Genomic DNA, 57,671 nt, shown 5'->3' with positions numbered 1-57,671 from the left:
ACAAATTCTTCTTCTCCTTTGATCTTGCCGGAAGGGGCTTTTGCGCCGACGGCGATCAACACACTTTTGGCGCGAATAACCCCTTCCGGAATGTGGACTTTCTTCTCATTCGGATTGGAAAAATCCACTGACAAAACCTGGGTGCGCACAAAGGTGGCCCCGAAGTCTTTGGCCTGAAGTTGCATCTCCGCAAGCAGTTCCCAACCGGTCATCGTTTTGCGGACCCCGGGATAGTTGGCAATCTTGTGAGTCAAAGCCAGGGTGCCGGACGCGGGAGCTTTGTCGATGACCAGGGTTTTCAACCGGCCTCTGGCCGCATACACCGCGGCCGAACTGCCGGCCGGGCCGCCGCCGATGGAGACGAAATCATACACTTCGTTCAATATCTCCAAAGTGACGGGCTGAAAAATATCCTCCGGCGGCACCGATTTCTCCGGTCCGGCTCCTACCTGATTCTCCGTTTTTTCCTCATGTTGCCCGGCGTCCGCCACCGCCTGTTGCTCCAACCCCAAAGCTTTGCGCATTTTTTCCGGTTGAAACCCGAGAATGAGTTTGCCGTTGATCAGGGTGGCGGGGGTACCGAAAATCTTTTTGGCTCTCAATTCATCAAAATATTCCTTGACTTTGGAGACATTCCTCTCTTCAAAGGGAATGTCCCATTCTGAGAGCTGCTCCTTGACCCTGTGGCAGTAGGGGCACCCCGTGCTCGTGTATACGATAACCTCCGTGGACATCCGTGTTCTCCCTCCCAATTACAGCAACGGGTCTCCCGGATTCCAATTGGCCGCGCACAATCCCCCGGATTGCAGCGCCTGCAACACCCGAAGAGTTTCTTCCACGCTGCGCCCCACATTGTTGTGGTGAACCACCTGGTATTTCACGATTCCTTCCGGATCGATGATGAACAGCCCGCGCAAGGCCACCCCTTCTTCTTCTATGAGAACACCGTAATTGCGGCTCACCTGTTTGGTGATGTCAGAGGCGAGAGGAAAGTGCAGGGGCCCGAGCCCGCCGTGCTCCCGAGGGGTGTTGATCCACGCCGCATGGGAATATTTACTGTCGATGCTGGCCCCCAACACTTGCGTGTCCAATGCCGCGAATTGTTCGTGGGCATCATTCAGCGCAGTGATCTCCGTGGGACAAACAAAGGTAAAATCAAGGGGATAGAAGAAAAATACCAACCATCTTCCCCTGTAATCGGACAGGGCCACTTTCCCGAAGTCCCTCCCGTTTCCGAGGGCCGTTTCCATGTTGAAATCCGGTGCGGGCTTTTCTATCAACGACATTGTCAACTCCATCTCCTCCTTAAAAAATGTTGGGATCATGATGGACTTAGATTAACAGATTATCTTATACAAGTCAATCTTAAATTATAATCAGTATAAATTTATCCCTGCCCCGGCCCAACTTCTCACCCGACACCGCTGCCAAACTCCTTTCTCAGCAGCGGAATCTCAACGATTTCTCCAAACCTTCTCCACCGTGCCATCAAAGTATGGCGCTAGAATGAAACCGCAATGTCCGGCTCACAGAGTGCCCCGATAGGGCCGTGAAATACCCTTGCCGTGGAGAAAGGAGTTGGAGTCTTTGAAGCGGGTTCGCAGAATTCATTTGTGGATCGGGCTTATCTCTTCGCTGTTCATATTCCTGGAGGCGCTGACAGGGCTTCTCTTGATGGAACCCCGATTAATCGGTGGGAATCCCCCTATCGAACAACGATTCGGTGACAGCGGAGGTTCGGCCGTGAATACCCAAAACATAGAAAGAGCCGTACAAGGGAACGGGGTTATTCCTCCCCGAGAAAGCGGGACGTTCCAGCGAGACCGAGAGAACTTTGGAATCATGGGGATTATTCGCGGCCTGCACGTGGGCCGCATCGGCAATGTCAACGTTTCATGGCTGACCGACCTCGTGGCCGTGGCGATGATATTGTTGTCCGGAACCGGCATTTATCTCTCGCTGAAGATTCTCAGGGCGGAAAGAAGGAGAAAGTTCACCCCGCAAAGCGAAGAAAACGGGGTTTGAACGGGCGAACCTCTTCCCGAGCGACACAGAAGCGAAGGCCCCGTAGGGAAACCGGCGGGGCAAATTCCCTTCGTGAGGGGCCTGCGTGAAATCGTGAACTCGGCCTGGAAATGGCAGCGCGCAGCAGGTGAAAAGTGAAGGAAAAGTCGCACGGACCAACAGCCGGTACAGTGGACGGGAGGAACTCGTGTGAAACGCTTTAAATGGAAAGGACATCACACCGTCCTTTTGGGAATATTGGCCTTATCGGCCATCCTGAACATCTATGGACTGAACCGCCAGGGCTACGGAAACGAATACTACGCCGCGGCGGTCAAAAGCATGCTTCTGAACTGGCACAACTTCTTTTTCAATTCCTTTGATCCGGGCGGATTTATCACCATTGACAAGCCCCCGGTAGGTTTCTGGATCCAGGTCCTGTTTGCATGGGTGTTCGGCTTTCACGGATGGGCCCTGATGCTTCCCCAGGCCCTGGCGGGCGTCGGTTCAGTGGCAATCCTGTATGCGCTGGTCCGGAGATATTTCGGAATTGCTGCGGGGCTCATCGCCGCCGCCGTGATGGCGCTCACCCCGATCGCCGTCGCCGTGGAACGGACAAACCAAGTGGACGGTACTCTCGTCTTTGTGATGTTGCTGGCGACCTGGTGCCTGTTCAGGGCTCTGGAAACGAAAAAATGGCGCTGGTTGTTGGGGGTCGCCCTGGCGGAGGGCATTGGTTTCAATGTGAAAATGCTGGAGGCTTATCTCATTCTTCCCGCCATCTATTTCGTGTACGCCGTGGCCGCAAAGATGGATTGGAAGAAGAAGCTTGTCCATCTCGCGGGAATGACGGCGGTTCTGCTCGCCGTTTCGTTTTCCTGGGCGGTGGTGGTGGATTTGACCCCCGCGGACCAGCGGCCCTATGTGGGGAGTTCCCAGACCAACAGCGTGATGGAGCTCATTTTCGGGTACAACGGCATCCAGCGATTGACCGGCGGCCCCAGGGGGGGCATGCATCCGGGGGGAGCAGCGCCTTGGAATCAATCGAGCGGGGATCAATTTGCGCAACGTCAACGCAACCCGGGCGCCGTTGGTCAGGATGGGCGCAACTGGGCCCAGGGCCCGTTCATGGGGGCAAATGGGTTTGCCGGCCCGGGCGGGAGAATGGCCCCGGGTGGACCGCCGTCTTCCGGGTTTGGGGATCCCCGGACGGGCTTCGTGCCGCAGGGCGGCGGCCTCGGTGGCAATCCGCCCGGCGGAGGAATGTTCGGGACTGGAACACCGGGACTGTTTCGTCTGTTTGAGCCATCGCTCAGCGGCCAAATCGCTTGGCTTTTGCCCATCGCGCTTCTGTCGGCCATCCGGTTGCTCCGGGGCGTTCGCTGGCGCCGGCCGCTCCGTCGCCGGGAGACAGCGGCCCTGTATTGGACGGCATGGTTATTGCCGATGATCGCGTTTTTCAGTGCCGCAACGTTTTTCCATCCGTATTACTTGATCACCTTGGCACCCGGTATCGCCGCCCTGACGGGTGCCGGATTAACCACCCTGTGGCGCGACTTCCGGGCGGGCGGACGGCGTCGCTGGTATTTGCCGGCGGTCATTCTCGTTGACTTGGCATTGCAATATAGAATCGTTTGGGATTATCCGGCGCTTCGCGGCGCACTAATCTTCGGGTCGGCCGCCGCCGTGCTCCTTTCCGCTGCAATCTTGTGGCGGGGCTCCAGATTCAGAGGGTGGAAGATCGCGGGAGCAGCCCTCGGCATCGCCTCGCTGCTCCTCGCGCCGGGATACTGGTCCCTGACCCCCGCCCTGTACGGGGTCAACGCCACAATGCCGCAGGCAGGCCCTCCTCGAAACGGGGCTTTCGGCGAAGGATCTTTTCCGAACAGATTCGGTTCCGGGATGTACCGAGGGTTTAGTGGCAGAACGCTTCCGAGCGGCTTCCCGCCGGGGGCCGACGGCGGCTTCAGCGGCGGGGGTCTGCCGAGCGGTTTCCCTCCGGGAGGCGCCAATGGGTTTGGCGGCGGAACTCCTCCAGACGGCTTCGGCCGCGGGATGTTGGGCGACAACCCCGCTCTGGTGGCCTACTTGGTCAAACACTATCAGGCATCGCCGGGTTCCTTCTTGGTCGCCACGCAGAATGCCAATACGGCAGCCCCTCTCATCCTTGAAACCGGACTGCCGGTCATGGCGATGGGCGGGTTTCTCGGCTCCGATCCGGCGATCACCGTGGACAAACTGCAACAGTTGACCAGCAGCGGGAAGCTCCGCTACTTCCTTTTGGACGGAAGAGGGTTTGGAGGGGGGCGGCAGTACGCCGTCACAGAGTGGATCACGACCCATTGCAAATTGGTCCCGGGCAGCGAATGGGGGGCTTCCACATCGTCACCCGCCTCGGCCGGGACGAACATGAGGCCGGGAGGTGTCGAGCTCTATGAATACGTCGGGCCATGAGGACAGGGTTGTCGAGCAGGCGGCTCGGCTGAACGAAGCCGGACGAACCGACGACGAGGAACGCCCGGTCTATTCGGTCGTCATACCCGTGTACAATGAACAGGATGTGATTTCCACAACGTGTCAAAGACTGAAGTCCGTCATGGACGAGCTTCAGACCCCGTATGAGCTCATTTTTGTAAACGACGGGAGCACCGACCATTCCCGATCCATTCTGGAGACTTTGAGCGTCGAAGACCCGACGGTCAAGATCGTGAACTTCTCGCGAAATTTCGGCCATCAGGCGGCGGTGCAGGCCGGCATGGACTATGCGTCCGGGAAGGCGGTCATCGTGATCGACGCCGACCTGCAGGATCCGCCGGAGCTCATTCCCCGCATGGTGGAGAAGTGGAAGCAAGGGTACGACGTGGTGTACGGGAAGCGGGTGGCCCGGCGGGGGGAAACCCGGTTCAAGCGCTGGACGGCCGCCGCTTTTTACAGGATGCTCAGGCGGTTGACCGACATTGAGATCCCGGTGGATACGGGAGATTTTCGCCTCATCGACCGAAAGGTGTGCGACGTGGTCACCCGAATGCCGGAGAAAGCCCGGTTCATGCGAGGGCTGGTGGCTTGGGCGGGATTTCGCCAGGCGGCTTTGGAATACGTAAGGGAACCGCGGCTGGCGGGAGAAACGAAGTATCCGCTGCGCCGAATGGTCCGGCTGTCCATGGATGCCGTAACCTCCTTCTCCGACAAGCCTTTGAAATGGCCCCTGTATGTCGGCGGAGCGCTGGCGTCCTCCGGCGTGGCCGTCCTCCTCGTCGCTGCGGGCCGCTACCTGGCCGGAGGCCGGTCGGATGTGCTGTGGCTCTGTGCGGTCATTCTGATCGGCAACGGTCTGGTGTTGACCGGTATCGGCATGATGGGGCAGTATGTATCGAGAATTTACGACGAGGTCCGTCAACGCCCCCTCTACATTGTGGAGAGCGCCAGACGGTTGAAAAGGACGTCATCCCATGAATGAGGCGGCCAAAATATGGCGGAACCGGGCCGGCCAATGGATGCGTTTCGGAATGGTCGGGATGCTGAACACCGTGGTGGACTTCCTCGTGTTTTTTGTCTTGGTCCGGGGGGCGCACTGGGGAGCCGCCCCCGCCCAGGCCGTGTCATACACTTGCGGAGTGTGCAACAGCTACCTGTGGAATCGTTCGTTCACCTTTCGGAGTCGGGTTCGGCCCGGTGCCGCGGAGTTCGCCAAATTCCTGCTGGTAAACGGGGTGTCCTGCGGGATTTCCTCCCTCGCCCTTTTGATACTGGAGAAAAGATCCTGGTCCCTCCCCCTTGCCAAAGCCGTGGTTACACTCCTGGCCATGGGCATCAATTTCGCGGGAAGCAAGCGGTGGGTATTTCGTTCGGATAAAGGAGGAGTCCGGCGGTGAAAAGTGGTCGCGCATGGAATTGGGCGGGGTTCTGGGCTCTGTGGAGCCTGTCGATTGCGCTTCAGGTTGTTTTGGCCGGACGTTTCCGGGGGTTTGTCGGCGATCAAATGATTTTTGACTCCTGGATGCGCCGGCTGCAGCAGGTCGGATTGGCGGGGATTTACGAAAGTCCGAGAGTCGATTATCCTCCGGGTTATTTGATGATCCTGGACCTGTACGGCAGGATCGCGAACTTCTTCCATATCCGCGTCGTTCCTGGAGGATTGTGGATCAAACTCCCGGGTATCGCGATCCACGCCGTCGCCATGATCGCATTTTTCCTCCTGGCCAAAGATACACCGGGTAAATGGAGATGGTTCGTGGTTGCCCTGTTTTGCCTGAACCCGGGCCTCCTTTTCGATACGGCCGTGTGGGGTCAAGTGGACATTCTCCCCGGCATCCTGGCGCTGTCGGCGGTCATGGCCTTGCGAAAGAGGGCGGGGATCGCCGGGGCTCTCTTTTCCTCCGCGCTCCTGAGCAAGTTTCAATCCATCGTCGTGTTCCCCGTTCTCGCCGTCGGCGAGGTCCGAGAAGCAGTGACGGCCGGGCACTTTCGGCGTCTCGGGCGATTCCTCGCGGGAGTCGCGGTTCCTTTAGCCGCGGTCGCCCTGTTCTTTGCCATGCACGGCAGCTTGTCCAATATGGTGGAAATGGCCTACATGCGCCCGACGGCGGAATACCCGTTCCTCAGCATGAACGCCTTGAACATCTGGTTTTATTTGTTCGGAACGCCACCCCGCCTTCCGGACAGTACCGTCCTCTTTGCCGGCGTGACCTATAAAATGCTGGGGATGTTCCTGCTTTTTCTCGCAACTGTACACGTGGCCCTCTATCTGTGGCGTCGAAGGGAGATCACGGTGGAAGCCCTGCTCAAGGCATCGACCGTCCTGAGCTTCTCCTTTTACATGTTGCCGACTGAAATCCATGAACGGTACATCCTCATGGCCTTGATCTTTACCATCGCCGTCTCATTGTGGGACAAAAGATGGGCGCTCCTTGCCGCCGGTTTAACCATCACCTCGTTTTACAACCTTTACGCGGTTTGCTACCGCGCCCTTGATCCGTCCCTCGGTTTGTGGATGGTGTATATAAACGGCGGCATCTTTGTGGCAATGCTGATCATGACCAAGAAAGAGATGGTCCTTCCCCACCCGCGGTAAGGTAATGTCCCGTCAAGTGGTGTAAAACACCGCTTGTATCGAAAGGGTGACGGGATGGCCTTTGTACCCAACCCGCATTCACTCCGCTTCCAGGATCTCCATGGCCTTCGCCACAGCGGAGGATGTACCCGGTGTACAGATTCCGCATCGGCCTGTCATGCTACTGCGTCGGCGGCCCGACCGCCACCCGTTTCCCCTCTTTCAGGCCCTCCAGTTGGGGATTCTTGATCACCAGATCCCCGGCATTCAACCCCTGCGCGATGACCACCAGTTGGTCGGTCTCCATGCCCTTCCTCACTTTCTGTATCCGGGCTCGGCCGTCCCGCACCACCCAAAGGGCGTCGCCGTCCCCGAAAGAGAACAGGCAGGTTTTGGGTACCGCCAGCTTGTTCGCCTGCTCCAACACGCGAAACTCAACGTCAACGGCGTAGCCCGGCCTCAGATCTGGGGCATTCTCGCCGGGCTGGACAGTCACCTTCACCCTGTGTTCGGTCAGCCCCAAGGTGGACACCTTTTCCACGGCCGAGGGAGCGACGGCCGTCACCGTGCCGGAAAAGCGGTAATCCCCGTCCTTGCGCTTTTGGATGAGGGTCACCTTCATCCCCGGCTTGACATACAGCACGTCTTCGGTAAGAACGTAAACGCCGACCCGGTATCCACCCGTTCCCGTCAAGTTCATGAGCAAGCTCTGAGGGTCGACCGCCATCCCTGGCTTCACGTTCAGTTCCCGCACCACCCCGTCCACGGGCGCGGTAATCCGGCTGTCAGCAATCCGGCTCTCGACCTGCCGAATCTGCGCGTCCACCTCCTCGATCATACCCTGAAAATATGCCTCCGTAGCCGTCGTCGCCGTTGCGGCGGTTCCAGTGCCGCCCGGCGCACCCCTTGGCGTAACGCCGCTCGCCTGGGCCTGCAAGAGTTGCAGCTTGGACTCCTGCTGGGACTGTTCGTTTTCCAACTGCTTAACTTTGCCCTCCGCCGCGTCCAAATCCGTTTTGGGAGCCGCCCCCGCCTCGTACAGACCTTTCGTGCGCTGGTAATCCTGCCGGCTCTGCTCCAACTGCCGCCGGACTTCCTCCAGCACCAACTGCTGCTGCTGGACTTGCTGGCCCAACTCCTGGAACGACTTGTCCTTCTGCCCTTCCAGACTCGTGCGCTGAGCCTTCAACCGGGCCAGTTGGTATTCCAGATCTTTCGTATCGATTCGGGCCAGAAGGGTACCCTTCGCCACCCGCTGTCCTTCCTCCACGGGCAGTTCCGCAATTGTTCCACCGAGCGGGCTGTAGACGGGCCGATCCACCGCCGCCTCCACAATCCCTTCTTCCGTAAAATCCAGCGACACCGTTTGCGGTTTCACCGCGATCAGTTCCGCTGCAAGCGGCCGCTGGGTGTTCCAGACGACATAAGCCGCAGCGGCAACCGCCCCGATCAGGACAAGCGCCCATTTCACCCACCGTTTCATCCTCGGTCCCTTCCTCGCCCGTTACTCCCGTTCTTTCAAAACCCCGACTATATCTAACTTCGCCACCTTCCGGGCCACCCAACGCTGCGCCAGCCACACGGCCAGCACCGTGCCTGCCAAAGCCAAAAACAGTGCCGACAGCGGCGTCAACGCAGGTATCGAATACAAGTCGCTGCTCAAACTGCGGGAGATGGCCCAGTTGACCCCGTAAGTCAGCGGGACGCCGCCTGCAATCCCCGCGACGGCGAGCAACCACTGCTCCACCGAGATGACCTCCGTCACTTCCCGGGACCGCAAGCCCAGCACTCGAAGAGAAGCCAATTCCCGTTTTCGTTCCGCCAGGGAGATGACGCTGGAATTGTACACCACGGCAAAGCCTGTGACGACCGCCATCAGGTCCATCACCCAAATCATATACGAATACGAGGCCATCAGTTGTTGATATTTCTCGATCATTTGGCGCTTGTCTTCAATGGTGCTCACCCAGCGGGCCTCGGCAAAGGCGTCCTTGAGGCCCGCGACAGAGCCGGGATCGACCGCCGCCAGCACGGAGGTGGCGGCCTCCTGCTGCCCCAATAGCCGGAACATCGCCTCCCGATTCATATAGACGTTGGAGCCCAGATACTGAGGAACGACCTCCGCCACCCGGACAAAGACCGGCAACTCCTTGGCCCAGGGACTCTCGACCCGGATCACGTCCCCGACCCCCGCCCCGAGGCTGTCGGCAATCTGTGCGGACAAGACCATGCCATCCGGAGGAATCCGCACCGGGTTCCCAGCTTTGTCCAGGGGCGTGAAAAGTTGCGAGTCCGGCTCCAAAGCCAGAGCCACCACGTCCTTTTTGCGATACTCATACTCAAGGCTCACCGGAACCTCCGCCAAGGGTTCCGCCCGTTTGACCCCCCCGGCCCGCTGCAGCTCTCGTGCGGCTGGGTCCGCCGGCAACGGCTTGCTGAAGGCGATTTTGACATCGTATTTCTGCACCTTGGTGAACTGCTCCATGACCATGAAGTCTTCGGCGGAAGTCAGAGACCACAAGACGGCCATGATGGTGAAGGTGAAGACGGTCCCGATCCATGTAAAAAAGCTGCGCCCCTTGTTTCTCGCGATGTTGCGCACGGCCATCCGACCCTGGACCGTGAAGGCCGTCCAGAATCCAGGAATCTTTTCCATCCAAAATCTCCGGTTGAAGACGGGAACCGGCGGGCGCATCGCCTCGACGGGCTGCAATTTCAGAACACCCTTCGCCCCCTGAAATGCGGCGAACAAGCTGAACCCCACCGCCGCCAGGACACCGCTTAACACATATTCCCAGGAAAAACGACCCATCAACCCGGGCAGACTGAAATATTCCCGATAGATCGCGGTCATGGACGCCGACAGGGCCGCACCGAGCAACCCTCCCAGAATTCCTCCGGCAACCCCCACGATCAGACCGTAGGAAAGGTAGTGCCGCAAGACTTCCTCATTGCGGTAACCGAACGCTTTCATGATGCCGATTAGACCCCGCTGGGAATCCACCAGCCGCTTGAGCATGATGTAAAGAATGATAGACGAAATCGTCAGAAACAACAGCGGCACGCTCCGCGACACCTTATTCAACTGCTCCAATTCCTGGCTCAACATCGCGTTGCTGGGCTGGTCCTTTCGGGGGTAAAGGGCTTCCAGACCGTACCGTTCCAGTTCTGTCCGGACGTAAGGGCTGACGTCGTCGAAGGCGTATCCCTGCTTTAACGTAAACGCGACATCGTTGATCAGCCCTTTTTGGCCAAACAGGCTCTCCATCACCGGATAAGGCACATATGCCACTTCGAAGGTCCGGGGGTCGGGAAAAATGTTCTGGGCATCTTTCATGGCGTAAATGTACTCCGGACTCTGGCCGGCCCCGGCGATTTTGAGCTCCACCTTCTTTCCTTCGATGATGACGGTCAAGGAATCCCCCGGAGAGAGCCCGTTGGCCGCGAGAAACTTATAGGCGACAACCATCGCCTCATCCCGCTCTCCGGGAAACGAGCCCTGGAACAGCTTCACCGCATTCAGGCTGTGGGGGTTTTGCGTGTCGTAGGAAATCAGCCTCAGGTACACGTTGTCCGCCGGGTTCGCCGTCCACACCCGGACATCCTCAACCAGCCGCCCTTGGACCTCCCCGATGCCCGGGATCTCCCGCAGGCGGTCCACCTGGGACAAAGGCATGGCCCTCACCCGGGCAAAACCGTCTGCAAAACGGTATTCCCGATAAAAGCTTTCTCTGGCCGCCAACAGATTGTCCCGGGCCATGAGCATCGAGGTGTAGGTCGCAAGCCCGATGACGATCACGGCGATACAGGCCAGATAAGCCATTTTGTTCTCCCAAACATCCCTCCACATCTTTTTGCCGAGAATCACCACGAAACCTCCTCGGGCGGCACGGGGTCCGGCACGGCCTCGATGCGGTCCAACCTCCCGTCTTTCAAATAGAAAACCCGGTCCGCCATCCGTGCAATTCCCGCGTTGTGGGTGATGATGATGACCGTTTTGCCGTATCTCAGATGAAAATCCCTAAGCACTTTCAACACCTGGATCCCCGTGGCCGAATCCAGCGCCCCGGTGGGCTCGTCGCAAAGGAGAATCTCCGGGTTTTTGGCAACAGCCCGGGCGATGGCCACCCGCTGCTGCTCACCCCCGGACAGTTGGGCGGGAAAATGATCAGCCCGATCGCCCAGTCCCACCTGGGCCAACACCTCGTCCGCCTTCAGGGGATGTTTGGCGATTTCCACCGAGAGCATGACGTTTTCGTAGGAGGTCAGGTTCGGCATGAGATTGTAGAATTGAAAAACAAACCCCACCGCGTCCCGCCGGTATTCGGTCAGTACCCTTTCGGACGCGCCGTGAAGGGGTTTGTTTTTGTAATAGATCTCTCCCGCCGTGGCCGTGTCCATGCCGCCGATGAGGTTAAGCATGGTGCTTTTGCCCGATCCGCTGGGGCCAAGGACCACCACGAACTCTCCGGCGTAAATGTCGAAGGTGACCCCTTTGAGGGCGTCCACACGGACCTCGCCCATCTGGTACGATTTGGTCAAATTGCGCGCCTTGAGCACGATCTCCATGAGTTTCCCCCCGGCTCGGCAGTACGCCACAGACAGCATACCGCGGCACGAAGCCGTAGCATCCCGTGAGGCAAGAGCTCCGCGGCACCGGCGGTCACGCTAAGTCCGCGGCTTGTGCGGCGATATCGGTCCGGTGATGCATTCCTTGAAACCGAATGTGTCCTACCGTGGCATAGGCAGCCCTTCGGGCATCGGCAAGACTGTTGCCAAGCCCCGTCACACCGAGCACCCGTCCCCCGGCCGTCACCAGGCTGCCGTCGTCCGCCCGGGCGGTTCCGGCGTGGAAGATCAGCGCCTCGTTTTGGTCGCCTCGTTGCAAGGAGCCGTCCTCATCCAGTCCGGTGATCGAGTCCCCTTTGCGATACGACCCCGGATACCCTGCCGCTGTCAAGATCACACAAACCGCCGCCTGGGGGGACCATCTCACCTCAATGCGGTCCAGGGTTCCGTCCAACACCGCCTCGAGCACATCCAACAAGTCGGTCTCCAGGCGGGGCAGCACCACCTGGGCTTCCGGGTCCCCGAAACGGGCATTGAACTCGATCACCTTCGGACCTTCGGCGGTGAGCATGAGCCCGGCATAAAGTACCCCGTAAAAGGGCCGCCCGTCCTCAACCAAAGCCCGGGCCACCGGCCTTAGGATCTTGCTCTCCACCCGGGTCATGGTGTCCTCATCTATCCACGGCACCGGTGAATAGGTCCCCATCCCCCCGGTATTGGGCCCGCGATTGCCGTCAAACACCGGCTTGTGATCCTGGGCCGGGACCATGGGCACCACCGTCTCCCCACTGACAAAAGCCATCACCGTGGCCTCCCGGCCCTCCAACATCTCTTCCAAGACCACCCGCCGGCCGCTCTCGCCAAACACGCCATCCACCATCATCGACCGGAGCGCCGCCTCGGCTTCCTCCACCGTCCGGGCCACCACCACGCCTTTGCCCGCCGCCAGGCCGTCTGCTTTCACCACCACCGGAGCCCCGTGGCTCCGAAGATACCTCAGCGCCTCCTCGTAGGAATCAAACGCCGCGTACCGGGCTGTGGGAATCCCCACCCGGGTCATCAGCGCCTTCGCATAACCCTTTGATCCTTCGATCTCCGCCGCCGCCCGGCTCGGTCCAAAGATGCGCAGCCCCGCCTCGCGAAACCGATCGGCAAGCCCGGCCAGGAGCGGAGCCTCGGGACCGACCACCGTCAGATCGACCCTCTCCCGCTCCGCCAAAGCCAACAACCCCTCCACATCCTCCGCCCCCACCGGCACATTCCGGCCCCATTCGGCAGTGCCGGGATTCCCCGGGGCACACAAAATCTCCGGCCTCCGGGGACTCTGGGCGAGCTTCCACACCAGGGCGTGCTCCCGCCCACCTCCGCCTACCACGAGGATTTTCATCCCGATCCCTCCCGTCCCGCCTTCATCCGTGGCGAAAATGCCGCATCCCCGTGAACACCATGGCGATGCCCGCTTCGTCCGCCGCCCGGATTGACTCCTCATCCCGGATGCTGCCCCCGGGTTGCACAATGGCCGTCACCCCGGCCTTGGCCGCCTCCTCCACCGTATCGGACATCGGGAAGAAGGCGTCCGACGCCATCACCGACCCTCTGGCCAACTCCCCGGCTTGCGCAATGGCGATCCGGGCCGAACCCACCCGGTTCATTTGGCCAGCCCCGACCCCCACCGTCCGCCGACCGTGCACCAGCACGATAGCGTTCGATTTTACATGCTTCACCACTCGCCAGGCCAGAGCCATCTGCTCCAGTTCCGCTCCAGACGGGATACGTTTTGTCACCGGCCGCCAACTGTCCGGCACCACCGGCGCCACATCCGTCCCCTGGACCAAAAGCCCCCCGGAAACCGTTCGGGCCGATACCCCCTCCCGCACTGGCTCGAGAAGCCCCGGGATTTCCAACAAGCGCAGATTTTTCTTCGTCGTCAAAATCTCCAATGCCTCGGGGGTAAACTCCGGAGCGATCACGATCTCGAGAAAAATCTCCTTCATCTGCCGGGCGGTCTCCCCGTCCAGCGGGCGGTTTACGGCGATGATCCCGCCGAAAATCGACACGGGATCGGCCTCGTAGGCCTCGTGAAAAGCATCGGCCAGGGTCTCTCCCCACCCCACGCCGCAGGGATTCGTATGTTTCACCGCCACCGCCGTCGGCCCTTGGAACTCCCGCACCAGATGCAGGGCCGCATCGGCATCAAGCAGATTATTATAGGAAAGTTCCTTCCCGTGAAGCTGGCGAGCCCCCGCCAAGGTCGACGGCCCGGCGAACGGCTCCCGATAAAAGGCCGCCGGCTGATGAGGATTCTCCCCGTACCGCAGACTCTGCACCCGGTCGTAGGTGAGCGTCAGCTGCTCCGGGAACCGCTCCCCGGCCCGGTCACTCAAGTATCCGGCGATGACCGCGTCGTAAGCTGCGGTGTGCCTGAAGGCCTTCGCCGCCAGGGCAAGCCTATCCCCCTCCCCAAGGGGCGCCCCGCCCCCGGCCGCCTCCGCCAGGCGGTCATAATCCGCCGGGTCCACCACAACCGCCACGTGGCGGTGATTTTTCGCCGCCGCCCGGATCAAGCTCGGGCCGCCGATATCGATCTGCTCGACAATCTCCTCAAACCGCGCCCCCGGGCGGCTCACCGTCTCCCGAAACGGATACAGGTTCACCACCACGGCATCGATGGGCTCCAGCCCGTGCTCCTCCATCTGCCGCCGGTGCTCCTCCCGGTCCCGCAAAGCCAAGATGCCCCCGTGGACCCTCGGGTGAAGAGTTTTCACCCGTCCGTCGAGAATCTCGGGAAACCCGGTAAAATCGGACACGTCCTTCACCGCCACGCCGGCCTCCCGAAGGACCCGGGAGGTCCCGCCGGTGGAGAGAATTTCCACCCCCGCCGCCGCCAGCTTTTGTCCGAGTTCGACGATACCCGTTTTATCCGAAACGCTGATCAGTGCCCTGCGCATTCTCTGCGACTCCTTTCTTGATCCTGTCGGCCCGGGACCCCCGCGCCGCAGATCCCCCGCCCGCCAGAAGCCTGTGGGCGCCAGTGCACTAGGCCATTTTCAAGCCAAACCTCCCCCCGGCACAACGCCCGGACCACCTCCGGGAGCAGCCGGTGCTCCACCGCGTGGATTTTCACAGCCAGCGAGTCCGCGTCATCCCCGGGGTCCACCGGCACCGCCTCCTGAGCGATGGCCGGGCCGGTATCCATGCCCTCGTCCACAAAATGAACGGTGACGCCGGTCCGGGACACCCCGGCGGCCAGCGCCTGGCCAATGGCGTCTTTTCCGGGAAAATTCGGCAACAACGACGGGTGGAGGTTGATGATCCGCCCACCATACGCCTGAAGCAGCACCTCACCCACCAGGCGCATGTACCCGGCGAGAACAATCCAGTCGATCCGGTGCTCCCGGAGCCGATCCAGGATCTCCCGCTCATAAGCGGGCTTGTCCGGATAAGCCTTGGGGTAAAAAGCAAAAGTCGCGACGCCGGCCGCCTCGGCCCTCTCCAGCGCCCGGCAACCCGGCTTGTCCGACACCACCAGCACCACCTTGCCCCCACCGAGTTCGTCCAGCCGGCTCAAATCCAAGAGGCGCTGGAGATTGGAGCCCGTGCCCGACGCGAACACCGCCAGGTTGACCGGCGCCAGTCCCGTCATACGCCCCCGCCCCCTTCCGGACGATGGGCTCCCCCGGGTCCGCCGCCCGAAGCCTCGTCGCTCTTATCAACGGCCACCCCGGTCTCCGCCCGCCGCATCACGACCCCCGATGCGGCGTGGGGCGTGCGGATCACCACGCTCCGCTCCCCGGCTTCCACCCGGCCGACCTGCACAGGCCGTCCCCCGTTTTCCTTCAAAACGGCCATCGCCCGATCCACATCCTCCGGGGCGATCATACACACAAACCCGATCCCCATGTTCCACGTCTGGTATAAATCTTCCGCCGTGGGCGGCTCCACCGACAGCCGCCTGAGCGCCGCGAACACCGGCGGCTCCTCCCAGGCAGTGGCATCGAGCACCGCCCGACACCCCTCCGGCAGCGTCCGGATCACGTTATCAAGCAACCCACCCCCGGTAATGTGCGCCATCCCCCGCACATCCACCCGTTCAAGCAGAGCCAGAATCGCCCGCACATAGATCCGGGTCGGGGCAAGCAACACCTCTCCGACGGTGGCCCCGCACTCGGGCAGATCATCCCCCACCGACAGCCCCGCATCTTCAAACACGATTTTGCGGGCCAGGGAGAACCCGTTTGAATGCAGCCCGGCGGAAGGCAAGCCGATCACCACATCCCCGGGGCGCACCCGGGAACCGTCCACAAACCTCGCCCTCTCCACGGCCCCCACGGCAAATCCGGCCAAATCATAGTCCCCCGGCGCATACATGCCGGGCATCTCCGCCGTCTCGCCCCCGATGAGGGCGCACCCGGCCTCCCGGCAGCCGGCGGCCACCCCCGAGACCACCGCCTCGACCTGGTCCGGATCCACCCGGCCCACGGCGAGGTAGTCCAAAAAAAACAGCGGCTCCGCCCCGTGAACGACGATGTCGTTCACGCACATGGCCACACAATCGATCCCCACAGTATCGTGCCTTCCCACCGCCCGGGCGACCAAAAGTTTCGTGCCCACCCCGTCGGTACCCGAAACCAGTACCGGCTCCTTGTACCGAGCCATATCCAGGGCAAAGCCTCCCCCGAACCCGCCAAAAGCCCCCCAGACCTCGGGCCGCCGGGTGCTCTCCACGTGGCGCTTCATCCTGGCCACCGACCGGTCGGCCGCGGCGATGTCCACCCCTGCCTTGCGATACGCCTCGCTCATGAATACCCTCCCCGATGGGCGGCCATCTCCATGACATGTTTCCCCAGATCGTCATACAACCGGGTCGGGTACCGCCCGTGAAAACACGCATTACAAAACGTATCCCCGGGTCCCCCCTGACCGCGTCCCGCCGCTTCCGGCCCGGCTCCGAGGGCCTGAAGCATTCCATCTTCAGACAAAAAAGCCAGGCTATCCGCCCCGATCGCCCGGGTCATCTCCTCCACGGACAACCGGGCCGCCAGCAATTCCTCCCGGGCCGAGGTATCGATGCCGTAATAACAGGGGAACCGCACCGGCGGGGAAGAGATTCGCACGTGAACCTCCCTGGCCCCGGCGTCCCGGAGCATTTGGACAATGCGGCGGGAGGTGGTGCCCCGGACGATGGAGTCGTCCACCATCACCACCCGCTTCCCCTCCACCACCTTGCGCACGGGATTTAATTTTAGACGCACCCCGCGCTCCCGAAGGGCTTGGGAAGGTTGGATAAAGGTCCGGCCGATATATTTATTCTTGATGAGACCCATCTCATAAGGAATTCCCGCGGCTTCCGCGTAACCCACCGCCGCCGAAATGCTCGAATCCGGCACACCGATCACCACATCAGCTTCCGTCGGCGCTTCCTCCGCCAGTCGCTTCCCCATGGCTTTGCGCACCAGGTGCACGTTGCGGCCGTCGATGTCGCTGTCCGGCCGGGCAAAATAGATATATTCAAAGGTACAGAGGGCCTTTCGGGACGCCTCGGCGAACCGAACGGGCTGCACGCCACCCCCGTTGATGACGAGCAGTTCCCCCGGCTCGATATCCCGAACGAATTCGGCACCGATGGTATCAAAAGCGCAAGTTTCCGACGCCACCACCCAACCCGAACCGAAACGCCCCAGGGCCATGGGGCGCAGCCCCTGGGGATCCCGGGCGGCCACGAGTCCGTCCGGGGTGAGAAAAACAAAGGCGTAAGCGCCCTGTACCGTGCGCAGGCTGTCCACAATGGCGTCCACCAACGACCCGCCCCGGTGCCGGGCGATGAGGTGGGCCACCACTTCCGTATCGCTGGTGGACTGGAATATACTCCCTTGGTCTTCGAGCTCACGGCGCAACACCCCGGCGTTCACCAGGTTTCCGTTGTGCCCCAGGGCCAGGGGACCGCCGTGCACGTCAAACACCATGGGCTGGGCGTTCACCAGTTTGTTGGCGCCCGTGGTCGAATAGCGGACGTGGCCGACCGCCGCCTTTCCCGCCAGGCGCTCCAAATCCTCCGGGCCAAACACCTCGGCCACCAGTCCCAGTCCCCGGTGGTGAAACATTTCCCCGCCGTCCACCGTGGCAATCCCGGCGCTCTCCTGGCCTCGGTGCTGGAGGGCGTACAGGGCGTAGTAGGTGAGCTGTGCGGCGTGGTCGCACCCCCAAGCGCCGAAGACGCCACATTCTTCGTGCCAGTGCCGGCCAGACCCCGCATCCGGCCAAGCGTCCCCCCACTCTCCATTCACACCGATGACGCCGCGCCCCGGTTCTCCGCTAGCGCCCACGGGATCGCCCCCTTCCAGACCTCACTCAGCCGCGCCACCGCCACATCCACCCGTTCCTCCCCGGCCCCGTCCGCCACCCGGATCGCGAGCCGGTCGCCGCCGGTGGTCCCGAGCACCGCCAAGGGAACGCCCGCTCCGGCAGCCAGGGCTTTCACAGCCTCCACCTTCTCCGGTTCCACCCCGAGCACGATCCGGGAACCGGCCTCGCCGAACAAGAGAACATCCGCCCGAACCGGGGGCCGGACTTCACCCTGCGAATCGCTCCCTGCAACCTGTTCGCCGCCCGCTCCCGGCGTCTTGGCCTCCGCCTTCGCCGCCGGCCCACCGGACAGTGAACCCAGGTCGATCTCCGCCCCGACCCCGCCGGCCATCGCCATCTCGGCCAGGGCCACCGCAAGGCCCCCTTCGGACACATCGTGGGCGGCCGCCGCCAAGCCCTGCCTGATAGCCTCCAGGCACACGTGCTGCACCCGCCGCTCCATCTCCAGATCCAGGGGCGGCGCGTCCCCGGCCAGCCGGCGGTGCACCCGCAGCAGGTACTCACTCCCGCCGAGCCACGCCCCCTCCATCCCTGGGGCCGGCGCACCGGGGCCCAACAGAACCACCGTCAGCCCCGCCCGCCAGGCCGGGGTGCAAATCTGATCGATGTCTTCCACCAGCCCCACCGCCCCCACAACGGGGGTCGGGTCAATGTCAACACCTTTGCTTTCATTATAAAAGCTCACATTCCCGCTCACCACCGGCGTTTTCAGGACTTCGCAGGCCTGGCTCATCCCCTCCACCGCCTGCTCGAACTGGTAAAACACCTCGGGCTTTTCCGGGTTGCCGAAGTTCAAACAGTCGGTGATGGCCAGGGGCCTCGCTCCGACACACACGAGATTCCGAGCCGCTTCGGCCACGGCGTGCATCCCGCCCACCAAGGGGTTCAGGCGCACATACCGCCCTTGGCCGTCGGTGCACAGCGCCACGCCTTTGCGCGTCCCCCGGATCCAGATCACCGCCGCATCCGCCCCGGGCCGCACCGCCGTGGACGCCTGCACCATGTGGTCGTATTGCCGCCACACCCATTCCTTGTCCGCCAAATCCGGCGACCCCACCAGGGTCAGCAGCACCTCGTCCAGCCGCTCGGGCCGCGGCACGTCCTCCCAGCGCCAGGCCCGAAGCCCCGCCAGTTCCTCCGGCTCCCGGGCCGGCCGCACGTACATCGGCGCCTCGTCCACCAGGGCCGGCACCGGCACCTCCGCCACCACCCGGCCTTCTTCCCGGATACGGAGCATCCCGTCATCCGTCACCCGGCCGATCACCGTCGCCTCCAGGCCCCATTTTCGAAAAATCTGTTCGGCCACGCCCTCTTTGCCCCGCTCCATGACGACGAGCATCCGCTCCTGGGACTCAGAGAGCATCACTTCATAAGGGGTCATCCCCGTCTCCCGGCGGGGAACCAACGCCACGTCGATATCCAGTCCGCTCCCCGCCCGGCTGGCCATCTCGGCGCTGGAGGAAGTCAGCCCGGCGGCACCCATGTCCTGGATCCCCACCACTCCGCCGGTGGCGATCAGCTCCAGACATGCTTCCACCAATAGTTTCTCCATAAAGGGGTCGCCGACTTGAACCGCCGAGCGCTCCTTCTCCAATGGATCCTCCGCCGAAGCGAAGGTCGCGCCGTGGATGCCGTCCCGGCCGGTCTTCGCCCCCACCACCATCACCGGATTGCCCACTCCGGAAGCGGTCCCCCGGGCCAGATCTTCGTGGCGCATCAGCCCCACGCACATAGCGTTGACCAGCGGATTCTCCCGGTAGCTCTCGGCGAATTTCACCTCCCCGCCCACGGTGGGAATGCCGATGGCATTGCCGTACCCGGCAATCCCAGCCACCACCTCCCGGAGCAGGTACCGCTGGCGGGGATCATCCGGCGGCCCAAAGCGCAAACTGTCCAGAAGGGCAATGGGCCGAGCTCCCATGGTGAAAATATCCCGGATGATGCCGCCGACCCCGGTGGCCGCCCCTTGATACGGCTCAATGGCCGAGGGGTGGTTGTGCGACTCCATTTTGAAGGCCACCGCCAGCCCGTCCCCGATATCCACCACCCCGGCGTTCTCCCCGGGGCCCTGCAAGACCTGAGGCCCTTCCGTGGGAAACCGCCGCAACACCCGGCGGGAACTTTTATAACTGCAGTGCTCCGACCACATCACCGAGAAGAGGCCCAGCTCCACCCAGTTCGGCCGCCGCCCGAGCAGCTCCGTGGCCCGGCGGTATTCCGCATCGGTCATGCCGAGATCCCGGTAGAGGGCCTCGGCTTCGATCTGCTGTGCCGTCGGATCCTTAGACAAGCTGTCGTTCCCTCCCCGCCTGCCAAATCGCCTCGATCATCGCCCGGCCGTCTTCGGAGCCCAACAACCGGTGCACCGCCCGCTCGGGGTGGGGCATCATCCCCAGCACATTGCCCGCCTCGTTGACAATCCCGGCGATGTCGTGGCGCGAGCCGTTCGGGTTCTCCCCGGCATACCGAAACACCACCTGCCGATTTCGCTCCAGAGCCTCCAAGGTCTCGTCATCGGCGTAATAATTCCCTTCGCCGTGGGCAATGGGCAGCCTGAGCACCTGGCCGGGCGCGTATTTTGACGTAAATGGCGTGTCCGTTCGCTCCACCCGCACCGGCACGATGGCACAGCGAAACTGCAGATGGTCATTGTGCAACATCGCCCCGGGCAAAAGCCCCGCCTCCAGAAGGATTTGAAACCCGTTGCAAATCCCGATCACCAGCCGCCCGTCTTCCGCCGCTTTTCGCACCCCGTCCATCGCCTCGGCAAACCGGGCGATGGCCCCGGCCCGCAGATAATCTCCGTAGGAAAACCCCCCGGGCAGAAAAATCGCCCCGTAATCGGACAGATCCCGCCGCCCGTGCCACACCAAATCCGGCTCGGCTCCGGTCACATCCCGGAGGGCCATCACCGTGTCCATGTCACAGTTCGACCCGGGGAACTGCACCACCGCCACCCGCACGCTCATCCCTCCGCCTCAACGGCTTCGATCTCAAAGGTTTCCATCACCGGGTTCGCCAGAAGCTCCCGACACATGGCTTCAACCCGCTCCCGGGCGCTCTTCTCATCCGGCGCCTCCAGGGTCACGTCGATGGCCTTCCCAATCCGCACCCCCCGGACCTCCTCGTAACCCAGGGCGTGCAAAGCCCGCTCCACGGCGCTGCCCTGGGGATCCAACACGCTCGCCTTCAGGGTCACATACACCCGCGCCCGAAACATTCATTGACCTCCCAGCCGATGAAGAACTTCTTCGTAAGCTTCCTCAACCCCGCCCAGATCCCGGCGAAACCGGTCTTTGTCGAGCTTCTCCCGGGTGGTGGCATCCCAGAACCGGCAGGTGTCCGGCGAAATCTCATCCGCCAAAAGCACCCGGCCCTCGGCGTCCAGCCCAAACTCCAGCTTGAAATCCACCAGCAGGATGTTCCGCGCCCTCAGATACGCCGTGAGGATCTCGTTGATTTTCAGCGCTTGGGTGGTGATATCATCAAGTTGCTCCGGGGTGGCCACCCCGAGGACGGCGATGTGGGACTCGTTGATGAGCGGATCCCCCAACTCATCGCTCTTGTAATAGAATTCCACCACCGGCCGGGGCAACTCCCGGCCCTCTTCCCAGCCCAGTCGCTTGGCCAGGCTGCCCGCGGCGATGTTCCGCACCACCACTTCCAAGGGGATGATCGTCACCCGGCGAACCAGCTGTTCCCGATCCGACAGGCGCTTCACGTAATGGCTGTCCAGGCCCTTGGATCGCAGAAGTTCGAAAAACAAGGCGCTGATCTTGTTGTTCAACTCGCCCTTGCCGGCGATCTGATCGCGTTTTTGCCCGTTGAACGCCGTGGCGTCGTCTTTGTATTCAATGACGTACAAATTGGGATCATCCGTCTTGAAAACTTTCTTCGCTTTGCCCTCGTACAACATGTCCCGCTTCTCCATCATCAAGCCCCTCCCTTGAAATGTGCCTCTCAGTCCCGCGCTTTGGGGTCGTCATCCAGCCCCAACCGCTCAAAAATCTCATCCACGTGCTTGAGGTGCCACTTGGGATCAAAACAATCGTCCAATTCCTCCCGGCTGAGCTGCGACGATATCCACGGGTCGGCCTCCAGCAGCTCCCGAAAGGGCCGCTGCTCCTCCCAGGCCTGCATGGCCCGGGACTGAACAGCGTCGTAAGCTTTCTCCCGGGTGGCGCCTTTGTCGATGAGGGCCAACAGCACCCGCTGGGAGTAAATCAACCCAAAGGTCTTGTCCATGTTGCGCCGCATATTCTCCGGGAACACCGTCAAATCTCGAAGAATCCCCGTCATCTTGCGAAGTAGATAATGAATGAGGATCGTCGCGTCCGGCAGCATGACCCGCTCCACGGAAGAATGGGAGATATCCCGCTCGTGCCACAGGGGCACATCTTCCATGGCGGGCACCACAAACCCCCGCAATACTCGGGCCAGGCCGGAGATCTGCTCGCAGCTGACCGGATTGCGCTTGTGGGGCATCGCCGACGAACCTTTTTGGCCTTTGTAAAAAGGCTCTTCCACCTCCCGGACCTCCGTCTTCTGCAAAGCCCGGATCTCCGTGGCGATTTTGTCCAGGGTCGTGGCGGTGAGAGCGATCATGGCGATGTAATGGGCGTGCCGGTCCCGCTGAAGCGTCTGGGTAGAGATGGGGGCCGGTTCGAGGCCCAGATTCCGGCACACATAGGCTTCCACAAAGGGGTCGATATTCGCGTAGGTCCCCACGGCCCCGGAAATTTTCCCCACCCGGACCTGCTCCGCCGCCTCTTCCAGCCGCTTCAGGTTGCGCTGCATCTCGGCATACCAAAGGGCCGCTTTCAGCCCAAAGGTGGTGGGTTCGGCGTGAACCCCGTGGGTGCGGCCCATCATGACAGTATATTTATATTTTTTCGCGAGTTGTGCAAGTGTTTCGATCAAACGATGCACTTCTGGCAGGATCCGCTCGTTGGCCTGCTTTAGCAAAGCCGACAACGCCGTGTCCACCACATCCGTCGACGTCAGGCCGTAATGGACCCATTTGCGCTCCGGCCCGAGAGACTCGGATACCGCCCGGGTAAAGGCCACCACATCGTGGCGGGTTTCCCGTTCGATTTCAGCGATGCGCCGGACGTCAAAGCGGGCGTTCTGCCGAAGGGCCCGGACATCCTCCGGGGGGATCACGCCCAGCTCCGACCAGGCCTCACAGGCGAGAAGCTCCACCTCCAGCCACATGCGAAATTTGTTCTGTTCGGTCCAAATCTCCGCCATCTCCGGCAGTGTGTACCGCGGTATCACCCGAATCCCTCCTTGATTGACCGGCGATCCCGAAGCCGGCCGTCTTGCGGGCCCCTAGGCCCGCCCGGCCAAATACCCCGCCACGCCCAGGCGCTGCAGGTCGTCGTCTTTTTTCTCCACCTGGGCGGCCAAAGACTCCCGGTACGCCACCAGGCGCCGGCCCAACTCCGGGTCGCCCGCCGCCAGAATCTGTGCCGCCAAGAGCCCGGCGTTGTACGCCCCGTTCACGGCCACGGTGGCCACGGGGATCCCCCGGGGCATCTGCACGATGGCATACAGGGCGTCCACTCCGCCTAGGCCCCCGCTCTCAATCGGGACGCCGATCACCGGCAGCACCGTATTCGCCGCCACGACCCCCGGGAGATGAGCCGCCCCGCCGGCCCCGGCGATAATCGCTCCGAAGCCGCCTGCCGCCGCCTCGCGGGCCAGCCGGGCCGTCTTGTCCGGCACCCGATGCGCCGAAGAAATGCGAACTTCGTATTCGACCCCGAGAGCATCGAGGGCATCGCAGGCCCCTTTCATGACTTTGAGATCCGAATCACTGCCCATCACGATCAGTACCCGCTGACTCACGCTGTTCCCTCCTAGGTCGCCAAGTTTTTTCTATAGAACTCCACCCGTGAGGTCCCTTCACAAGAAAACCCAGGCTTCAGGCTCCCCCGAGTGAAACCTGCCGCCCGGGCATCCTGACCCTTCCCGCCCTCCCACCCGTCCACATCGCCCACACTCCAAGTCGTGGCTCAACTCCCCATGACATACCCCACCGGAGCCCGGTTGCCCCCCCGGGAAACTGAGGGCACCCGAACCCTTGCGGCACCCCCTGATCGCAAGCGGCGTCGGTGCGCCGACCAGGGGCGAGTGTTGGGCAAACGGGAAATGGACAGGACAGCAGCTTGCGCGGCTCGGCTTCCTCGTAGTCCGGCGATTCACGGTCGCCGGGTAGAGACTCTCGGGCCGGATTCCCGAGGATATACGAGTTCGCCTCAACCTGTCGATTTCTCCTTGCGCCTTTTCAGTCTATCAATCCCCTCTTCCCCTGTCAACGAAAAGGCGAACGTTCTACGGCTCGACTCCGGGAATGTTCGGATTCTCGCCGATCCGGGACCGTTCTGAACTCAAAACCACCATCGATCGTGAACCCACCTGGCGATATACAGAAGAATGCCGGCGGCTACATTCAGCCATCCGATCCCCCGGGCCCAGGCGGCCTCCCGGACCATATGGCGGTCTGTAAAAGGTCTGACGTCAAACCGCAGTACCGCAAGACCGGTGAGAATGAACAGGGCAGAGATATACCCGGCGTCGCTCCACCAAGCTTCCATCATCGCCCCCCTCTCTGTGCCCTCTGGCCGCCAGGGCCCCGCACGCCGTGTTTTTCCCGGGGCGGGCGTTATCGGTTCAACGTGCCCGTGCGGCGCAGATTCACGGTTACCTCCACTTCCACCGGCATCTCGGCATAGATCCGGTCCCAATCCGCTTTGGTGCGGACGTTGTGCTGCCAATAGTCGTACATCTGGGCCCGAACCAACTCGCCAAAGCCGAAGATGTCACACCGGTCCCGCTGGGTCCGGCCAATCAGATCCTGGATCTCCCGAGTCAGATCCCGGGCGGCCGAAGCTTCCACAGCCCGCATCTGAGCAACGGAACTGAGATTGATTTGTCTCCCGGTTTTCTCCAATGCCATCGCTTCCACATGACTGCGCACCCGAATGCCGGGCCGGTTTTGCGCCCAAAAAACCTCGAGATGGGATTTCCTCAAAGTGGACCGAATCATGACAAACTGACCCGTGCCGGGCACCTGGACATAGGCGCTGTACCCCGCGGGGTTGAGACCCTTCACCGTCATAAACACCCCGACCTCCCAGGGGTTCAGGGTACCGATCATCTGGTTTCCACGAAAATACGCCAAGCCTCGGATGAAAATATTTTGCTGCTGGCGCAGCTCCAGGTAGGGCAGGCTCGGCTCCTGCCCTGTGGTGGAAAGCGCCCGCCAAAAAATGTTGGCATGGCCGAGAGGCAATCGCCCCAGCTGTTGGGCTTTGGCGAGGGCGCTCCAAAGATAGAGGGCCGGAACCCGTTCCAGGGGCGGCGTCGCCTGCATCAGTGCCCCGGCTTCCCCTCTCGACACCGTGAGCCACAAGGTCCTCCGGATCTCCGCGTTTCGCCGCAACCAATCGCTGATCGGCGAGGGCCCTCGCCGGGCCACAGCCTCGGACATGATGAGGATGCGCAGGTGCCCCCAGAAAAGGGGTTCGGCCACCTGATTCTGCAAGTTGGACACCGCATCTTCCATGGTGTATCCAGAGGCAGAAAGCACCCACACCGGGCGCTGCCCGGCGGCTCCGCCTCCTCCGCCCCCACCTCCGCTCCCCCCGCCGCCGCCATCGCCCGGCCCCAAAGGTATCCGCCCGGGCACGGCGATCTGGGCGGTCAGGCGCACCGGAGCCGCCCCTCCACCCCGGGGTGGCCGGCTCAACTTGCGGGTCGTTCCGGCCTGCCGCAGATCTGCGGGGGTGGCTTCATCCACCGCGATCCCGAGAATCATGGCCCTCTGTTCAAGTTCCAGCCGGTCCCAGCACCCGGTGAGGAGAGGCAGCATGAGCGCACAGAGGCCGACGACCCCCATCACCCGTGTCCCTGTCCGGAAACATCTCCCCGGGGCGTGCAGCCCGCGCCCCGGCTCAGCCAGGCCTCCGGAGGGCGGCCTCAGATCCCGATTACGACCCGCCCGGAGGCGCCACCGTCGACCCTTCATCCGCCGCTCGCCCCCTTTTGCCGCGCAACCAGGCCAGAATCAACACGATGGTGGGATACCCCACCGATGCTGCGTCGATAAAATACCCCACTCGGCCGATCCATCGATAGAGCTGGTGCACATCCTGGGGCAAAAGAGCCAAGCCGACAATCAACGGAAGCACAGCCAAGGCAAAAGGCCGGTGGTCTTTGAGCCGCACGATTTCCCCCAAAACGTAGACGGTCAGGTAATAGCTCGAAAATAACGTCGTGTACACGGCCACCACCCACACGATGGTCAACAGAACATCGATGCGCTCCAAGATCTCGCCGGGCAAAGTCATGGATCGGATCACTTCGAGAGTCGGCCAGAAAAACTGTTTCGCCTCCTCGGTTCCCAGCACTGTCAACGCCGCCACCACCGCCATGACCATCAGCAGGCCGACGATGCCCATTCCGAGGGTCACGGCGATCCAGGCGGCCCGGGGCCGATACATGCTGGGAATGAGCACAGTGATGATAAAGGCACCCTGAAACAACGAAGCGGTGAGTAAAGCCCCTTTGGCGATCCCCCACCATTCACCGTTGTACAGGGGCATCACCTGAAAAGGGTCTCCATAGCGCAGGGCGATGGTAAGCATGATGAAAGCGGGAATCAGAATAAAAGGCAGATAAAACGAATGGATATAGGCAAAAGTGGCGATGTCGTGCCGATTGGACACAGCCGCCATCAGCAAGGTCAAAGTAAGGATTACCTCCAAGGGGGTTCGGCGGAGCAACGTGGTGGTCACGATCTCCCCAAACTCCCGGGCCGCCAGGGCCGTGAGCCCGAGAAACAAAGCCGCGATCCCCAGCCCCGCCATGCGGCCGATCCACGGTCCGAAAACTTCCTCACTGTACTGCACCATCGACAAGGTCGAAAACCGCAAGCTCACCACGGTGTTGAGCGCCAAAGCGATCAGGACGAACACCACGCCCAAAACTGTGGCCAAGGGGGCGGAGGAGCCGGCCAAGGAAGAAGCAAAAAATGGCAAGGACAGGACGCCGACCCCGATGGCGGTGCTAATGACCACCGCCGTCGCTTGGGTTGTGGTGATCTGCTTTTGACCCGGCATCGGCCCCTCCCTCTTTCTTCATGTATTTGGACGGCTGCAGCGGGCTGCCGGTCGGCCTCATCATCGCTTGGATCGTTTTCTTCCCAATCCGGGTCGGGTTACGGGTGAACAGATGGGCGGGCCGCTTGGTCAATGTCCACAAGGGACTGCGCAGGAGGGTGTCTTTGATCCCTTGCCAGTCGGTGGGGACCAAGGGGCTAAAATACGGAACCCCGAAGGAACGAAGGGACAGGAGATGATTGCTGATGGCAATCAGCCCGATCATCACGCCATACAGCCCGAACATGCCCGCCAGGATGGTGAGGGGGAAGCGCAGCATCCTCAGAGCCACCGCCGCGCTGTAGGCGGGGGTGGCAAAGGATCCAATGGTGGTCAGCGCCACCACGACAACGGTGATCGGGCTGGCAAATCCCGCCGATACGGCGGCCTGGCCAATCACCAGGGCCCCGACGATGGACAGGGCGCCCCCCACCTGCTCGGGCATGCGGATTGTCGCCTCCCGGAGGACCTCGATGGCAATCTCCATGATGAGCACTTCGATGACGGCGGGGAAGGGCACCCCCGCCCGACCCCCGGCCACCGCCACCGCAAACCGGGTCGGGATCAGTTCGGGGTTGTAGGAAATTAACGATACGTACAGGGACGGGAAAATCAGCGAGAAAATGAGCGCCACAAAACGGATGGTGCGCACCATGCTCGCCATGAGAAACCGCTCGGAATAATCGTCGATGGTCTGGAGAAACTGGGCGAACACAGCCGGGACGATCAGGGCAAAGGGCGTCCCGTCCGTCAGGATCACCACCCGGCCCTCCAGCAGGGAGGCCACCGCCTTGTCGGGACGCTCGGTATTCTGCACTTGGGGGAAGGGGGATGTGTGGTGATCCTCGATCAGCTGTTCAATGTAACCCGCCGCCTCCACGGCATCTATGGTGATTTTCGACATGCGTTCCCAGACCTCTTTGACCAGCTCGGGGTTCACAACCCCTTCGATATAGCACACCGCCGTCTTAATCTTCGACTCCCGTCCCAACTGGATCATTTTGACGCGAAAATCCGGCGTTTGCAGGCGGTACCTCAAGAGTGAGATGTTCGTGCTGATCAGCTCGATAAACCCGTCCCGGGCCCCGCGGATCACCTGTTCCGTTTCAGGCTGGTCCACCGACCGCTTTTCGATGGTCCGGGTGTCGATGAGGATCGCCTCGTCCATTCCTTCCACGACGATGGCCGTCTCTCCCCGAAGCACCGCTTCCTGCACCTTTTGAGGATCGGGCTCCAATTGGGTCTCGCAATGATAAATGGTCTCGTCCAGCAGGATCTTTTTCAGTTCCGGGGAGGAGAGTTCCCGATGCCGTGGATGGGCGGGCCCGGCCATGAGGGGCCGGAGGATGTCCTCGTTCACCACGGTCAACTCCACCATGGCGGAGAAAAAGAAAAGGGCAGCCGGAAACCGTCCGAACACCGAAAACCCCCGCACGACAAAATCGTCGCTTTGTCCGAGGGTATCCCGCATCCACTGGACTGCGCCGCTCACATCCCTGAGAAGAGAACCGGCGCTTTTAGGAGCCGCCGACTGCGAGGAGCGGTCTTCCGATCTGTCCCCGCCCGCAGAAGACCCGGTGTCCGGGCTTTCGCTCCCTTGCCCCCGGGCGGAGGCCTGGGGGCCGGGACTCCGGGCGGCCCGTCCTCGACCGAGCAAGGGCAGGGGGTGGCGGAAGGAGCCATCCTTTCGGCGGCTTTTCACCGGTCCCCACCCCTTTTTCGATCCTTCCTGATCTGAAGTATTGGACACGGTTTCCACCCCCCACAGGCCCGGTCAACCTGGCGGTTCCACATGAGCCCGTCATCCCCCGGCGCGCCTGGGAATTAGTGTGTACCATGGAAAAGGATCCATGCAATCAGAGATAAAACCTGTTTAGAATGAGAAATCCTTTTCGTGTATTGTTATGGAATTGTTACCAACCTGTCAGGTTCCTGTTAGTCCCGGTGGGTAGAATGGGCAGAGACATCGAGGAGGTTGAGCCATGAGCGGTTTTCTGCTGGACCTATTTCGTCACCCCCATCCCATTGTTGTCCACTTTCCCATCGCGTTGATCGTCGTCGCAGCCGCTTATGACCTGATCACCGTCGTCCGCCATCGGGAGATCCCCCCGGGCCGCGGCCTCCTGCTGTGGCTCGTCGCCGCAGCTGGGGCGGCGCTGGCCGTGGCCACGGGACCGGAGCACGACGCCCGGGGGATCTCCGCCTCGTTTGAACCCCATGAGCGATTGGCCGACGTAACCCTGATACTCGCGCTGATCGTCGCAGCGTGGCGGCTTTGGGCGGCTTGGCGCCGTCAGCTTGTTAAGGGACCGGTGAGAAAGGCTGCCTACACAGTCCTTTCCGTGGCCGCCGCCGTCGCCGTGCTGGTCACCGGCTATTACGGGGGCCACATGGTGTATGAAGAGGCCATAGGCGTCTCCATGAACGGCAATCTGATTCATCCGCCGATACCGGGAAGTCACGGCGAGCACGACTGATGCCGGGAGCGTGCGCCCTCCGGCATTTTTTGTCCCCCATCCATTGCATCCGCACCACGGGGCATGTTTATAATAAGGCAACGTAATCAGGCAAGCGGCGAGAAACGAGGGGGATTCATGTCCAACATCATTTGGTTCCTGATTTTTATCTCCTTCCTGTGGCCGATGGTCCACCAGCGCACCGTGGAGTTCCAGCGGATCCGAGCCATCCGCCGATGGGAAACAAGGCGGGGAACCCGGATGATCACCTTGATCAACCGCCAGGAAACCCTCAGTTTCCTCGGCGTGCCCCTGCGCAACTACATCAACATCGAAGACTCCGAGCAGGTGCTTCGGGCGATCCGCCTGACTCCCGACGACATGCCCATCGACTTGGTATTGCATACCCCCGGCGGCCTGGTGCTGGCGGCGGAACAGATCGCTGCGGCCCTGAAAGCGCATCCGGCGGACGTCACGGTGTATGTACCCCACTATGCCATGTCCGGGGGTACCCTCATCGCCCTGGCCGCCGACCGGATCGTCATGGATGAGAACGCTGTGCTGGGCCCGGTGGATCCCCAGCTGGGACAATGGCCCGCGGCATCAATCCTCCGCCTGACCCGCACCAAAGAAGCGAAAGACATCGATGACGAGACCTGGATTATGGCGGACATGGCGGAAAAGGCGATTCACCAGGTGCGGGAATTCGTGGCGAGTCTGTTAAGAGAACACTTCCCCGACAACCAAGCCCGGGATCTGGCCGAGATCCTCTCCGAAGGAACCTGGACCCACGATTACCCTCTCATGTACCGGCAGCTGCGCGATTTCGGCCTTCCGGTGAGCACCGACATGCCCGAAGAGATCTATGCCCTCATGGACCTCTATCCTCAGCCGCCTCAGCGCCGGCCCACGGTGGGCTATGTTCCGCTCCCCTACCACCGACCGCGCCCCCCGGCGCAAAACCGTTAGATCTTATAACCTTGGCGGAAAAAATAGTACGAATGTCCCAATGCCAGCTAGCGCATTCTTCCCAAGAAATCGCCTCCTCAACATGTCATAATACGTTCACGGGCACAGGGATTTTTTTCACAGTGATGTCGGAATTTCACTATATTCTACCGGTGATGGGGGGCGTCCCGCATGAGTTCACGCGTCACCCTGTTCTCTGTCGCAGCCGCAGCGGCTTTTTTGTTGTCCGCTTGTTCAACGCCTACCACCGGACCGGCCCCGGTACAAGGTCCTCCCTCTTCCGGGGGCTCGACGGCGGTAACATTCAACCCTCCAAGCATCGACAGCGTGCCGAACGACGAGAACGGAAAAGCGATTAAGTTGGGCTATGATCTCATGAACGACACCAAGAAACTGTTGCCGAACAACGTCGGGAACCAGCTGTCCTGTTCGAGTTGCCACGCCCAGGCGGGAACGGTCGAGAAGGAGTTGAGCCTCGTCGGTGTAGCCTCCGTCTATCCGCAGTACCGGGACCGGGAAGCGGCAATCTCGACCTTGGAGGACCGGGTGAACCAATGCCTGCAGCGCAGCATGAACGGCAAGCCGATTCCGTACGACAGTACAGAAATGCGGGCATTCTCCATGTACATGTCTTACATCTCCAAGGGAATTCCTGAAGGGACCAATCCACCCTGGAGGGGGCAAAATGTAAAAATCGACGTCTCCAATCCCAATCTTCAAGAAGGGCAGAAACTGTATCAACAATCCTGTGCCCCCTGCCATGGGGCAAACGGTGAAGGTACCCCGGCGGGACCCGCGGTTTGGGGCCCGAACTCTTTCAACGACGGGGCTGGAATGGCCAATCTCTCCAAGATGGCCGCTTTTGTAAAAGTGAACATGCCCAAAGCGCCGATGGGCGGGGTGAACCCCGGCGGTCTGACCGATGCCCAGGCCCGGGATGTCTCGGCCTGGATCTTGTCCCACGACCGGCCTCATTTTCCTGGAAAATCGAAGGACTTCCCGAAAGGGAGGCCGCAGAATTAGGACAAACCCGAGACTGCCCCCCTTCCCGGCGGGCAGTCTCCCCCTGTGCCCGCCACCTCGGAAAAATCCGGCATACCTTCTTCGCCGCAGATAGTTCATTCTAACCCCGCATTCCTGGCGGCCGATTTCTTCGGTCGATCACCCCTCCCGAACCGCCGAACCTCCATCTCCCAGATCCATGGCCACCGCCCGCACCGGCGATCCATCGGCCCCCTCGATCCGGAGGGGAAACACCACAATGACAGGATCGGCGAAATCCACCGCGTTCAGATTGCACAAATTTTCGATAATAATCCCTCCTGCCGCGGTGATCGCCCGGTGCACGGGATAGTCCGTTTCCCCGGTGGGATCGATGTTCATGGCATCGATACCGAAGACCCGAACACCCCGCTCAAGGAGTGCCTCGATCACCCGCACCTCGACATAGGGATGGCGAACGTAGTCGGCCTCCCCGGCCTTGCGCCACCATCCCGTCGCAAAAAGGACCAGTTGTCCGGGTTTGGCCCGCTCCACCCACGGAGCCACCTCCTCGAGGCAGATGCATTCCCTCGGTCCCTTTCCCGGGACGGGAATGATCAGCCCCGTGCCGACGAACCACTCCAGGGGCAGGGAGTCAATCCGGGCGCCGCCCTCGGAAAAATGATACGGCGCATCCACATGGGTGCCGGTGTGGGTTCCCAAATGAAGATGGGAGACATTAAAGCCATCCTTGTCAAGGGTAGCCGCGGGTTGCAGATCCGGCTGGGGATCCCCGGGATAGACCGGCATGCCCCTTCGGATGGGCATGGAGAGATCCACGATCTTCCGAGGTCGAAACATCGGCATCACCTCACCGCCTCATGATAACATTCCGGCCGTCTCTCCCGCAGCATCGTATAAAAATGGCTTCTGTGCCGATCCACATCGGCGAGATCGATCCACGCCGCCGCCAAGCCGGGCTTTTCACCGAGCCCCGTCACCGATACCCCCGTGGGATCGTATACGGCACTGTCTCCACAGAAGTCCAGGGTCCGAGGTTGGCCCACCTGGTTACTGACGGCGAGAAAAAGCGTATTGTCCAGGGCCCGGGCGGCGGCAAAGCGCTGGAAAGGCCCGCCATAGGGTTTCTCCCAGGCACTTCCCGCCCAAATCATCTCGGCCCCGGCCAGGGCGAGGGTGCGGGCCAGTTCCGGAAAGGCCAGATCCCAACAGATCATCAGGCCCACCCGGCCCATGGGCGTATCGAATACCACCGACCCGTCGCCGGGCGTGAACACCTCGCCCTCCGCTCCGGCCAGGTGAATTTTGCGATAGTTCCCCAAGGAAGATCCCTCCGGGCCCACGCACTGCAAAGCATTGTACATCCGCCCGTCCTCACTTCGCTCCGCATATCCGTAGACCACATAGGCGGACGCCCGGCGAGCCATGGACGCCACGCGACGGAACGAGGGACCGTCCCTCGGCTCAGCGAGCTCCCCCATCTCTTGCGGCGTGGCTTCATAGCCCGGGACGCACAACTCCGGAAACACATAAACCCGCGGCGAATCCGGGGAGGAAACCACCGGCTCCTCCCCATTGGCCCGTCCCTCTCTCTTCACCCGGAACTCGGCAACTAAGTCCTTGGCCACGGCCCGCTCCATCTTTGCCAAATTCTCTTCCACCGCCCCGACGTCGTAGCGATCCTGCACCACTGCGATGCGAACCTTCATCCTCAGGCCTCCTCACCCAGGCCATACTCCGCCCGGGACTCCCCCTCGGCCGACGCCCCTACCTTCATAAGCACCCAGTAAACCCCCGAGGTGAGCAGAAACGTCAGTACCGTCGCCCCGGTGGACAGGGTGTGGACGTAGGAAAAATAATACGCGAACGCCGCCCCGATGATGTAGGCGAGATAGGCCCGCACATTCACCCCATTTCGGTACCAGTAGAGTTTCTTGTGGCCCGTCACAATCTCTAGGGCGTCGTAGTTCTTGCGGCGCAAGATATAATAATCCGTCAACAGGATCGCCCCCACCGGAATGAACAACGTCCCCACCATGAGCAAAAAATTTTGGAAATGTTCGAGGAGCCAATTCTGCAACATGGCCCCGGCGGTGGCAATTATCCCCATCACCGCAGTGGGAATCCAATATCGATGACCGGGAAAAATGGCCAAATACGACATGGTTGCGCTGTATAGGGCCATGACGTTGGTCGAGACGACGGACAGGAAAATGACCACCGCCGCCACAAAGCCAAGGGCAGGATTCGCTTGTCCAATTAGTTCAGTCGGATCATAGGTCTGGGTCATGTTCCCCAGAATCGAGAATCCGGACACCGTGGCCCCCAAACCCATGGCCACCAGAGTCGCCACGTTGTAGCCGAAATACGTCCCGACGATGGCCGTTCTTTCCGCCCGACAATTTCGATTATAATCGGAGGCCGAGGACAACCAGGAGAAGGCTGTGGCGACGACGATGTCAAAGGCGACCATCACTGTGAGCTGAGGATGCTCGCTCGCCGCCATAGAAATCAGATTCCCGATGTTAAATTTCATGAACATATAGCCGAACACCACCACGGACAACACGAGCATCGCCGTGGCGATGAGGTTCTCTGTCCGCTCGATCCCGCGGTGGCCGTAGATGGTGATGACCACGACAATGATCTCCGTCAGGATCGTAAACAGGGCCACATTGCTATAACCCGTCAGGTACTCCACCGCGTGATCGAGGCTCAACCCCGCCATATAAGCCTGGATCCAACTCCATCCGATAAGAACAATCGTATTGACCGCCGACGGGAGGGCCGCACCCCGGTGGCCAAAGGCCCCCCGGGTGAGGATCATCGTCGGCAGTCCGGTGCGCATCCCGATGTTGCCCGTCAGCGCCAGGGCCACACCCCCCACCAACGAGCCGAGAAGAATAATCGCGATCGCCTGCAGGTACGGCAAATCCGGCACCAACAGCATCCCGGTGAACACCGTGGTAACGACAACATTGGCCCCTACCCAGAGCGAGAAGGTGGAAAAAAAGCCCATGGAGCGCCGGTCCCGGGGAACCGGGTGCACACTGTCCTGACCAAACGAAGACGTAAAATCAGCCATCCCGATGACCTCCTCTCTTTTGCAGGGCGAGAAGGGCAATAAATTCGTACACCACGTTCGCCGCGGCCGCGGCGGTGATCTGGCCACTGTCGTACGCGGGCAGGACCTCCACCAGGTCATACGCGACGATGTTCAGACCCGCGAGTCCCCGTACCAACTGTTGAGCCTGGGCAACCGTGACACCGGCTACCTCGGGAGTCCCCGTCCCGGGTGCGTACACGGGATCGAGAAAATCGATATCAAAGGAGAGAAACGTTGGCCCGCTCCCGACGCGCTCCCGGATCAACCGGATCATCTCGGGAATTCCCATGGCGAGCAAGTCGTCGGTGGTGTACACGGCAAACCCCAACTGCCGGGCATCGTCGAGATCCTTTGGCCCGTACAGCGGCCCGCGCATCCCCACCTGAATCACCCGCTCCGGAGCCAACAGCCCCTCCTCGGCAGCCCGGCGGAAAGGCGTCCCGTGATTGTATTTTTGGCCAAAATAGCTGTCCCAAGTGTCCGAATGGGAGTCGAAATGGATCAGACCCACGGGGCCGTACCGCTTCGCCACGGCGCGAAGCTCTCCCAGGGTGATACTGTGGTCCCCGCCCAGGACTATCGGCACAATGCTGCGATCGAGCAGTGGCGTCAAGCCTTCGACCATCCGGCGGTACGTTTCTTCGATATACCCTGGCACCACCGGAAGATCCCCGTAGTCGATCCCGGAGACATAATCAAAAACGTTAATGTCCTGCTGGGGATGATAGGGTCGGAGCAACACGGAAAAATCTCGGATGTGGGCCGGCCCGAACCGGGCGCCGGAGCGATAGGACTGGCCGGTGTCAAAGGGCACCCCCACCACGGCAAAATCGATCGGTTCTCCGGCGTCGAGATGTTCCACATAAGGCAGGCGCATAAAGGTGCGAACCCCACAAAATCGGGGCGACTCAAAAGAATCCTTCGGTTGATACGGCATTTCGATCCCTCCTGTGCGAAGGGATCATGCAGGATTCGTACCATGTTAGAATACATAACGTATCGAAGAGAGGTTTGAAGGGTCAGTGGGGACAGAAGTACAGGGAATTCAAGTGATTTTTGAGGCTGTCTGGTGCTGGCTCCATCCAGCAAACGAACAGCTTGGTCGTCAAACTTATACAGATCTGTATAAGTCCCTATACAAGTTCGTATAACAGCACCCCTTCTCAACAGCCAGTCCGCCTGGCCAGTTCCCGGCCTAGCCCGTGGAACCAAAATACCGCCGCAGCTTCCGGACCACCGTCGGTTGACTGACGCCGAGAAGGGAAGCCATCTCCGTGGTGCTCCGACATCGGCGCCGAGCCTCGTCAAGCAGATGCCGTTCATAAGCCGCCACCAGGTCAGGCAAAGGCAGGGCCCCCAAACCCGGGGACAGAGGATCCGACAGGTTGTCGTCCATCCTGTGCCCGTTTCCCGCAGCATCACCGAAAGGTAAATCGGTCGGCTGGATGACCTCGCCCTCTACGAGGAGGACCAGGCGTTCGATCAGGTTTTCCAACTCCCGCACATTGCCGGGCCACGGATAGTCGACCAACTGCCGAAGCGCCCTGGGATCGATCCTCTTCCGGGCGTGGTATTTCGCATTATACCGTTCGAGGAAGTATCCGGCCAGCCCCGGGATATCCTCCCGCCGCTCCCGCAAGGGCGGAATCGTCAAGGGAACCGTATTTAAACGATAAAACAAATCTTCCCGAAAAGCCCCTGCCCGCACTAACGCCTCGAGATCGCGATTGGTCGCGGCAATCAGGCGAAAATCCGAGTGGACCGGCGCCCGACCGCCTACGCGATAAAAGGTTTTTTCCTGGATCACTTTCAAGAGCTTGACCTGAAGGGGAAGGGGCAGATCACCCACCTCATCGAGGAACAACGTTCCCCCGTGGGCCAGTTCAATGAGCCCGATTTTTCCAGATTTCAGAGCGCCGGTAAAGGTCCCTTGTTCGTAGCCGAACAATTCGGATTCCGCCAGGGATTCCGGAAGAGCCCCACTGTTGATCTCGATAAACGGGCCCTCGGCCCGGGGGCTGTGCTGGTGCAGATAGCGAGCGAACACGCCCTTGCCCACCCCGGATTCCCCTCGAAGCAAGACGGTGACATCATGCTTGGCCAATTGGGCCATCTGGCGCACCAGACGCTTCATGGCCCCGCTCTCCACCACGAGTCCATCGACTTCGGTATCCAGACTTCGCCGGTGTTCCAGCTCTCGGGTGACCCGGCCCATCTGCTGTTGAAGTTCGGCGAGATGCTCTTTTAATTCGATCAATTCGGTGACGTCGCGGGAGTACGAAACCACCCGGACAATCCGCCCTTGGAAATCAAACACCGGGGTGGCGGTGACCAACTTTTTACTGCCATCGGCCGTGGTTTGGATCACCGTCTGCCGGGTCCCGGTGGCGAGAACCCGCAGAGTGATAGATGGGCGAAAAATGCCTTGACGTTCGAGTTCCGCAACAGATTGCCCCACCAGCTCTTCCGGGCTTCGGCCGTACACGCGCTGACAGGACCGACTAGCCCGCAGGACGACCCCACGGCCATCGGTGATAACGATGTCGTCGTACACGGAGTTCAAGATCATCTCCAGTTCCTCTTCCGGCCCGGGGTCCCACTCAGGTTCCTGCGGCTGCTCGGTCTGTCCGGAGAGCGCCGGCTGCACGTCTGGGTCCGCCGGGAAACTCTGACCTGAAAGACCCTGGCCGTGCTCGGAGGTATCCGTACCCCGGCCCTTCCGATCGTCTCCTGCCATTCTGGCATCCCTCCATTCGGAAAACGGCCACCGCCCAACCGCCCTGTCCGGTTCCCTGACGTATCGTGCGTCCATTATACCTTGACCGGTCAGCGATTCTCCATAGAGCCACATACCTCAAAAGCGAGAACGCTGTGGTCTCGAACAACTCTATTGATCTTCATATCTTCGACCACGTCAACAACTTGGTCCACCACAGAATCCCGACAATGGTCATCATCCCGCTGGCCAATTCCAACGATGTCCCTGTGGCCCGCCACCACCAGATTCCCACGGCCAGAAGGGCGACCGTATAAATACCTACAATCCGCCCATTTCTCCAATATTTTCTACGAATCTGTTCCGGGGATTGGATCGGAGCGGTTACATCGGTCCTCAACACCCACCGGGAATAGATCCAAGTCACGATAAGGAGGAAGAGGCTGGCGTACCAGGGCCACTGCACGATTCCCACCGGAAGGCGGTGGGTCGCGGCATAATAGACGGGAATGCCCGGAATTGCCGCGAGTGCGAGAATCAGGGCTGACACAGCGACACCCCTCTTCCAGGATCGCCCCTTTCCCGGCACCAGGATCTGGGGAGATAAAATTAAGCGAATCGCTGCCCCTATCGCGACAATCAAAACCACATCCGCCCAGGAAAACCAAACAGTTCCCCTGCGCTCCATGATGTGTTTGAACGGGATCACCACCGACGCCGCGACGAGAAGTACGTAGAGCCCATCTTTGATTTTGGCGGACACCGATCGTCGAGCTTGAACCGCTTTGGCCCATTCGTCGGCAAATTGGTTAACATCTTCGCCCACCACGTCCTCCACCAACTTTCCGTCCTCGGCGGCATCATACAGGTGCTCCTCCAATTCCGTCTTCATCACCTCGACCTGCGTGCGGGGAATTCGGCGCAGCAACCAAAAGACCTCACATTCCAGTACAACGCGGTCAATCCTTTTTCTCGTTTGTTCGTCCATTCTCGGCGGCCTCCTCATCCAGGACCTGGCGCACAGCCCGGGCGAATTCGCGCCACTCGCGGCTCCACTGCCCCAATTGCTCGCGTCCGCGGGGGAGAATGCGGTAGTATTTTCGATTCGGCCCTTGATCGGATCGGACAAAATACCCTTCCACCAGCCCACCCTTTTCCAGCCGGCTCAACAGCGGATAGATGCTCCCTTCACCGACGAGCTCAAGCCCTTTCTCGTGAAGTTTTTGTACCATCTCGTACCCGTAGCAGGGTTCCCGGTCGATGAAGGCCAACAGCAGCATGTCAAGCACGCCTTTCAACAGTTGGGTGCTTCTCTTCTCCACGACACCGCCTCTTCTCCCGGAGATCCTTCGATCGCTCAGGTATAATGTACAACAATGTACATTGTTATGCAAGGTACCATACGTAACAAGATTCCCGGCCGCACAAAAAAGGGGTCGCGCTGGATTGCGCAAACCCCGGCTAAAATCTCCATCACGGTCAAACGCCTAAGAAAATATACCGCAGCACCACCAACACGGCGAGAATCCACATCAGCCAGTGGATCGGCTCTTTCTCCTTCGTGAACAGATTTCGCAGGGCCGCGAGCAGGACGTAAAACACGATGCCCGCGGAGATACCGTTGGCGATGCTGTAGGTGAAAGGCATCAGAGCGATGGTGAGAAAGGCCGGGATGCCCTTGACGGGGTCGACAAAATCAATATTCCGCACCGCCTGGATCATCAGCACCCCGACGATGATCAGCGCCGGCGCCGTGGCCGAGTCGGGAATCACGGCTGCAATTGGCGCCAGCAAGAATGTGGCGAGCAAAAAGAGCACCCCGGTGGTGATGGCCGTGAGCCCCGTACGCCCGCCCTCGGCCACCCCCGAGGCGCTCTCGACGAAGGCCGTGATGGTGCTCGTCCCCAGCAGCGCCCCCAGGCTCACCCCGGTGGCATCCACGAGCATGGCCCGGCCCAGGGTCTTCTCCCCTTCCGGCCCTTTCAACAGCCCGGCCTTGTTGGTCGTCCCGATGAGGGTCCCAAAGGTGTCGAAAAGCTCCACGAAGGTGAACACCGCCACCACTTCAATCAAGCCCATGTGGATCGCGCCCATGATATCCAGCTGACCCACGGCCAGATGTTCAGCACTGGGGAGCATCGGGGTCTGGGTCAGTTTGGAGAGGTCCGTTTGTCCCATCGGAATTCCGATCACCGTGGTGAGCAGGATCCCGATCAGCAGCGCCCCCCGCACCCGCAGGGCCATGAGCACCGCGATGATGATCAGGCCGATAATCGTCAACAAAGCCCCGCGGTTCTGGATGAAGTTCGTCAGGAGGATATTCCACTCAAAAAACTGTAACACCGGGGTGCCCCCGCCGGCGATGGCATTTTGCGACGGGCCCCCCACGTACTGCACACCGGTGATCTGCCCGGTTTTTAACCCGATGAGTGTGATGAATAAACCAATGCCCACGGTGATGGCCATTTTCAGCGCATCGGGAACCGCCACCACCAAAAGCTGCCGGATTTTCGTCACCGTCAGGATGATAAAAATGATACCGGATATAAAAACCGCCCCAAGGGCGACTTGCCAAGACATCATGCCTCCCTTGGAGGCGGCGATCACGGCAAAATACGCGTTGAGCCCCATCCCGGGCGCCAGGGCCACCGGGATGTTGGCCACCAGCCCCATGAGGATGGTGACGAGTCCGGCCCCGACGGCGGTGGCGAAAAAAACGGCACTTTTGTCCATCCCTGTCACCGAGAGGATATTCGGATTGAGGAAAAGAATGTAGGCCATGGTCATGAAGGTGGTGAGCCCGGCCAAAATCTCCGTCCCGACGCTTGTCCCCCGTTCCCGGAGGTGGAAAAACTTGTCCATCGTGAATCTCCCCTTTCTATTCCCATTCGATGGTGGCGGGCGGCTTGGAGGTGATGTCGTAAACCACGCGATTGACCTGGGGCACTTCGGCGACGATGCGGCCGGAGAGCCTCTCCAGGACCTCATAGGGAATCCGGGCAAAATCAGCCGTCATCCCGTCCCGGGAGGTCACCGCCCGGATGGCGATGGTGTAGGCGTATGTCCGCTCGTCTCCCATAACCCCGACACTGCGCACGTCGGGAAGGACGGCAAAATATTGCCAGATCTCGCGATGGAGGCCGGCTTTGCGGATCTCCTCCCGGACCACGGCGTCCGCCTCCCGGAGGATGGACAGCCGCTCCTGCGTCACCTCGCCCAAGATCCGGACGGCCAAACCCGGGCCGGGAAAGGGCTGGCGCCAAACGATGTCCTCGGGGATTCCGAGCTCTGTGCCCAATGCCCGCACCTCATCCTTGAACAAGGTGTTGAGGGGCTCGATCAACCGGAAAGACATCCTCTCCGGCAGGCCGCCGACGTTGTGGTGTGATTTAATTGTCGCCGCCGTTTTGGTGCCGCTTTCGATAATATCTGTGTACAGCGTTCCCTGAGCCAGGAAGTCAAATTTCCCGAGCCGGTCCGCCTCTTCCTCGAATACCCGGATAAACTCTTCCCCGATGATTTTGCGCTTTTGCTCCGGATCCCGAACGCCCCCCAGCCGGGCGAGAAACCGCCGTCCCGCGTCCACCCGGACAATTTTCATACCGAATCCACGGGCGAAGGCTTCCATCACGCGATCCGCTTCACCTTTGCGCAGAAGGCCGTGATCCACAAAGACGCAGGTCAGTCGATCCCCCACCGCCCGGTGGACGAGAACGGCGGCCACGGCGCTGTCCACCCCGCCTGACAGGGCGCACAACACTTGGCCGTCCCCAACCTGCCGCCGGATCTCCTCCACCGCCTCCCGGGCGTAGGAGGACATGGTCCAACCGCCGGTGCAGCCGCAGATGTCGTAGACAAAGCGCCTCAGTATGTCCTGGCCGAACTCGGTGTGCTGGACCTCGGGGTGAAATTGCACGGCGTAAAGGGATTTTTCCTGGTGGTGCATGGCCGCCACCGGACACCGGTCCGTCCGCCCTTCCACCACAAATCCCTCGGGCGGAGCGGTGACGACATCGCCATGGCTCATCCAAACGGTCTGCCGATCGGGAAGCCCGTCCAGCAAGTCCGGCTGAGAGCCCGGGGTATTCGCCGCATGACCCGAAACGCCGGCGGAGACGGACGCTGGGTTCGGCACCCGCTCGAGGAGGGCTTTTCCGTACTCCCCGGCCGCCGCCCGGTCCACCGGGGCGGAAAAATGCGCCGCCATGAGCTGCATGCCGTAACAAATCCCCAACACCGGGATGCCCCACTCGTAGATCTGCGGATCCACCGCGGGTGCCCCCGGGGCGTACACGCTGTTTGGGCCGCCGGAAAAGATGATGCCCCGGGGACCACGCCGACGCAATTCGTCGAGGTTCACGTCCGGGGGCAACAGTTCGGAGTATACCTGCAACTCACGAATCCGACGGGCGATGAGCTGATTGTACTGGCCGCCGAAGTCCAGCACGGCGATCCATTCGTGCGGTTCCATGATCTCCCTCCCAACAACAAAACCATCCGCCACCTCAGTCCCAAGCAACGGTATCATAACCGTCCTTTCCCATGGGTATACGAGGCAGACGGATGGTTTTTCCAATCCGCACTCCCCCGTAGTCGGGCGATTTCCGGTCGCCCGGTAGAGACTGCCGGGCCTATTCCCGGCATTATACGGGTCGGTGGCTGCACGCAGCGGCCACAGGGATATTCTCTTACCGATCATGCCCTTGAAGGCCAGTCATGTCCCCACATCATGGTACAGGACCGCCACCATTCCGTCAATTGGAGGAAGACCGGTTACATCGGTGGGCTCGGGGTGCGCCGGAACCTGCGCCACCGCCCGCGGAGTTGGGATCCCCTACAACCCTGGCGATTTCCCGCCAAGCCAAGCTGACGGCCCCGAGACGTTGCCCGTCGGGCGCGCCTCCGTCGGGCCCGGGCTGCACAGCCCCCGGAGCCCTGTTGGGAACCACCCTCTCCGTCACGGGTTTCGTCCTGCCCTTCGACTCCTTCGCCGGTCCTTCCGGACCCTGTCCGTACAGCGCCGACTCCAGGGCAACCAACAGCCGCCCGACGGAACCTGCCGCCTGCGGCACTTCCCAAGCCAACGTCTGCACAATATCCCTCACCGTCGTATCCCGGGTGAGGGGGTACCCCCGCCGGACGTACCAATCCTGCAGCCGCTCCACCGCATCCCCGGCATCCTGCGGTGGGGGTGTGGCAAACAGCTGCCGAGTCTCCGGAGGCACTCGCCGGAAAGTCCAACCCCGCCGCCTCAGAACGAAAATGACTGCGGCGCCGGCAGCCAAGATCACCAACACCCCGACTCCCGTCCCCAAAAGGATCCGGCCCGGCGCCCCGCCGAGACCGACGTGGTGAAGCAGTCCGCTGTCCGTTCCCGCTCCGCTGGGGTTGCCGGAGCCGGGCCCATTGACACTCCCGGAGACGGAAGGCGGCGCTGGCGTCCCCCGAGAGGGATTTTGGGGTGAGGCACTGCCCCCCGTCGCTCCTGATCCTTGCACCGAGTCCTGACCATTGGAGCCCCCTGGCTCCAGCGCCCCGGAATTCCCTGGCGCCCCTGATACGACTGAAGGTGTCGGGTCAAAAGGCATCCACCCATATCCGGGAATCCACACCTCGACCCAGGAGTGGGCATCCGCATTGCGAACCGCGTACAGTTTGTTTCCGGAATCCAGGGTCTGGACCGGACGTCCCGGGGCGAATCCCTTGACCCAGCGAGTGGGGAGCCCGACGCTCCGGGCCATGACCGCCATGGCCGTCGAAAAATGGTCGCAATAGCCAATTTTGGACTCGAATAGAAACTGGTCCACAAAATCCTGCCCGGGTCGGGGCACGGGAATCTGCTGCGTTTCATACTGATAATGGCTTTTCAGGTACTGGATGAGGGCCTGGGCTTTCCCGTAAACGCTGGGCTGGCCGGCGGTGATTCTCCTGGCCAGATCCACCACCCGGGCGGGGACGTCAGGAGGAAGTTGCAAATCCGCGCGAACGGTTGGCGGCAGGCCGGCGGGATCGGCGGGCAAGGCTTGTTTCGCTCCCTCCGGCACACTGACGGGAACTGATGATTCCACCGTATACCGGTCTCCGGGCACCAAATTCCCAAAAGACATCCAGGCACCGGCGGGATCCGTTCGAAACGCCCCCTCGTGGTTCAAGGCCACAGACACCACCCGGGTGAGCGGATAGGCCGCCACCACCACCGGAAGGGGGCCATTTTGCACCGTGATCGACTGGCGAATGGTACGGGTGGATACCCCGTGCAAGGTTCCATCCGCCGGCCAAGGGAGCCGTCCCCCTTGCAATAAAGCCTGAAAAACCCGGTTGTCCGCCGACGAAGGGGACGCGGCCCAGCCATGTCCAGTGTACACGTCCCGGGTTTCCCCGCGATAATACGTCGCCTCGGGCGCAACAACGGTGAAGGCCACGGTGGAATCCTGGACAAAGGAGCCGCCCAGTTCAAGGTCGTTCTCGCCGTACCCGATCTTTTTCAAAGGAGCGGATGATCGGCCAGTTAGCAACAGCAGGGGATCCGGCCATGCCGGGGGCTCTTTGGGGACCAAAAGCCCGACTCCCCCCGCCGTGACGGAAAGAGCTAACCCAGCAGCCAGAGCCCGTTTCGGGCAGGACTTCCCTTGTCCCCACCAGAGTCCCCGGGCAGTGGCCGCCAGGAGGATGCCGAGAATCACGGTGCCGACCAGGGGCACCGCCTGGCTGACAAAAAACGAGTCGGTCAGTGCCAGCACCATCTCCCCGGCCAAAAGCCAGGTCCATATCAGGCCTCTCTCCACCGAGCGGGCGAAAACCCATGTAGTCAATCCGCATAACAGGACGGCCGCCCCTCTTCCCAGGGGCCCCTGAGCATTTACCATGAGGTCAGTCCATCGGCCGTCCAGCGCCGCCCCCACCACCCGGACCAGTTGATCTACGGCGGTGCCCCACCAGGAAACCGGCTGCTTCAATCCGGACCCCGACGCGGGGGCACCGGCTGCCACAGTCGAGGCCTGCCCCCCATCCCCAGGGGCCCCAACGCTCCCGGCCACCGGCCATCCCGTCCGGCCCACCGCGGCTCCATCCAGTGCCATCCCCGGGGCACCGACTCCTCCTGACAGCACCCCGGGGCCAGGCGCTCCCCACGATCCGGCCCACCACAAAAATCCGGCTAAAAGAACCAGCAGGGGAAGGCGCCACCTGAGCCTGACCGTCACGACCAAGATGTAGACTCCCACCACGTAAAAGCCCCAAAGCCAAGGCCAGGGGTCACCCCCCGCCTTGGCGACAGCGGCCGCCACCCAAGCCATCCATAAAAAAGCGAGAATGTGAACCGCCCACGGTCTGCGCGCCCCTCCCTTCGGGAGGCGGGCCGCCGTCCCCTCCCTGCGCATCGTTCCGGCCTCCCTGCACACAGTTCCCGCCTGGCCGTCTCCCATCGCACCCTTTCCGATCATCCAGGTGCCCCTTTCCTCTCACCCCGAAAACCGGCAGGACGGTCTGATATCGGTTCCCGCCCTTCGGTTCCCCGGGCCACATAAAGCACGGCTTCTCCGCCCCGGCCGCGCCAGCGCCGGATCACCTCTTCCCACTCTTCGGCGCCCGCCTTTCCCGTGATGACAATCGCTTCTTCCCCGACGCGCAACCCCACTTCCCGGATGACCCGGTCGACAAGCGCCCCGCCCTTTTCCCCGGCGGGCTCACCCCACCGGGCTGCAGCCAAAGCCCGGCGAACGGCCGGCCACAGCGGGCCCTTCCCCCGGGGTCCCCGAACCCACCAACCGTCAGTGGTCCAAAATCCCCCTTCTCCTGACCTGTCCCGTTCCAGCACCACCGCCGTCGCCGCCCGCACCGCCTGTTCGAAGGCTTCGGGATCCCCCGCGTACGCCTGCCGTCGCAGGTCGAGGCACACCACCCACCGCCCGGGATCTCCCGCTTCCGCCTCCCGGGACTGGAGCAGGCCCCGGGCCGCCGTGGCCCGCCAGTGAATCCAGTTCAGTCGATCCCCGGGGCGGTAGGGTCTTGCCGTCATCCCCGGCCGTTCCTCCCGAAACCCTTTGTGAGCCGGGGCCCTGAGAATTTGCAGCCCGGATCGCTCCTCCAGGGGCTGGGGATAGACAACCACCGTCGGTCCGTTGCCTACCTTCATCCGCACATGGTACAAGCCAAAAAAATCACTGATTTCTACTTCCGCCGGGGCGAGGCGGTACTCACCCCTCGCCAGGGGACCCATGGGCGCTTGGCGTCTCCCCGCCCAATCGCCGGGTGGAAGAACGGTGGCCCATTCTGCCGCCCCCACCTTGACCCGGGCCCAGGTCAGCCAAGAGGCCCACCGCCATCGGCGCCAGCGGAGTTCCACCACGAGTTCTTCCCCGGCCCATAGGGATTCTTTGTCCGCAGCCACCGCCACTTCCCATCCCCGGGTACTCGTCCACACCGCCATCCACTCATAGACAAACAAAACGGCCACCACGGCAAATAAATACCAGCCGGAAAACCCTCCCTGGATCTTTGCGAAGGCATACCCCATGGCAAGAACGACCATGGTCCAACCGACGACCCGGAGGTAGGCCAAAGCCGCCCTCAAAGCCGTCCAACCCTTCCCCGGCCCCGGGGGACCTCTACCTGACCCAAAACCTCCGCGACCACTCCGTCCGACTCTTTGTCCTGATACCTGGCTTCGGGACGCAAAGCGATCCGGTGAGCCAGCACCGCCTTCGCCACCGCCTGAACGTCATCGGGAACCACGTAGTCCCGGCCCTCCGTCACCGCGTGAGCCTGGGCCGCCCGCATGAGCCCCAGACTCGCCCGGGGGCTCGCCCCGAGCTCGACATCGGGGTGACGTCGAGTGGCCCGCACCACATCGACGATATACCCCTCCATGATATCATCCACGTAAACCCGGGACGCGGTCACCTGCCACTGGCGCAGTTCATCGACACTGAGCACGGCCGACAGTTGGCGTTCCGACTCTTGCCGGCGGAACTGGGCCAGGATGTTCATCTCCTGGCTGCGTTCGGGATACCCGAGGTGTAGCCGCATCAGAAACCGGTCCAACTGAGCTTCCGGCAGCGGATACGTCCCCTCGTACTCGATGGGATTCTGGGTCGCCATCACGAGGAACGGCTTAGGAAGGGCATAGGTGACTCCGTCCACCGTAACCGACTGCTCTTCCATGGCCTCCAAAAGGGCCGATTGCGTCCGGGGAGAAGCCCGGTTGATCTCGTCCGCCAGTACGATTTCGGAAAAAATCGGCCCGGGGTGAAATTCGAACTCCCGGGTTTTCTGATTAAAAATGGCGGCCCCGGTCACGTCCGCCGGCAAAAGATCCGGGGTAAACTGAATTCGGCGAAATCCGCAGCCAATGGTTCTGGCCAATGCCCGGGCTAGAAGTGTCTTCCCTACCCCGGGGACATCCTCCAACAAGATGTGACCCTCTGCCAATAGGGCGACCAGCGCCAAGCGCACCACCGATTCCTTGCCGAGGATCACTTCCCCGACCTGTCGGAGAACCCGGGCCAACGGCTCCGGTGTCCCCCCGCCCTCCACCGGCGGCACCGGCCGCTCCTGGATCATGAAAATCCCCCCAGTATAAAACAAGCCGGGGTATCCCCGGCCCGGGCGCCACCCGGTCGCTTCCCGAGTATTCCCTTCTTTAAATATACCCGTGCGGGTTCACCGTGACCATCCGTCCGCCGCTAAACCCGGTAATAACACTGAAGTGCAGGTGGGGCCCCGTGGACTCTCCATCCGATCCCACCAGTCCAATGACCTGGCCGCGCTTGACCTGCTGGCCCGGCGCCACCAACACGCCGCTTGCATACATGTGCCCGTAAACGCTCATGAGCCCGTTGGCGTGGCGAATCACAATCCAATGCCCGAATCCGCTGGCCGGCCCGGCGTATACCACCACGCCGTCGTCCACGGCGACAATGGGCGAACCCAGCGGCGCCCCGATATCCACCCCATTATGGGGGACACTCCGCCCTCCGGTATCCCCGTAATCCGACGTGATCGTGTGAGAACTGGGCACCGGCCACAACCACGGGTGGTTCGTCCCCTCCACCACCACATTGTTCTGTTGCATCGCCGCCAACTGGGCCTGGATCGCCGCACTCAAGGAATCCATCGCCGCCTGTTCCTGGGCGTACTGCTGCTCCTGCTGTTGTTTCGCCTGTTGGACCTGACTCAACTGCTCCTGTTGCATCTGCTTTTGAGCTTCCAATTGGCGTTTTGTGTCGGACATCCGGGCCAAAGCAGCTTGTTGCTGCTGGCGCTCGGCTTCCAACTGAGCTTTGAGGGCTTGGACCTGATCCCGCTTCTTCTTCGTATCCTCAAGAAGCTTCTTATCCTGCTCGGCAATCGTCTTCAGTGCGTACAATCGATCTACAAAATCGCTGAAGCTCGTCGACGAGAGGAGCACCTCCAGATAGCTGACGGTGCCATCTTCATACATGGCCCGAAGCCGTTGGTTGAGCAAATCCTGCCGGATCTGGAGTTGTTCCTCCGCGGCGGTGAGCTTCTGCTCGGTATCCGCAATCTGTGCGTTCAAGCTTTGCAGCTGTCCTTGGAGATCGGAAATCTGCTGCTGGGTCTGTTGGACCTGATTCTGCAATTGCTGGATCTGCTCCTCGATGGTGACCGCCCGGCTCCGCAATTGCTGAATCTGGGCAGCGGTGTTCTTGTGCTTGGCCTGAATCTCCTGCAACTGGCGTTGGGAATCGGCCACATTCGCCTGAGCCACAGGCAAAGCCATTCCTGTCAACAGGACCCCGGCCAAGACCGCCGAGACTCCTCGTCGCTGCACGCTTCTCCCTCCCCTCGTACATAAGACCGCCTCTTTTAATTCGACATCGTCCGGCAAAATCCCTGCCGCCCCCGTCGAATTTCGGCGAACGAAAGAGAGGGCAAAAAATGGCACAAAAAAGGGAGCGCCGCTCGATAGCGACCCTCCCCGTATCTGCCGTCTCATCCAGACGCCAACCCTTAACCAGCCGTCCGCAAAAACGTTAGTTTCCCATCCTCACTGATTTCGTACACTTTAATCTGATCGCCCTGCTTCTGGATGACGTGGCAACATTCGCGACAATAGTAGTGGTGCCCGCCGATCTTGCCGACGGTGCGCTTTCCACAGACGGGGCATACCATGTGGGACCCCACCATCCTTTTCAAGTTGACACCATGTCTCCGGAACAGAGATAACGACGACTCGGCTCTACGGAAGCCTCTCATTCCGAGTAGCCTCCCTTAGAGCCATCTGACACGTCCCCGGTGTACCACCGGCGGCAGTTTCACCATGCGGAAACCTAAATTATAACATAACAGACGCTCCGCGGCACCAAACCGACCATCGCGATCGGCACGGTGCAGACCGTCCTTACAATAATTCTAACCAAATTTCCAGTTTCCGCAATCCATATTTTCACACGTCCCTGGGGCCCCCATACGTTGACGACCGATCATGTGAAATTATCGCCGTATTGCTCCCTTATGCAAGCCCAGAGAACAACATACGGCCCAACACTTCTATCCTAATCAAGCCGATAACTCGCGAAAGGCTCGCTTCTCCGGAACGGTTCACTGATCCGATCCAGCTCGGCAGCCAAATCCTCATCCAAATTGACATCCGCCGCCCGCAGATTCTCTTCGACCTGTTCGACCCGGGTGGCGCCGACGATCACCGTCGATACAGCGGGCCGGCTCAACAACCAAGCCAGAGACAGAGCTCCGGGAACCAGACCCCGCTCCTCGGCCAACCGGGAAACCTGGCGACCCAATTCGAGCCGGGCCGGATCAAGGCGTTTGGCAAAATTCGGATCTTTATCCGCCCGGGACCCTTTGGGGGCATCGTCCTTGGAGGTGTATTTCCCCGTCAGAATGCCACCCGCTAGGGGAAAGTACGGAATGATGCCAATCCCCTGGTCCAGACACAGCGGAACCAATTCGATCTCCACCGTTCGATCCGCCAGGGAGTAACACGGCTGTATGGAGATATACCGGGTGAAGCCCAGCCGGTCGCTCACCCCCAGGGCTTTCATCAATTCCCAAGCCGTATAGTTCGAAGCACCGATATAGCGAATCTTACCCGCCCGTACGAGATCATCAAGGGTGCGAAGGGTTTCCTCCAGAGGGGTATAGGGATCAAAGGTGTGAATCTGATAGAGGTCGACATAATCCGTTTTCAACCGCCGCAAGCTGCGCTCCAGTTCCCTCTGGATATGATAACGAGAAGCTCCTCGGTCGTTGGGTCCGCTGCCGCAGGGGAGCCCCGCCTTCGTTGCGAGAATGACCTGGTCCCTGCGCCCCTGGAGAGCTTCGCCGATGATCTCCTCGGAACGAGACCCGCTGTAGATATTGGCCGTATCAATAAAATTGACTCCTCGATCCAGGGCCGCGTGGATAACCCGGATCGACGTCTCCCGGTCCGCCCGGGAACCAAAGGCATTGGTTCCCAGGCCCACCGCAGAAACTTCCAGGCCGCTGGCGCCAAGCCGCCGATACTCCATTCCTTGACCTCCCCGATCCGCCAGAATAATCAGCCCCCGGAGGTGATCCGACCTTCATCCCTCCGGCCAAGAAACCGCGCCTTCAACGATAATCCCGTCAGAACCCGTCCAGGTTTCCAAGCTGCCTTGCGGCGCTTGGATGACGATCATATACAAATCTTCATTCGAGTTGTTCCGCCATGCTCGCGTTCCGCCCGGAGCCACGCGCACCACGGTGCCCTCCCGCAGGTCGATGACATCCCCGTCCACCTGAAATTGGCCAGATCCTTTGATGCATATGTAGAGCTCTTCATTGTTTTTATGTTGGTGGGCAAACGGAGCAGACTGACCGGGACCGATCTTGTTTAAAGAGACTTCCATCCCCGTGAGGCCGAGGGCCCTCTTCAAAAATACCTTGCCCGGGCTTTTCGTTTTGACCTGATCCAACGCACTGAACTCACCCGCATGGACGACGGAATAGTTTTTCCCTTCCGCCGCAACACCCAACACCTCGCCCACGTTCATCCCTCCTCGCCATGATTCAACCGGCGCCCAGGACGCTCCTGGGCCGGTCGGTCACTACACCCATCGCCATTATATTCTATCCTCGGAAAATATACTAGCCCCGCGAACGTGTCCCACCTCACTTGGCCCAATAACCCCGCTCCGGTAGCAGCCCGTATTCCCTGAGCACCTTCCCCGTCTCCTCCAGGGCCAAAGTGGGAATCTGCTGACCGCCGCGCACCCGGGGCCCGGAAATCTTTACCGCGCCCGAACCATGGGCGTAAAAGTGGTCGATCAGTTTGTTCGCCGCCGCAAACGCATTGCTCACGCCCAGTGTTTGCGCGAGGCCAAAAGCCTTCTCCATCACCGCCGTCAGGCGCCGGGACAGGTCCTGGGCCGCCTCCTTGTCGCCCTTGCGCCAGGCGTCAAACATCCGGGTGTACGCCTCGCCGAAGGCATTGGCGGTGCTGAGCAAAAACCCATCATAGATGCCGCCGGCCTCAGCCCACCACTGTAGATAATCCCCTTCGGCCCCCCTCATCAACCGAATGTGCCCCCGTACCTCAGCGGACGCCGCACACCGGTCTTCTCCACTGGAGTCTTTCAGGGCGAGAACATTGCCGAACTCTTCGATCAAGCGGCCGAGGGTCTCGGGCTCCACCCGACTTTGGGTCACTTGGGGGATTTGATAAAAACAAAGCGGCGCTCCGGTTTCTGCCACCTGCCGGAGGTCGTCATAAACCCGATCCTGGGTGACACCCGGACCTCTTGGGGGACAAACGGCAAATCCGGCGATCCGGTGCTTCACCAGGTCCTCGGCACCCCCCGGAGCCAAGCGGTCCATCCATTGCCGGATCCGCGCCGCCGCTTCGTCCCCCCTCCCCCGCAGGACGCCGATCCAGAGAAACAGACCTTTTTCTTCGGCAACCCGCAGAGCCAAGTCAACCCACTGGTCTTCTTCGTCTTCTGACATTTCCCAACCATCACTCGTGGACCCGGGTACCAAAAATCCGGAGACCCACCCGGACATCCACGCGAGATGCCCTTCGATCCGCTCCACATCCAGGGACCCGTCCTCCCGATAATGGGTGATGGGCGGGCACCACAACGCGGGGAATCCACCGGGGAAAATGTGATTCATCCACCGCTCCCGCTCACGATCCGCTTGCACCGCTTTGGCCATCCCCTTTCATACGCGATTACGCAATGGCATTTCCGCGGAGAATTCACCACCGCCACCACTTGCCGCCCAACGATGTCCGACGGATCATATCGCCTTGTGATCTGGGCACTGGATCGTATTTTAGCATATTTAAGGCCGCCGGTTCTCTTTACGATTTTGTTAGCTGTTCTTAGGAATAAGATGACAAAATGACCTCTCTTTTTAAGTTACGGCCTTTTATCATAGATACGGAAAACGAAATAGTTCAAGGGAGGTCATGGGAATGCCCAAGCGCAGGATGGCCGCCATGTTGGCCACCGGAGCGGCGGCGATGTTAGCCGTGACGCCGATGGCCGTCGGCGCAGCCCCGGACTGGATGGACAGTTTTTCGAACACCACCACCCCCATCAAGCACGTCGTCGTCATTTTCCAGGAAAATGTCTCGTTTGATCATTATTTTGGCACCTATCCCAATGCCGCGAACCCGCCGGGTGAACCGGCCTTTACTCCGAAACCCGGCACGCCGAAGGTTAACGGCCTCACGCCGTATCTACTCAACCACAACCCGAACGCTGCCAACCCCAAGCGCCTCGACCGGTCCCAGGCCGTGACGGCAGATATGGACCACGGATACACGGCGGAACAGGCGGCCGCTGACGGCGGGGCCATGGACAAGTTCGTGGAATCTACCGGCGCCGGCGCGGATAAATCGATCGTCATGGATTACTACGACGGCAACACCGTCACGGCCCTCTGGAACTACGCCCAGAACTACGCCATGAGCGACAACTCTTTCGGGACGGTTTACGGACCTTCTACCCCCGGCGCCCTGAACCTTATCGCCGGACAAACCCACGGGGCCATCGGGTATGTGGACGGCAAGCGGGTCGGAGACATTCCGGGAAAAATCGCCCACGGCACGCTGTTCAGCGATATCGATCCGTACTATGACAAGGCGTCCAGCCCGAAAGCCCGGATGGAGATGGTGGGCAAGAATGTCGGTGATCTGCTGAACGCCAAAGGTATTACCTGGGGATGGTTCCAAGGCGGATTTCGGGACACTCAAGCCCAGCATGCCAACATCGCCGGGAACAAAGTCACCGACTATAATCCCCATCACGAGCCGTTCCAATATTACCGGTCCACCGCGAACCCCGACCACCTGCCGCCGACCTCGGTACAGATGATCGGCCACACCGACCGGGCCAATCACCAGTACGATCTGACAGATTTCTGGGCAGCCGCCGAGGCCGGCAATCTTCCGGCGGTCAGCTTCTTGAAGGCGGCGAATTACCAGGACGGCCACGCCGGCTACTCCGATCCTTTGGATGAACAGCATTTTATCGTCAACACCATCAATCGGCTGCAGCAACTGCCGGAATGGAACAGTACTGCGGTCATCATTTCCTATGACGACTCGGACGGCTGGTATGACCATGTGATGGGCCCCTTGGTCAACGGATCGACCGATCCTACGTACGATGTCCTCTTCGGGAAAGGGGATGCGGGTACGCCGAAGCTGGCGCCGTACCTGGATCGGGCCGGTTATGGCCCCCGGTTGCCCCTCTTGGTGATCTCGCCCTATGCGAAGCAGAATTATGTCGACCATACCTTGACGGACCAATCCTCGATCCTGCGGTTTATCGAAGATAACTGGAAATTGGGGCGGATCGGAGACGGCTCCTTCGATGCGGTGGCCGGATCGTTGAACGGAATGTTCGACTTCAGCCACGGACCCCGAGCGGACAAGCTGTTCCTCGATCCGGAGACCGGGGAACCGGTGCAGCCCCCCGTCCAGCACGCGCAACAGCAAGGGGGACCCTCGGGCGTAGCCCAGGGTGCAGCCGGTGAATCGGCCGGCCAGAACTCTGGCAAGGCCGCCTCGGCCTCAGCCCTCACAGTTCCGACCCTCTCCGGCAGGTAACGGAGTCGGAGTCCCCCACAGACATCGCTCTAAGCCATCTCCGGCTCACCACAGCGATGCCCCTCTCTGGTACGGGCGCAAATCTGTCGCCCGTGCCCGGATGAGGGGCATCACCAATCTGGTCGCTTCACTCTCCGGCATATCCCGGAACAATGCACCTTCGCCGTCTCTCGCGCACGGCCCCATCCGGTCCCCGCTTGTGGCCAAAGGCCGCGGCCCCGTCAGCCGTAAACCGGCGTCAGCCAATCCCGATACGCCTCTTCGTACCCCCGCACAGCTCGAAAATAGACTTCCTGCAACCGCCGGGTTATGGGGCCAACCCCGCCGTCGCCCACTGGCCGCCGGTCCACCGACGTGATGGCCGCGATCTGGGCCCCGGTTCCAGCCAGGAACATCTCGTCCGCGACGTAAAGTTCTGTGCGATCAATATTGCGAATCTCATAGGGGATACCGAGATCCTGGGCCAGAGTGATGACCGCCCGCCGGGTGACCCCTTCGAGAATATCGGCGGTGACCGGAGTCGTCACCAGAGTCCCGCCCCGAACCACAAACAGGTTGGCCGAACTCGCTTCGGACACCTGACCATCGGCGGAGAGCATAATCGCTTCATCATACCCGTCTGCCGTGGCGGCATCACTGGCCAAGGCCGGGTTGATATAGGCCCCGGTAACCTTGGCCCGGGAAGGAATGATGTTATCCGCCACCCGGAGCCAGTTGGAGACGACCACTGATAACCCTTCGGTTTTGACGTAATCCCCCATCGGGACCGTGAAGATGGCGATCTCGTCCCGGAGACCGGATAACGTCACTTTGATGACCTGAGAAGCCTTAAATGCCAGCGGACGGATATACACATCCTCGCGGTAACCGTTCTTCTGCAAAACGCGCACCGTGATATCCACCAGTTCCTCGGCGCTGTACGGGCACTCGATCTTGAGAATCCGGCAGGAACGATGCAGTCGCTGGAAGTGCTCCAGACCTTTCAGCATGTAAAGCTGTCCTTGGTCAGGATTCCAATAGGCCCGGATCCCCTCGAAACAGCCGGTGCCGTAATTGAGTGCATGGGTGGTGATGTTGACATTCGCATCAGCTAAAGGAACAATCTCACCTTTAAAGAAACAATATCCTCCGCTGATCTCCTGTTTCGGCGACGGACCTTGGGCCGAAGACTGGGACATACCATCGTCTCCTTTCGCGGGTCAGAACAATTCCGCGTATTCCTGGACCTCCCAGTCCGTCACGTGGTCGTTGAACCGCTGGATCTCGTTGCTCTTGACCGCAACATACGATCGGCAAGACTCGCCGGCAGGGGCCCGCCCCCATCGATCGCACGGGCGTCTTCGTTCACCACCGGATCCGGAAGGGGGTTCGGTTTCGAATCCCGTCCAAGCCCGCCGCGCACATGGCCGCGATCATGAGGTATGGGTTGTGATCCGCCCCCGGGAGGCGATTCTCGAGGTGCGTCCCTTGCCCCCGGGTGTGCGGCGCCCGGATCAAGCACATGCGGTTCTCAAACCCCCACGTGATGTTACTGGGAGCAAACGTATAAGGGCGCAACCGACGGTACGAGTTGATGGAGGGGTTGGCCAAGGCACACAGGGCACGGGCGTGGGTGAGCTGTCCAAAATGCTTGAACACATCGCTCATGCCATGGGGGCCCGGGGATCGTAAAAAGCATTCTCCCCCGACGCGCTCCAGTACAGAGAATGGTGACAATGCGCCCACTGCCGCTGTGACCGCTCCAGAGCAAACAGCACGTCGTCCACTTCCGCCTGCTTCACCTCGGAATAGCACTGCAACCCCGTCCAGGTGGGTTCATACCCGCTTTTATCATACCTGTGGAAGACGTAGAATTCCATCTCCACCGCCCCGAGGGCCGACAGTCCCTCTTTTTCTAGTTCAGACCATTTAATCTGAATAGATCGATCGGACTCCAAGAAAGGAATTGATATTCTTATGAGGCGATCGCCTTTCCAGCGCCAATAGATTATCATTGGACTCAGAGAGCTTTTGTCACCAACGGTGCCGTTCGAATCCGCATCAAAGCTGATAAAGGGAGAGAAGAAAGCAATGCCATTTGAAGGGAAAGTCGCGATCGTTACCGGCGCCGGGCGGGGCATCGGCCGCGCCGTTGCCCGGGCTTACGCCAATGCCGGAGCCCGGGTGGTCTTAGCCGATCTCGATCCCGCGGGATGCGAGGAGACCGCTCAAGGCTGGCCCGCCGGCGCATTTTACATTCAGATCTGCGACGTGCGCCGGCCCGAGGACACGGTGGCCTTGGCCGAGGCGGCCCATCAGCGGTTCGGGAGGATCGACTTTTTGGTGAACAACGCCGGTATCGGCATTTGGAAGTCACCTTTCGATCTGTCTGTGGAAGAGTGGGAAGACGTGCTGGCCACAAACCTGCGGGGCGCCTTTCTCTGCAGCCGGGAGGCGGCGCGGGTTATGCGGGAAACAGGAGGCGGGGCCATCGTCAACATCGCCTCGACCCGGGCGCTCATGTCCGAGCCGGGCAGCGAGGCTTATGCGGCATCCAAAGGCGGCATCGTCGCCCTCACCCACGCCTTGGCGATCTCTTTGGGCCCGGACCGGATCCGGGTCAACTGTATCAGTCCCGGATGGATCGAGACGGGAGATTACAATGCCCTTCGCCCCGTGGATCACCAGCAGCATCCCTGCGGCAGGGTCGGCCGCCCTGAAGACATCGCCCGGGCTTGTCTTTATTTGACCGACCCGGACAACGATTTTGTCACCGGGGTGAACCTGGTGATCGACGGCGGCATGACCCGGAAGATGATTTATGTGGACTAAACACCCCCTGTGCGGGATATCCAACGGTGCACGGCCTCATGAGACTTCATTCGGTCGACCGCCCCGATGGGCCTCGCGACCTGCCCTTCGGCTCCAATCTTTATTTGCAGAACCTATTTTTTATTCAGGATGGCTATCGTGCACCGTGACACACAGATCAACTTGCCATCTTCGTCGGTAATCTTGATATCCCAGACCATGGTCGATCGGCCGCGGTGCAGCGGGACACCTGTGGCCGTCACCACGCCGTTCGATTTGCTGCGTATGTGATTGGCGTTGATCTCCAGGCCTACCGGCTGCTGACTTTCCTTGTCGATCAGGTTCCATGTCCCGACAGTCGCCACGGTCTCCGCCAGCACCACTGAGGCACCCCCGTGCAAAATGCCGGCGGGCTGCTTAGTGGCCCCCGTGACGGGCATCGTGGCAATCACCCGTTCCTCGCCCACCTCCACAATTTCAATCCCCAGGACTTCCAAGATCGTATTTCGTGTGTCCAATCCCAAGTTCACCTGGTTCAACCTCCCCGGTAGCCGTGAATCCTCTGGCTCGCTTTTCCACGATGATGGGAGCGGTGCGAGGTGCCGCCAAGACACCGGCCGCCGCCAGAAGCCCAGTCACCGACCAAGTAGCCTGTCGCAACAAGCCGCCATCCCATGACCTGATGACTGCTTCCACCGGCACATCCCCCGGGACTTACTCCCTGGCGGGCGCCGCCAAGACAAATGTATTTCCGTCTGGATCCTTGAAGATAGCTTCGACACCGCCCCACTCCGCACGGCGGGCGGGTTGGACAAACTCAACACCTCTGCTCGCCAGATCCCGGTACGTCCCTTCCACGTCGTCACACGTGAATGCCACGTTCTGGAACTTACCGATGAGATGTTCATGACCGGGCGGCGTGAACAGCACCACAAGCGTGTCTGCCCCTGGCGGCTGCAGTTCAATCCACCGTTGTCCGTTGCCGAAGGGCTGATCCGTAACAACCTGGAACCCCAATTTCTCCGTGTAGAACTTCAGCGCCCGGTCTTGATCCGACACTGGGATGGAAACGAAGCGGACGCGAATCATGATACCCCTCCTTTGAAGATTCCAATGGACGTGGATGTGTACATTTTAACCTTATTTCATGACTCCGGCAAAATGACGACGGCAGCCAGGGAGTTACATCCCCAGGCTGCGTTGGAGCGGATGAGCATGGCCCAAAACCGGCCAAATTCTTTTATTGCATTACTGTTGGTGCAGTCCGCGACGTTGTCGCCACCACTGCACCACGACCGCCAGGAGAGGAATGACCATTGCGGTAAACGTAAAGTATCCCCACGCCGTGTACAGGATAAAATTCATTAAGCTAACACTGTTATGAATCAAAAAAAGGCTTCCCGTCCATACGACTGCTGCCCC

Annotated in this window: 53 protein-coding genes, 1 pseudogene and 2 riboswitches (1 of these 56 running past the window's edge); of the genes and pseudogenes, 10 read left to right on the top strand and 44 right to left on the bottom strand. The window is 61.0% G+C overall.

Going from position 1 to position 57,671, the window contains the following annotated elements:
* Both K6T64_RS06025 and K6T64_RS06020 read right to left on the bottom strand, forming a co-directional pair.
* Positions 1–734: the 5' portion of an FAD-dependent oxidoreductase gene (locus tag K6T64_RS06025; RefSeq protein ID WP_288009026.1), read on the bottom strand. It extends 562 nt beyond the left edge of the window; the window shows 734 of its 1,296 coding nt (coding positions 1–734); the start codon lies at positions 732–734; its stop codon lies beyond the left edge, outside the window.
* An 18-nt stretch (positions 735–752) separates the two neighbouring features.
* Entirely contained in the window at positions 753–1,286 is a 534-nt protein-coding gene (locus K6T64_RS06020) for a peroxiredoxin (protein WP_407928399.1), read from the bottom strand.
* Between the two features lie 274 nt (positions 1,287–1,560).
* On the opposite strand from K6T64_RS06020, the gene K6T64_RS06015 reads away from it, so the two are divergent.
* The 5 genes from K6T64_RS06015 (at position 1,561) to K6T64_RS05995 (ending at position 7,075) form a co-directional block, all read left to right on the top strand.
* On the top strand, positions 1,561–2,025 hold the full coding sequence (locus K6T64_RS06015; RefSeq protein ID WP_353737796.1) for a PepSY-associated TM helix domain-containing protein: 465 nt from the start codon (positions 1,561–1,563) through the stop codon (positions 2,023–2,025).
* 189 nt (positions 2,026–2,214) lie between these two features.
* Positions 2,215–4,458, top strand: coding sequence for a glycosyltransferase family 39 protein (locus K6T64_RS06010; protein WP_288009024.1), 2,244 nt, complete (start codon positions 2,215–2,217; stop codon positions 4,456–4,458).
* The gene (locus K6T64_RS06005; RefSeq protein WP_288009022.1) at positions 4,439–5,461 is read left to right on the top strand and encodes a glycosyltransferase family 2 protein; all 1,023 of its coding nucleotides are present in this window, start codon (positions 4,439–4,441) and stop codon (positions 5,459–5,461) included. Before K6T64_RS06010 ends, K6T64_RS06005 begins: the two co-directional genes overlap by 20 nt.
* A complete protein-coding gene (locus K6T64_RS06000) occupies positions 5,454–5,876 on the top strand; it encodes a GtrA family protein (RefSeq protein ID WP_288009021.1) in 423 nt (140 codons plus the stop codon). Before K6T64_RS06005 ends, K6T64_RS06000 begins: the two co-directional genes overlap by 8 nt.
* The gene (locus K6T64_RS05995; RefSeq protein WP_288009019.1) at positions 5,873–7,075 is read left to right on the top strand and encodes a transporter; all 1,203 of its coding nucleotides are present in this window, start codon (positions 5,873–5,875) and stop codon (positions 7,073–7,075) included. The genes K6T64_RS06000 and K6T64_RS05995 overlap by 4 nt, the downstream gene beginning before the upstream one ends.
* 160 nt (positions 7,076–7,235) lie before the next feature.
* On the opposite strand, the gene K6T64_RS05990 is transcribed toward K6T64_RS05995, so the two are convergent.
* The 18 genes from K6T64_RS05990 to K6T64_RS05905 form a co-directional block, all read right to left on the bottom strand.
* Positions 7,236–8,537: an efflux RND transporter periplasmic adaptor subunit gene (locus K6T64_RS05990; RefSeq protein ID WP_288009017.1), complete on the bottom strand. Its 1,302-nt coding sequence runs from the start codon at positions 8,535–8,537 to the stop codon at positions 7,236–7,238.
* Positions 8,538–8,558: 21 nt separating this feature from the next.
* On the bottom strand, positions 8,559–10,922 hold the full coding sequence (locus K6T64_RS05985) for an ABC transporter permease (protein ID WP_288009016.1): 2,364 nt from the start codon (positions 10,920–10,922) through the stop codon (positions 8,559–8,561).
* On the bottom strand, positions 10,919–11,623 hold the full coding sequence (locus K6T64_RS05980) for an ABC transporter ATP-binding protein (protein WP_288009015.1): 705 nt from the start codon (positions 11,621–11,623) through the stop codon (positions 10,919–10,921). Before K6T64_RS05980 ends, K6T64_RS05985 begins: the two co-directional genes overlap by 4 nt.
* 94 nt (positions 11,624–11,717) lie before the next feature.
* A complete protein-coding gene (gene purD, locus K6T64_RS05975; protein WP_288009014.1) occupies positions 11,718–13,010 on the bottom strand; it encodes a phosphoribosylamine--glycine ligase in 1,293 nt (430 codons plus the stop codon).
* 22 nt (positions 13,011–13,032) lie between these two features.
* A complete protein-coding gene (gene purH, locus K6T64_RS05970; protein WP_100666637.1) occupies positions 13,033–14,571 on the bottom strand; it encodes a bifunctional phosphoribosylaminoimidazolecarboxamide formyltransferase/IMP cyclohydrolase in 1,539 nt (512 codons plus the stop codon).
* On the bottom strand, positions 14,556–15,266 hold the full coding sequence (gene purN, locus K6T64_RS05965) for a phosphoribosylglycinamide formyltransferase (RefSeq protein ID WP_288009012.1): 711 nt from the start codon (positions 15,264–15,266) through the stop codon (positions 14,556–14,558). The genes purH and purN overlap by 16 nt, the downstream gene beginning before the upstream one ends.
* Entirely contained in the window at positions 15,263–16,423 is a 1,161-nt protein-coding gene (gene purM, locus K6T64_RS05960) for a phosphoribosylformylglycinamidine cyclo-ligase (RefSeq protein WP_288009010.1), read from the bottom strand. The genes purN and purM overlap by 4 nt, the downstream gene beginning before the upstream one ends.
* Complete coding sequence (purF, locus tag K6T64_RS05955) at positions 16,420–17,907, bottom strand: amidophosphoribosyltransferase (protein WP_288009049.1); 1,488 nt, start codon at positions 17,905–17,907, stop codon at positions 16,420–16,422. Before purF ends, purM begins: the two co-directional genes overlap by 4 nt.
* The gene (purL, locus tag K6T64_RS05950; RefSeq protein WP_288009008.1) at positions 17,904–20,276 is read right to left on the bottom strand and encodes a phosphoribosylformylglycinamidine synthase subunit PurL; all 2,373 of its coding nucleotides are present in this window, start codon (positions 20,274–20,276) and stop codon (positions 17,904–17,906) included. Before purL ends, purF begins: the two co-directional genes overlap by 4 nt.
* The gene (gene purQ / locus K6T64_RS05945; protein WP_100666634.1) at positions 20,269–20,949 is read right to left on the bottom strand and encodes a phosphoribosylformylglycinamidine synthase subunit PurQ; all 681 of its coding nucleotides are present in this window, start codon (positions 20,947–20,949) and stop codon (positions 20,269–20,271) included. Before purQ ends, purL begins: the two co-directional genes overlap by 8 nt.
* Positions 20,950–20,951: 2 nt before the next feature.
* Positions 20,952–21,206, bottom strand: a complete 255-nt coding sequence (gene purS / locus K6T64_RS05940) for a phosphoribosylformylglycinamidine synthase subunit PurS (RefSeq protein ID WP_100666633.1) — start codon at positions 21,204–21,206, stop codon at positions 20,952–20,954.
* Positions 21,207–21,917, bottom strand: coding sequence for a phosphoribosylaminoimidazolesuccinocarboxamide synthase (gene purC / locus K6T64_RS05935; protein WP_100669092.1), 711 nt, complete (start codon positions 21,915–21,917; stop codon positions 21,207–21,209).
* 29 nt (positions 21,918–21,946) lie between these two features.
* On the bottom strand, positions 21,947–23,263 hold the full coding sequence (gene purB / locus K6T64_RS05930; RefSeq protein ID WP_288009006.1) for an adenylosuccinate lyase: 1,317 nt from the start codon (positions 23,261–23,263) through the stop codon (positions 21,947–21,949).
* Positions 23,264–23,317: 54 nt separating this feature from the next.
* Positions 23,318–23,836 (bottom strand): 5-(carboxyamino)imidazole ribonucleotide mutase, encoded by a 519-nt coding sequence (purE, locus tag K6T64_RS05925; protein ID WP_013074858.1) that lies wholly within the window; start codon positions 23,834–23,836, stop codon positions 23,318–23,320.
* A 321-nt stretch (positions 23,837–24,157) separates the two neighbouring features.
* Positions 24,158–24,259: riboswitch (purine riboswitch) on the bottom strand.
* A 119-nt stretch (positions 24,260–24,378) separates the two neighbouring features.
* Positions 24,379–24,585, bottom strand: coding sequence for a CLC_0170 family protein (locus tag K6T64_RS05920; RefSeq protein WP_100666631.1), 207 nt, complete (start codon positions 24,583–24,585; stop codon positions 24,379–24,381).
* 68 nt (positions 24,586–24,653) lie between these two features.
* Positions 24,654–26,018: a Ger(x)C family spore germination protein gene (locus K6T64_RS05915; protein WP_100666630.1), complete on the bottom strand. Its 1,365-nt coding sequence runs from the start codon at positions 26,016–26,018 to the stop codon at positions 24,654–24,656.
* A complete protein-coding gene (locus tag K6T64_RS05910) occupies positions 25,981–27,111 on the bottom strand; it encodes a GerAB/ArcD/ProY family transporter (protein WP_288009003.1) in 1,131 nt (376 codons plus the stop codon). The genes K6T64_RS05915 and K6T64_RS05910 overlap by 38 nt, the downstream gene beginning before the upstream one ends.
* Entirely contained in the window at positions 27,059–28,852 is a 1,794-nt protein-coding gene (locus K6T64_RS05905; protein WP_288009001.1) for a spore germination protein, read from the bottom strand. Before K6T64_RS05905 ends, K6T64_RS05910 begins: the two co-directional genes overlap by 53 nt.
* A 280-nt stretch (positions 28,853–29,132) precedes the next feature.
* On the opposite strand from K6T64_RS05905, the gene K6T64_RS05900 reads away from it, so the two are divergent.
* From K6T64_RS05900 to K6T64_RS05890, 3 genes are all read left to right on the top strand, one after another.
* Positions 29,133–29,627, top strand: coding sequence for a DUF2231 domain-containing protein (locus tag K6T64_RS05900; RefSeq protein WP_288009000.1), 495 nt, complete (start codon positions 29,133–29,135; stop codon positions 29,625–29,627).
* 117 nt (positions 29,628–29,744) lie between these two features.
* On the top strand, positions 29,745–30,575 hold the full coding sequence (locus K6T64_RS05895; protein WP_100666627.1) for an SDH family Clp fold serine proteinase: 831 nt from the start codon (positions 29,745–29,747) through the stop codon (positions 30,573–30,575).
* Between the two features lie 171 nt (positions 30,576–30,746).
* A complete protein-coding gene (locus K6T64_RS05890) occupies positions 30,747–31,598 on the top strand; it encodes a c-type cytochrome (protein ID WP_288008998.1) in 852 nt (283 codons plus the stop codon).
* 138 nt (positions 31,599–31,736) lie between these two features.
* Here K6T64_RS05890 and K6T64_RS05885 read toward each other — a convergent pair whose 3' ends face one another.
* From K6T64_RS05885 to K6T64_RS05800, 18 genes and pseudogenes are all read right to left on the bottom strand, one after another.
* Positions 31,737–32,417, bottom strand: a complete 681-nt coding sequence (locus tag K6T64_RS05885; protein ID WP_288009048.1) for a cyclase family protein — start codon at positions 32,415–32,417, stop codon at positions 31,737–31,739.
* A gap of 5 nt (positions 32,418–32,422) precedes the next feature.
* Positions 32,423–33,286 (bottom strand): carbon-nitrogen hydrolase family protein, encoded by an 864-nt coding sequence (locus K6T64_RS05880; RefSeq protein WP_288008997.1) that lies wholly within the window; start codon positions 33,284–33,286, stop codon positions 32,423–32,425.
* Between the two features lie 2 nt (positions 33,287–33,288).
* Positions 33,289–34,662: a purine-cytosine permease family protein gene (locus tag K6T64_RS05875; protein WP_288008996.1), complete on the bottom strand. Its 1,374-nt coding sequence runs from the start codon at positions 34,660–34,662 to the stop codon at positions 33,289–33,291.
* Positions 34,655–35,620, bottom strand: coding sequence for an agmatinase (gene speB / locus K6T64_RS05870; protein WP_288008995.1), 966 nt, complete (start codon positions 35,618–35,620; stop codon positions 34,655–34,657). Before speB ends, K6T64_RS05875 begins: the two co-directional genes overlap by 8 nt.
* Positions 35,621–35,878: 258 nt before the next feature.
* Positions 35,879–37,420: a sigma-54 interaction domain-containing protein gene (locus K6T64_RS05865; protein ID WP_288008994.1), complete on the bottom strand. Its 1,542-nt coding sequence runs from the start codon at positions 37,418–37,420 to the stop codon at positions 35,879–35,881.
* 160 nt (positions 37,421–37,580) lie between these two features.
* The gene (locus tag K6T64_RS05860; RefSeq protein WP_288008992.1) at positions 37,581–38,387 is read right to left on the bottom strand and encodes a hypothetical protein; all 807 of its coding nucleotides are present in this window, start codon (positions 38,385–38,387) and stop codon (positions 37,581–37,583) included.
* Positions 38,359–38,721, bottom strand: a complete 363-nt coding sequence (locus tag K6T64_RS05855) for a PadR family transcriptional regulator (protein WP_288008990.1) — start codon at positions 38,719–38,721, stop codon at positions 38,359–38,361. The genes K6T64_RS05860 and K6T64_RS05855 overlap by 29 nt, the downstream gene beginning before the upstream one ends.
* 157 nt (positions 38,722–38,878) lie before the next feature.
* Positions 38,879–40,261 (bottom strand): NCS2 family permease, encoded by a 1,383-nt coding sequence (locus tag K6T64_RS05850; RefSeq protein WP_170084728.1) that lies wholly within the window; start codon positions 40,259–40,261, stop codon positions 38,879–38,881.
* Between the two features lie 16 nt (positions 40,262–40,277).
* Positions 40,278–41,870, bottom strand: a complete 1,593-nt coding sequence (guaA, locus tag K6T64_RS05845; RefSeq protein WP_288008989.1) for a glutamine-hydrolyzing GMP synthase — start codon at positions 41,868–41,870, stop codon at positions 40,278–40,280.
* Between the two features lie 99 nt (positions 41,871–41,969).
* Positions 41,970–42,070: riboswitch (purine riboswitch) on the bottom strand.
* Between the two features lie 83 nt (positions 42,071–42,153).
* Positions 42,154–44,841, bottom strand: coding sequence for a transglutaminase domain-containing protein (locus K6T64_RS05840; protein ID WP_288008987.1), 2,688 nt, complete (start codon positions 44,839–44,841; stop codon positions 42,154–42,156).
* On the bottom strand, positions 44,838–45,971 hold the full coding sequence (locus tag K6T64_RS05835; RefSeq protein ID WP_288008986.1) for a DUF58 domain-containing protein: 1,134 nt from the start codon (positions 45,969–45,971) through the stop codon (positions 44,838–44,840). Before K6T64_RS05835 ends, K6T64_RS05840 begins: the two co-directional genes overlap by 4 nt.
* The gene (locus K6T64_RS05830; RefSeq protein WP_198592078.1) at positions 45,968–46,960 is read right to left on the bottom strand and encodes an AAA family ATPase; all 993 of its coding nucleotides are present in this window, start codon (positions 46,958–46,960) and stop codon (positions 45,968–45,970) included. The genes K6T64_RS05835 and K6T64_RS05830 overlap by 4 nt, the downstream gene beginning before the upstream one ends.
* A 79-nt stretch (positions 46,961–47,039) precedes the next feature.
* The gene (locus K6T64_RS05825; protein WP_288008984.1) at positions 47,040–48,191 is read right to left on the bottom strand and encodes a murein hydrolase activator EnvC family protein; all 1,152 of its coding nucleotides are present in this window, start codon (positions 48,189–48,191) and stop codon (positions 47,040–47,042) included.
* A 179-nt stretch (positions 48,192–48,370) separates the two neighbouring features.
* Entirely contained in the window at positions 48,371–48,616 is a 246-nt protein-coding gene (locus tag K6T64_RS05820) for a TFIIB-type zinc finger domain-containing protein (RefSeq protein ID WP_100666616.1), read from the bottom strand.
* Positions 48,617–48,915: 299 nt separating this feature from the next.
* A complete protein-coding gene (locus K6T64_RS05815) occupies positions 48,916–49,890 on the bottom strand; it encodes an aldo/keto reductase (protein WP_288008982.1) in 975 nt (324 codons plus the stop codon).
* A 54-nt stretch (positions 49,891–49,944) separates the two neighbouring features.
* The gene (locus tag K6T64_RS05810; RefSeq protein WP_232070015.1) at positions 49,945–50,388 is read right to left on the bottom strand and encodes a cupin domain-containing protein; all 444 of its coding nucleotides are present in this window, start codon (positions 50,386–50,388) and stop codon (positions 49,945–49,947) included.
* A 124-nt stretch (positions 50,389–50,512) separates the two neighbouring features.
* The gene (locus K6T64_RS05805) at positions 50,513–51,544 is read right to left on the bottom strand and encodes a dihydrodipicolinate synthase family protein (protein WP_288008980.1); all 1,032 of its coding nucleotides are present in this window, start codon (positions 51,542–51,544) and stop codon (positions 50,513–50,515) included.
* A gap of 41 nt (positions 51,545–51,585) precedes the next feature.
* Positions 51,586–51,672, bottom strand: a pseudogene (locus K6T64_RS05800) (tRNA-binding protein); the annotation flags it as partial.
* Between the two features lie 146 nt (positions 51,673–51,818).
* Here K6T64_RS05800 and K6T64_RS05795 point away from each other — a divergent pair.
* Positions 51,819–53,459 (top strand): alkaline phosphatase family protein, encoded by a 1,641-nt coding sequence (locus K6T64_RS05795; protein WP_288008978.1) that lies wholly within the window; start codon positions 51,819–51,821, stop codon positions 53,457–53,459.
* Between the two features lie 221 nt (positions 53,460–53,680).
* On the opposite strand, the gene K6T64_RS05790 is transcribed toward K6T64_RS05795, so the two are convergent.
* From K6T64_RS05790 to K6T64_RS05780, 3 genes are all read right to left on the bottom strand, one after another.
* Complete coding sequence (locus tag K6T64_RS05790) at positions 53,681–54,637, bottom strand: branched-chain amino acid transaminase (protein ID WP_170099000.1); 957 nt, start codon at positions 54,635–54,637, stop codon at positions 53,681–53,683.
* A gap of 166 nt (positions 54,638–54,803) precedes the next feature.
* Positions 54,804–55,106, bottom strand: coding sequence for a type I glutamate--ammonia ligase (locus tag K6T64_RS05785; RefSeq protein ID WP_288008976.1), 303 nt, complete (start codon positions 55,104–55,106; stop codon positions 54,804–54,806).
* Positions 55,103–55,318: a hypothetical protein gene (locus tag K6T64_RS05780; RefSeq protein WP_288008975.1), complete on the bottom strand. Its 216-nt coding sequence runs from the start codon at positions 55,316–55,318 to the stop codon at positions 55,103–55,105. Before K6T64_RS05780 ends, K6T64_RS05785 begins: the two co-directional genes overlap by 4 nt.
* 211 nt (positions 55,319–55,529) lie before the next feature.
* On the opposite strand from K6T64_RS05780, the gene K6T64_RS05775 reads away from it, so the two are divergent.
* Positions 55,530–56,270: an SDR family NAD(P)-dependent oxidoreductase gene (locus K6T64_RS05775; RefSeq protein ID WP_288008973.1), complete on the top strand. Its 741-nt coding sequence runs from the start codon at positions 55,530–55,532 to the stop codon at positions 56,268–56,270.
* Between the two features lie 113 nt (positions 56,271–56,383).
* Here the strand turns inward: K6T64_RS05775 and K6T64_RS05770 are convergent, their stop codons facing one another.
* From K6T64_RS05770 to K6T64_RS05760, 3 genes are read right to left on the bottom strand one after another with little or no spacing between them, the layout of a single operon-like run.
* The gene (locus K6T64_RS05770) at positions 56,384–56,779 is read right to left on the bottom strand and encodes a PaaI family thioesterase (RefSeq protein WP_100666606.1); all 396 of its coding nucleotides are present in this window, start codon (positions 56,777–56,779) and stop codon (positions 56,384–56,386) included.
* On the bottom strand, positions 56,727–56,945 hold the full coding sequence (locus tag K6T64_RS05765) for a hypothetical protein (protein WP_288008970.1): 219 nt from the start codon (positions 56,943–56,945) through the stop codon (positions 56,727–56,729). The genes K6T64_RS05770 and K6T64_RS05765 overlap by 53 nt, the downstream gene beginning before the upstream one ends.
* A gap of 18 nt (positions 56,946–56,963) precedes the next feature.
* Positions 56,964–57,338, bottom strand: coding sequence for a VOC family protein (locus K6T64_RS05760; RefSeq protein WP_100666605.1), 375 nt, complete (start codon positions 57,336–57,338; stop codon positions 56,964–56,966).
* Between the last annotated feature and the right edge of the window lie 333 nt (positions 57,339–57,671).

Origin of the sequence: Kyrpidia sp. (genome assembly GCF_023512215.1) — a bacterium.
Classification (GTDB): domain Bacteria; phylum Bacillota; class Bacilli; order Kyrpidiales; family Kyrpidiaceae; genus Kyrpidia; species Kyrpidia spormannii.
This window is presented reverse-complemented; position numbering and strand designations above follow the sequence as displayed.

Excerpts from the sequence above, each read along its gene's own strand:
- K6T64_RS06020 (WP_407928399.1), bottom strand. The coding sequence starts at position 1,286 with ATGTCGTTGATAGAAAAGCCCGCACCGGATTTCAACATGGAAACGGCC.
- K6T64_RS06005 (WP_288009022.1), top strand. The coding sequence starts at position 4,439 with ATGAATACGTCGGGCCATGAGGACAGGGTTGTCGAGCAGGCGGCTCGG.
- K6T64_RS06000 (WP_288009021.1), top strand. The coding sequence starts at position 5,454 with ATGAATGAGGCGGCCAAAATATGGCGGAACCGGGCCGGCCAATGGATG.
- K6T64_RS05990 (WP_288009017.1), bottom strand. The coding sequence starts at position 8,537 with ATGAAACGGTGGGTGAAATGGGCGCTTGTCCTGATCGGGGCGGTTGCC.
- K6T64_RS05980 (WP_288009015.1), bottom strand. The coding sequence starts at position 11,623 with ATGGAGATCGTGCTCAAGGCGCGCAATTTGACCAAATCGTACCAGATG.
- purD (WP_288009014.1), bottom strand. The coding sequence starts at position 13,010 with ATGAAAATCCTCGTGGTAGGCGGAGGTGGGCGGGAGCACGCCCTGGTG.
- purH (WP_100666637.1), bottom strand. The coding sequence starts at position 14,571 with ATGCGCAGGGCACTGATCAGCGTTTCGGATAAAACGGGTATCGTCGAA.
- purN (WP_288009012.1), bottom strand. The coding sequence starts at position 15,266 with ATGACGGGACTGGCGCCGGTCAACCTGGCGGTGTTCGCGTCGGGCACG.
- purM (WP_288009010.1), bottom strand. The coding sequence starts at position 16,423 with ATGAGCGAGGCGTATCGCAAGGCAGGGGTGGACATCGCCGCGGCCGAC.
- purS (WP_100666633.1), bottom strand. The coding sequence starts at position 21,206 with ATGTTTCGGGCGCGGGTGTATGTGACCCTGAAGGCGAGCGTGTTGGAT.
- purC (WP_100669092.1), bottom strand. The coding sequence starts at position 21,917 with ATGGAGAAGCGGGACATGTTGTACGAGGGCAAAGCGAAGAAAGTTTTC.
- K6T64_RS05920 (WP_100666631.1), bottom strand. The coding sequence starts at position 24,585 with ATGGAAGCTTGGTGGAGCGACGCCGGGTATATCTCTGCCCTGTTCATT.
- K6T64_RS05915 (WP_100666630.1), bottom strand. The coding sequence starts at position 26,018 with ATGAAGGGTCGACGGTGGCGCCTCCGGGCGGGTCGTAATCGGGATCTG.
- K6T64_RS05910 (WP_288009003.1), bottom strand. The coding sequence starts at position 27,111 with ATGCCGGGTCAAAAGCAGATCACCACAACCCAAGCGACGGCGGTGGTC.
- K6T64_RS05900 (WP_288009000.1), top strand. The coding sequence starts at position 29,133 with ATGAGCGGTTTTCTGCTGGACCTATTTCGTCACCCCCATCCCATTGTT.
- K6T64_RS05895 (WP_100666627.1), top strand. The coding sequence starts at position 29,745 with ATGTCCAACATCATTTGGTTCCTGATTTTTATCTCCTTCCTGTGGCCG.
- K6T64_RS05890 (WP_288008998.1), top strand. The coding sequence starts at position 30,747 with ATGAGTTCACGCGTCACCCTGTTCTCTGTCGCAGCCGCAGCGGCTTTT.
- K6T64_RS05885 (WP_288009048.1), bottom strand. The coding sequence starts at position 32,417 with ATGTTTCGACCTCGGAAGATCGTGGATCTCTCCATGCCCATCCGAAGG.
- K6T64_RS05880 (WP_288008997.1), bottom strand. The coding sequence starts at position 33,286 with ATGAAGGTTCGCATCGCAGTGGTGCAGGATCGCTACGACGTCGGGGCG.
- K6T64_RS05875 (WP_288008996.1), bottom strand. The coding sequence starts at position 34,662 with ATGGCTGATTTTACGTCTTCGTTTGGTCAGGACAGTGTGCACCCGGTT.
- speB (WP_288008995.1), bottom strand. The coding sequence starts at position 35,620 with ATGCCGTATCAACCGAAGGATTCTTTTGAGTCGCCCCGATTTTGTGGG.
- K6T64_RS05865 (WP_288008994.1), bottom strand. The coding sequence starts at position 37,420 with ATGGCAGGAGACGATCGGAAGGGCCGGGGTACGGATACCTCCGAGCAC.
- K6T64_RS05860 (WP_288008992.1), bottom strand. The coding sequence starts at position 38,387 with ATGGACGAACAAACGAGAAAAAGGATTGACCGCGTTGTACTGGAATGT.
- K6T64_RS05850 (WP_170084728.1), bottom strand. The coding sequence starts at position 40,261 with ATGGACAAGTTTTTCCACCTCCGGGAACGGGGGACAAGCGTCGGGACG.
- guaA (WP_288008989.1), bottom strand. The coding sequence starts at position 41,870 with ATGGAACCGCACGAATGGATCGCCGTGCTGGACTTCGGCGGCCAGTAC.
- K6T64_RS05840 (WP_288008987.1), bottom strand. The coding sequence starts at position 44,841 with ATGATCGGAAAGGGTGCGATGGGAGACGGCCAGGCGGGAACTGTGTGC.
- K6T64_RS05830 (WP_198592078.1), bottom strand. The coding sequence starts at position 46,960 with ATGATCCAGGAGCGGCCGGTGCCGCCGGTGGAGGGCGGGGGGACACCG.
- K6T64_RS05820 (WP_100666616.1), bottom strand. The coding sequence starts at position 48,616 with ATGAGAGGCTTCCGTAGAGCCGAGTCGTCGTTATCTCTGTTCCGGAGA.
- K6T64_RS05815 (WP_288008982.1), bottom strand. The coding sequence starts at position 49,890 with ATGGAGTATCGGCGGCTTGGCGCCAGCGGCCTGGAAGTTTCTGCGGTG.
- K6T64_RS05795 (WP_288008978.1), top strand. The coding sequence starts at position 51,819 with ATGCCCAAGCGCAGGATGGCCGCCATGTTGGCCACCGGAGCGGCGGCG.
- K6T64_RS05790 (WP_170099000.1), bottom strand. The coding sequence starts at position 54,637 with ATGTCCCAGTCTTCGGCCCAAGGTCCGTCGCCGAAACAGGAGATCAGC.
- K6T64_RS05785 (WP_288008976.1), bottom strand. The coding sequence starts at position 55,106 with ATGAGCGATGTGTTCAAGCATTTTGGACAGCTCACCCACGCCCGTGCC.
- K6T64_RS05780 (WP_288008975.1), bottom strand. The coding sequence starts at position 55,318 with ATGGAATTCTACGTCTTCCACAGGTATGATAAAAGCGGGTATGAACCC.
- K6T64_RS05775 (WP_288008973.1), top strand. The coding sequence starts at position 55,530 with ATGCCATTTGAAGGGAAAGTCGCGATCGTTACCGGCGCCGGGCGGGGC.
- K6T64_RS05760 (WP_100666605.1), bottom strand. The coding sequence starts at position 57,338 with ATGATTCGCGTCCGCTTCGTTTCCATCCCAGTGTCGGATCAAGACCGG.